The organism is Pantoea stewartii subsp. stewartii (genome assembly GCF_008801695.1).
Lineage (GTDB): Bacteria > Pseudomonadota > Gammaproteobacteria > Enterobacterales > Enterobacteriaceae > Pantoea > Pantoea stewartii.
Genome location: NZ_VZPF01000020.1, coordinates 1 through 57,671 on the forward strand (window position 1 = coordinate 1; position 57,671 = coordinate 57,671).

Annotated in this window: 49 protein-coding genes and 6 pseudogenes; 28 read left to right on the forward strand and 27 right to left on the reverse strand. The window is 54.7% G+C overall.

Annotated features, from left to right (window positions below):
* The 6 genes and pseudogenes from F7Q90_RS28110 to pdxY all read left to right on the forward strand — a co-directional run.
* Nucleotides 1-269: pseudogene (locus tag F7Q90_RS28110) on the forward strand (hypothetical protein); the annotation flags it as partial.
* 19 nt (nucleotides 270-288) lie between these two features.
* Nucleotides 289-705 carry a hydroxyisourate hydrolase gene (uraH, locus tag F7Q90_RS07430; RefSeq protein WP_006119009.1) on the forward strand — a complete coding sequence of 139 codons (417 nt, stop codon included), beginning with the start codon at nucleotides 289-291 and terminating at the stop codon, nucleotides 703-705.
* Nucleotides 706-980: 275 nt separating this feature from the next.
* On the forward strand, nucleotides 981-1,295 hold the full coding sequence (locus tag F7Q90_RS07435; protein WP_006119010.1) for an MliC family protein: 315 nt from the start codon (nucleotides 981-983) through the stop codon (nucleotides 1,293-1,295).
* A gap of 23 nt (nucleotides 1,296-1,318) precedes the next feature.
* Nucleotides 1,319-1,975 carry a pyridoxamine 5'-phosphate oxidase gene (pdxH, locus tag F7Q90_RS07440; protein WP_006119011.1) on the forward strand — a complete coding sequence of 219 codons (657 nt, stop codon included), beginning with the start codon at nucleotides 1,319-1,321 and terminating at the stop codon, nucleotides 1,973-1,975.
* 136 nt (nucleotides 1,976-2,111) lie between these two features.
* Nucleotides 2,112-3,386, forward strand: coding sequence for a tyrosine--tRNA ligase (gene tyrS, locus F7Q90_RS07445; RefSeq protein WP_006119012.1), 1,275 nt, complete (start codon nucleotides 2,112-2,114; stop codon nucleotides 3,384-3,386).
* Between the two features lie 56 nt (nucleotides 3,387-3,442).
* On the forward strand, nucleotides 3,443-4,303 hold the full coding sequence (gene pdxY, locus F7Q90_RS07450; protein ID WP_006119013.1) for a pyridoxal kinase PdxY: 861 nt from the start codon (nucleotides 3,443-3,445) through the stop codon (nucleotides 4,301-4,303).
* Nucleotides 4,304-4,332: 29 nt separating this feature from the next.
* Here the strand turns inward: pdxY and gstA are convergent, their stop codons facing one another.
* Together gstA and dtpA are read right to left on the reverse strand one after the other, a co-directional pair.
* Nucleotides 4,333-4,938: a glutathione transferase GstA gene (gene gstA / locus F7Q90_RS07455; protein WP_006119014.1), complete on the reverse strand. Its 606-nt coding sequence runs from the start codon at nucleotides 4,936-4,938 to the stop codon at nucleotides 4,333-4,335.
* Nucleotides 4,939-5,091: 153 nt separating this feature from the next.
* Complete coding sequence (gene dtpA, locus F7Q90_RS07460; protein ID WP_006119015.1) at nucleotides 5,092-6,576, reverse strand: dipeptide/tripeptide permease DtpA; 1,485 nt, start codon at nucleotides 6,574-6,576, stop codon at nucleotides 5,092-5,094.
* Between the two features lie 597 nt (nucleotides 6,577-7,173).
* On the opposite strand from dtpA, the gene F7Q90_RS07465 reads away from it, so the two are divergent.
* A complete protein-coding gene (locus F7Q90_RS07465; RefSeq protein ID WP_006119016.1) occupies nucleotides 7,174-7,878 on the forward strand; it encodes a CTP synthase C-terminal region-related (seleno)protein in 705 nt (234 codons plus the stop codon).
* Between the two features lie 43 nt (nucleotides 7,879-7,921).
* Here the strand turns inward: F7Q90_RS07465 and nth are convergent, their stop codons facing one another.
* The 13 genes and pseudogenes from nth to F7Q90_RS07530 all read right to left on the reverse strand — a co-directional run bounded on the left by nth (nucleotide 7,922) and on the right by F7Q90_RS07530 (nucleotide 19,198).
* Nucleotides 7,922-8,554, reverse strand: a complete 633-nt coding sequence (nth, locus tag F7Q90_RS07470) for an endonuclease III (RefSeq protein ID WP_006119017.1) — start codon at nucleotides 8,552-8,554, stop codon at nucleotides 7,922-7,924.
* Nucleotides 8,551-9,255: an electron transport complex subunit E gene (locus tag F7Q90_RS07475; RefSeq protein ID WP_006119018.1), complete on the reverse strand. Its 705-nt coding sequence runs from the start codon at nucleotides 9,253-9,255 to the stop codon at nucleotides 8,551-8,553. Before F7Q90_RS07475 ends, nth begins: the two co-directional genes overlap by 4 nt.
* Nucleotides 9,248-9,880 carry an electron transport complex subunit RsxG gene (gene rsxG, locus F7Q90_RS07480; RefSeq protein WP_006119019.1) on the reverse strand — a complete coding sequence of 211 codons (633 nt, stop codon included), beginning with the start codon at nucleotides 9,878-9,880 and terminating at the stop codon, nucleotides 9,248-9,250. The genes F7Q90_RS07475 and rsxG overlap by 8 nt, the downstream gene beginning before the upstream one ends.
* A 3-nt stretch (nucleotides 9,881-9,883) precedes the next feature.
* Nucleotides 9,884-10,942, reverse strand: coding sequence for an electron transport complex subunit RsxD (gene rsxD, locus F7Q90_RS07485; protein ID WP_006119020.1), 1,059 nt, complete (start codon nucleotides 10,940-10,942; stop codon nucleotides 9,884-9,886).
* Nucleotides 10,943-13,549, reverse strand: a complete 2,607-nt coding sequence (gene rsxC / locus F7Q90_RS07490; RefSeq protein WP_006119021.1) for an electron transport complex subunit RsxC — start codon at nucleotides 13,547-13,549, stop codon at nucleotides 10,943-10,945.
* Nucleotides 13,542-14,120: an electron transport complex subunit RsxB gene (rsxB, locus tag F7Q90_RS07495; RefSeq protein WP_006119022.1), complete on the reverse strand. Its 579-nt coding sequence runs from the start codon at nucleotides 14,118-14,120 to the stop codon at nucleotides 13,542-13,544. Before rsxB ends, rsxC begins: the two co-directional genes overlap by 8 nt.
* Nucleotides 14,120-14,701, reverse strand: a complete 582-nt coding sequence (gene rsxA / locus F7Q90_RS07500; RefSeq protein WP_006119023.1) for an electron transport complex subunit RsxA — start codon at nucleotides 14,699-14,701, stop codon at nucleotides 14,120-14,122. Before rsxA ends, rsxB begins: the two co-directional genes overlap by 1 nt.
* Nucleotides 14,702-14,824: 123 nt before the next feature.
* Complete coding sequence (locus F7Q90_RS07505) at nucleotides 14,825-15,268, reverse strand: DUF2569 domain-containing protein (RefSeq protein WP_006119024.1); 444 nt, start codon at nucleotides 15,266-15,268, stop codon at nucleotides 14,825-14,827.
* 108 nt (nucleotides 15,269-15,376) lie between these two features.
* Nucleotides 15,377-15,593 (reverse strand): annotated as a pseudogene (ydgT, locus tag F7Q90_RS07510) (transcription modulator YdgT).
* A gap of 15 nt (nucleotides 15,594-15,608) precedes the next feature.
* Nucleotides 15,609-16,067: an Lrp/AsnC family transcriptional regulator gene (locus F7Q90_RS07515; RefSeq protein ID WP_006119025.1), complete on the reverse strand. Its 459-nt coding sequence runs from the start codon at nucleotides 16,065-16,067 to the stop codon at nucleotides 15,609-15,611.
* Between the two features lie 15 nt (nucleotides 16,068-16,082).
* Nucleotides 16,083-17,444 carry an aspartate aminotransferase family protein gene (locus F7Q90_RS07520; protein WP_006119026.1) on the reverse strand — a complete coding sequence of 454 codons (1,362 nt, stop codon included), beginning with the start codon at nucleotides 17,442-17,444 and terminating at the stop codon, nucleotides 16,083-16,085.
* 14 nt (nucleotides 17,445-17,458) lie between these two features.
* Nucleotides 17,459-18,508 carry a phosphotransferase gene (locus F7Q90_RS07525; protein WP_006119027.1) on the reverse strand — a complete coding sequence of 350 codons (1,050 nt, stop codon included), beginning with the start codon at nucleotides 18,506-18,508 and terminating at the stop codon, nucleotides 17,459-17,461.
* A gap of 24 nt (nucleotides 18,509-18,532) precedes the next feature.
* Nucleotides 18,533-19,198, reverse strand: a complete 666-nt coding sequence (locus F7Q90_RS07530) for a haloacid dehalogenase type II (RefSeq protein ID WP_006119028.1) — start codon at nucleotides 19,196-19,198, stop codon at nucleotides 18,533-18,535.
* Nucleotides 19,199-19,465: 267 nt separating this feature from the next.
* On the opposite strand from F7Q90_RS07530, the gene F7Q90_RS07535 reads away from it, so the two are divergent.
* From F7Q90_RS07535 to F7Q90_RS07540, 3 genes are all read left to right on the forward strand, one after another.
* Entirely contained in the window at nucleotides 19,466-19,948 is a 483-nt protein-coding gene (locus F7Q90_RS07535; RefSeq protein WP_006119029.1) for a cold-shock protein, read from the forward strand.
* 70 nt (nucleotides 19,949-20,018) lie between these two features.
* The gene (locus tag F7Q90_RS26605) at nucleotides 20,019-20,162 is read left to right on the forward strand and encodes a hypothetical protein (RefSeq protein ID WP_006119030.1); all 144 of its coding nucleotides are present in this window, start codon (nucleotides 20,019-20,021) and stop codon (nucleotides 20,160-20,162) included.
* Between the two features lie 29 nt (nucleotides 20,163-20,191).
* A complete protein-coding gene (locus F7Q90_RS07540; RefSeq protein WP_006119031.1) occupies nucleotides 20,192-20,734 on the forward strand; it encodes a DUF2058 domain-containing protein in 543 nt (180 codons plus the stop codon).
* Between the two features lie 76 nt (nucleotides 20,735-20,810).
* Here F7Q90_RS07540 and F7Q90_RS07545 read toward each other — a convergent pair whose 3' ends face one another.
* Both F7Q90_RS07545 and F7Q90_RS27605 read right to left on the reverse strand, forming a co-directional pair.
* Nucleotides 20,811-21,497 carry an RluA family pseudouridine synthase gene (locus tag F7Q90_RS07545; RefSeq protein WP_006119032.1) on the reverse strand — a complete coding sequence of 229 codons (687 nt, stop codon included), beginning with the start codon at nucleotides 21,495-21,497 and terminating at the stop codon, nucleotides 20,811-20,813.
* 118 nt (nucleotides 21,498-21,615) lie between these two features.
* Complete coding sequence (locus tag F7Q90_RS27605; RefSeq protein WP_263758101.1) at nucleotides 21,616-21,747, reverse strand: hypothetical protein; 132 nt, start codon at nucleotides 21,745-21,747, stop codon at nucleotides 21,616-21,618.
* A gap of 287 nt (nucleotides 21,748-22,034) precedes the next feature.
* Between F7Q90_RS27605 and F7Q90_RS07550 the strand changes: the two genes are divergently transcribed.
* From F7Q90_RS07550 to F7Q90_RS07560, 3 genes and pseudogenes are all read left to right on the forward strand, one after another.
* On the forward strand, nucleotides 22,035-22,709 hold the full coding sequence (locus tag F7Q90_RS07550; protein WP_237166132.1) for a hypothetical protein: 675 nt from the start codon (nucleotides 22,035-22,037) through the stop codon (nucleotides 22,707-22,709).
* Nucleotides 22,710-22,886: 177 nt separating this feature from the next.
* Nucleotides 22,887-23,510: a protein phosphatase CheZ gene (locus tag F7Q90_RS07555; protein WP_006119034.1), complete on the forward strand. Its 624-nt coding sequence runs from the start codon at nucleotides 22,887-22,889 to the stop codon at nucleotides 23,508-23,510.
* 571 nt (nucleotides 23,511-24,081) lie between these two features.
* Nucleotides 24,082-24,981: pseudogene (locus F7Q90_RS07560) on the forward strand (mechanosensitive ion channel family protein); the annotation flags it as partial.
* A gap of 56 nt (nucleotides 24,982-25,037) precedes the next feature.
* On the opposite strand, the gene F7Q90_RS07565 reads toward F7Q90_RS07560, so the two are convergent.
* Nucleotides 25,038-26,582 carry a methyl-accepting chemotaxis protein gene (locus F7Q90_RS07565; RefSeq protein ID WP_006119035.1) on the reverse strand — a complete coding sequence of 515 codons (1,545 nt, stop codon included), beginning with the start codon at nucleotides 26,580-26,582 and terminating at the stop codon, nucleotides 25,038-25,040.
* Between the two features lie 286 nt (nucleotides 26,583-26,868).
* Between F7Q90_RS07565 and F7Q90_RS07570 the strand changes: the two genes are divergently transcribed.
* The 5 genes and pseudogenes from F7Q90_RS07570 to F7Q90_RS07590 all read left to right on the forward strand — a co-directional run bounded on the left by F7Q90_RS07570 (nucleotide 26,869) and on the right by F7Q90_RS07590 (nucleotide 34,025).
* A complete protein-coding gene (locus F7Q90_RS07570; RefSeq protein ID WP_006119036.1) occupies nucleotides 26,869-28,299 on the forward strand; it encodes a purine-cytosine permease family protein in 1,431 nt (476 codons plus the stop codon).
* Nucleotides 28,300-28,990: 691 nt separating this feature from the next.
* Nucleotides 28,991-29,323 (forward strand): MCP four helix bundle domain-containing protein, encoded by a 333-nt coding sequence (locus F7Q90_RS07575; RefSeq protein WP_006119037.1) that lies wholly within the window; start codon nucleotides 28,991-28,993, stop codon nucleotides 29,321-29,323.
* Nucleotides 29,324-29,325: 2 nt separating this feature from the next.
* Nucleotides 29,326-30,804 (forward strand): annotated as a pseudogene (locus F7Q90_RS07580) (methyl-accepting chemotaxis protein); the annotation flags it as partial.
* A 422-nt stretch (nucleotides 30,805-31,226) separates the two neighbouring features.
* Entirely contained in the window at nucleotides 31,227-31,925 is a 699-nt protein-coding gene (locus tag F7Q90_RS07585) for a hypothetical protein (RefSeq protein ID WP_006119039.1), read from the forward strand.
* An 843-nt stretch (nucleotides 31,926-32,768) separates the two neighbouring features.
* Entirely contained in the window at nucleotides 32,769-34,025 is a 1,257-nt protein-coding gene (locus F7Q90_RS07590) for an MFS transporter (RefSeq protein ID WP_006119040.1), read from the forward strand.
* Nucleotides 34,026-34,384: 359 nt separating this feature from the next.
* Here F7Q90_RS07590 and F7Q90_RS07595 read toward each other — a convergent pair whose 3' ends face one another.
* Nucleotides 34,385-35,458, reverse strand: coding sequence for a LacI family DNA-binding transcriptional regulator (locus tag F7Q90_RS07595; protein ID WP_006119041.1), 1,074 nt, complete (start codon nucleotides 35,456-35,458; stop codon nucleotides 34,385-34,387).
* 196 nt (nucleotides 35,459-35,654) lie between these two features.
* Between F7Q90_RS07595 and F7Q90_RS07600 the strand changes: the two genes are divergently transcribed.
* The 4 genes and pseudogenes from F7Q90_RS07600 (at nucleotide 35,655) to F7Q90_RS07615 (ending at nucleotide 42,654) form a co-directional block, all read left to right on the forward strand.
* A complete protein-coding gene (locus tag F7Q90_RS07600) occupies nucleotides 35,655-36,824 on the forward strand; it encodes a Gfo/Idh/MocA family protein (protein WP_006119042.1) in 1,170 nt (389 codons plus the stop codon).
* Between the two features lie 10 nt (nucleotides 36,825-36,834).
* Complete coding sequence (locus F7Q90_RS07605) at nucleotides 36,835-37,899, forward strand: Gfo/Idh/MocA family protein (RefSeq protein ID WP_006119043.1); 1,065 nt, start codon at nucleotides 36,835-36,837, stop codon at nucleotides 37,897-37,899.
* A gap of 368 nt (nucleotides 37,900-38,267) precedes the next feature.
* A pseudogene (locus tag F7Q90_RS07610) lies at nucleotides 38,268-39,732 on the forward strand (MFS transporter); the annotation flags it as partial.
* Between the two features lie 582 nt (nucleotides 39,733-40,314).
* Nucleotides 40,315-42,654: pseudogene (locus F7Q90_RS07615) on the forward strand (FdhF/YdeP family oxidoreductase).
* Between the two features lie 330 nt (nucleotides 42,655-42,984).
* On the opposite strand, the gene F7Q90_RS07620 reads toward F7Q90_RS07615, so the two are convergent.
* The 3 genes from F7Q90_RS07620 to F7Q90_RS07630 form a co-directional block, all read right to left on the reverse strand.
* Nucleotides 42,985-43,644: a hypothetical protein gene (locus tag F7Q90_RS07620; protein ID WP_044241983.1), complete on the reverse strand. Its 660-nt coding sequence runs from the start codon at nucleotides 43,642-43,644 to the stop codon at nucleotides 42,985-42,987.
* 140 nt (nucleotides 43,645-43,784) lie between these two features.
* Nucleotides 43,785-43,952 (reverse strand): con-10 family general stress protein, encoded by a 168-nt coding sequence (locus F7Q90_RS07625; RefSeq protein WP_006119050.1) that lies wholly within the window; start codon nucleotides 43,950-43,952, stop codon nucleotides 43,785-43,787.
* A gap of 906 nt (nucleotides 43,953-44,858) precedes the next feature.
* Entirely contained in the window at nucleotides 44,859-45,122 is a 264-nt protein-coding gene (locus F7Q90_RS07630; protein WP_141119372.1) for a hypothetical protein, read from the reverse strand.
* Between the two features lie 210 nt (nucleotides 45,123-45,332).
* Between F7Q90_RS07630 and F7Q90_RS07635 the strand changes: the two genes are divergently transcribed.
* Nucleotides 45,333-45,500 (forward strand): con-10 family general stress protein, encoded by a 168-nt coding sequence (locus F7Q90_RS07635; RefSeq protein ID WP_006119054.1) that lies wholly within the window; start codon nucleotides 45,333-45,335, stop codon nucleotides 45,498-45,500.
* Between the two features lie 229 nt (nucleotides 45,501-45,729).
* On the opposite strand, the gene F7Q90_RS07640 is transcribed toward F7Q90_RS07635, so the two are convergent.
* The 3 genes from F7Q90_RS07640 to F7Q90_RS07650 form a co-directional block, all read right to left on the reverse strand.
* Nucleotides 45,730-46,758 (reverse strand): methionine synthase, encoded by a 1,029-nt coding sequence (locus F7Q90_RS07640; RefSeq protein WP_006119055.1) that lies wholly within the window; start codon nucleotides 46,756-46,758, stop codon nucleotides 45,730-45,732.
* A 26-nt stretch (nucleotides 46,759-46,784) separates the two neighbouring features.
* Nucleotides 46,785-47,768 (reverse strand): DUF1852 domain-containing protein, encoded by a 984-nt coding sequence (locus tag F7Q90_RS07645; RefSeq protein WP_006119056.1) that lies wholly within the window; start codon nucleotides 47,766-47,768, stop codon nucleotides 46,785-46,787.
* 501 nt (nucleotides 47,769-48,269) lie between these two features.
* Nucleotides 48,270-49,172 carry an AraC family transcriptional regulator gene (locus tag F7Q90_RS07650; protein WP_006119057.1) on the reverse strand — a complete coding sequence of 301 codons (903 nt, stop codon included), beginning with the start codon at nucleotides 49,170-49,172 and terminating at the stop codon, nucleotides 48,270-48,272.
* Between the two features lie 114 nt (nucleotides 49,173-49,286).
* Between F7Q90_RS07650 and F7Q90_RS07655 the strand changes: the two genes are divergently transcribed.
* From F7Q90_RS07655 to F7Q90_RS07670, 4 genes are all read left to right on the forward strand, one after another.
* Nucleotides 49,287-50,171: an SDR family oxidoreductase gene (locus F7Q90_RS07655; protein WP_006119058.1), complete on the forward strand. Its 885-nt coding sequence runs from the start codon at nucleotides 49,287-49,289 to the stop codon at nucleotides 50,169-50,171.
* A 73-nt stretch (nucleotides 50,172-50,244) separates the two neighbouring features.
* On the forward strand, nucleotides 50,245-51,072 hold the full coding sequence (locus tag F7Q90_RS07660; RefSeq protein WP_006119059.1) for an MBL fold metallo-hydrolase: 828 nt from the start codon (nucleotides 50,245-50,247) through the stop codon (nucleotides 51,070-51,072).
* Nucleotides 51,073-51,155: 83 nt separating this feature from the next.
* The gene (locus F7Q90_RS07665) at nucleotides 51,156-51,572 is read left to right on the forward strand and encodes a bifunctional diaminohydroxyphosphoribosylaminopyrimidine deaminase/5-amino-6-(5-phosphoribosylamino)uracil reductase RibD (protein WP_006119060.1); all 417 of its coding nucleotides are present in this window, start codon (nucleotides 51,156-51,158) and stop codon (nucleotides 51,570-51,572) included.
* Nucleotides 51,573-51,812: 240 nt separating this feature from the next.
* Complete coding sequence (locus F7Q90_RS07670) at nucleotides 51,813-52,808, forward strand: hypothetical protein (protein ID WP_006119061.1); 996 nt, start codon at nucleotides 51,813-51,815, stop codon at nucleotides 52,806-52,808.
* 260 nt (nucleotides 52,809-53,068) lie between these two features.
* Here the strand turns inward: F7Q90_RS07670 and araA are convergent, their stop codons facing one another.
* Both araA and F7Q90_RS07680 read right to left on the reverse strand, forming a co-directional pair.
* Nucleotides 53,069-54,559, reverse strand: coding sequence for an L-arabinose isomerase (araA, locus tag F7Q90_RS07675; protein WP_006119062.1), 1,491 nt, complete (start codon nucleotides 54,557-54,559; stop codon nucleotides 53,069-53,071).
* A gap of 12 nt (nucleotides 54,560-54,571) precedes the next feature.
* Entirely contained in the window at nucleotides 54,572-56,257 is a 1,686-nt protein-coding gene (locus tag F7Q90_RS07680; RefSeq protein ID WP_006119063.1) for a ribulokinase, read from the reverse strand.
* Nucleotides 56,258-56,622: 365 nt separating this feature from the next.
* Between F7Q90_RS07680 and F7Q90_RS07685 the strand changes: the two genes are divergently transcribed.
* On the forward strand, nucleotides 56,623-57,606 hold the full coding sequence (locus tag F7Q90_RS07685; RefSeq protein ID WP_006119064.1) for an arabinose ABC transporter substrate-binding protein: 984 nt from the start codon (nucleotides 56,623-56,625) through the stop codon (nucleotides 57,604-57,606).
* Nucleotides 57,607-57,671: the final 65 nt, after the last annotated feature.

Consider the following 57,671-nt stretch of genomic DNA (forward strand, 5'->3'; position numbering starts at 1 on the left):
GCCTTGTTGTAGTTGCACCAGTTGGTGATTTTGAATTTCTGCTTAGCCACGGAACTGCCTGCATTATCAGGATTATGCGTGATCTGATCCTGCAACTCAGCAAAAGTTCGATTTATTCAACAAAGCCGGGCGGTGAGCGAAACAATAAACGCACTTGCGCAGAAAAAGCGCGAATAGCTAAAGCGTATTTATGCCTCTCAGAAATTTCACATTTAGCGCCTGCGGTTTGGTATTTAGTCTGCGGCCCTTTACGCTCGTTGACAGGTTAACGAAAAAAAGGAATCGAGAATGAAATGGCAAATGGGTGCAGTTGCAGCGTTATTAATGGGTTCCGTTGCTTGTGCGGCAGAAACAACCGCGATGAAGAATCCGCTGAGTGTACACGTATTAAATCTGGAGACCGGCACGCCGACTCCCGGTATTTCTGTTGACCTCGAACATAAAGAACAGGGCAAGTGGGTTAAGCTTTCCTCAGGGGTAACCGATAAAAACGGCAGAATTAGTGCACTATTCCCGACAGATAAACAATATGAAACGGGCGATTATAAAGTTGTATTTAAAACGGGAGATTATTATCAGAAGGTTCAGCACGCGTCCTTTTTCCCGGAAATTCCGGTGATATTTCACATGGACAAAAGTGAATCGCATTACCATATTCCATTGCTGCTGAGCCCGTACGGCTATTCTACCTATCGCGGTAATTAATCTTCACCGGCAACGCCTGAATACCCGGGTGTTGCCGGTCTCTTTCGCCCCCTCCGCCCTGGTCATCGCCGCGCGATGTCGCGTTTTCCCGACCAAACCCTGGCTTTGCAGTCTTCACCTTGCCACGCCCGGACAAAAAAACTTTTGCTGCTACGGGTGCGATCATCGGTTAAATTGCCCCTCTGTGCCGGAACGGTTAACCGGCCGGTGCCGGAACCTTCATACCGAACAAAGCAGGGCGCGCTGTGCCTGCTTTACGTACAGGAGAATCGCTGATGCGAAAAGGATTAACTGTGGTTGCCATGGTCATGCTGTCAGGCTGCAGCCTGATGCACAAATCGTCGCCCGCGCCAGAAACTTTACACTATCGCTGTGGCACCTTGCCGCTCACCGTCACCCTGGATAACGCTAAAGATCAGGTCAGCTTTATCATGGATGGCAAACCGCTGACGCTGACGCAAACCGTTTCTGCCTCGGGGGCCCGCTACAGCGACGGACAGTATGTTTTCTGGTCTAAAGGAAACGGTGCTTTTATTGAGCGCAACGATAAAATCGTCGTGAATGACTGCGAGCTGCAACCGGCTGGTTAACGTTATCTGAGTGAGTGTGCATGATGAGTGACAATGAAATGCTGCAAAACATTGCCCACCTGCGTCGTGAATACACGCGCGGTGGTCTGCGTCGTAACGATTTGCCGGATAATCCGCTGGCGCTGTTCGAAAGCTGGTTAAAGCAGGCCTGCGAGGCGCAATTGCCCGATCCTACAGCCATGACGGTAGCCACGGTCGATGAGCAAGGCCAGCCTTATCAGCGTATCGTGCTGTTGAAGCATTATGATGAACGGGGCATGGTGTTCTATACCAACCTCGGCAGCCGTAAAGCACAGCATCTGGCCAACAATCCGCGTATTTCGCTGCATTTCCCATGGCATTTTCTGGAGCGCCAGGTCATGGTGCTGGGCGAAGTCGAAAAACTGTCGCCGCTGGACGTCCTGAAATATTTCAGCAGCCGCCCGCGTGACAGCCAGATCGGTGCCTGGGTTTCGCGTCAGTCCAGCCGGATTTCTGCCCGCGGTGTGCTGGAAGCGAAGTTTCTGGAACTGAAGCAGAAATTCCAGCAGGGCGATGTGCCGCTGCCCAGTTTTTGGGGCGGCTATCGGGTAAAATTTAACACCATGGAGTTCTGGCAAGGGGGCGAGCATCGCCTTCACGATCGTTTCCTCTACCAACGGGATAACGACGGCTGGAAAATTGACCGACTCGCCCCGTAAAACTGCGCTTTCCCCTTATCAGCGCTGGCACAGAAGCCGTCAGCGCTTTATGCTATAGCCCTCATTTTTTTCTTCCGCAACTCAGCGGAAAGCTGTGTACCAGCCTAGGTGCAGTCTGATCAATTTGGAGTCAGTGATGACCAGCAGTAACTTGATACAACAATTGCAAGAACGGGGCCTGATCGCCCAGGTGACGGATGAAGACGCGTTAGTCGAGAAACTGGCGCAAGGGCCAATTTCGCTCTATTGCGGCTTTGACCCCACTGCTGACAGCTTGCACTTGGGCCATCTGGTACCGCTGCTCTGCCTGAAACGTTTTCAGGACGCCGGACACAGGCCGGTGGCACTGGTGGGCGGCGCAACCGGTCTGATTGGCGATCCCAGTTTTAAAGCGGCAGAGCGTAAGCTCAACACCAGCGAAACCGTCGGTGAATGGGTCGAAAAAATCCGTAAACAGGTTGCGCCATTCCTGGATTTTGACTGTGGTGCGAACAGTGCGATTGCGGCCAACAACTATGACTGGTTTGGCAATATGAACGTGCTGACCTTCCTGCGTGACATTGGTAAACACTTCTCGGTTAACCAGATGATCAACAAGGAAGCGGTCAAACAGCGTCTGAACCGTGACGACCAGGGGATCTCGTTTACCGAATTCTCCTACAACCTGTTGCAGGGCTATGATTTTGCCTGCCTGAACGAACTGCACGGCGTAGCGCTGCAGATCGGCGGCTCGGACCAGTGGGGCAACATCACTTCCGGTATCGATCTGACACGTCGTCTGCATCAGAACCAGGTGTTTGGTCTGACCGTTCCTCTGATCACCAAATCGGACGGCACCAAGTTCGGTAAGACCGAAGGCGGCGCGGTCTGGCTGGATGCTAAGAAAACCAGCCCGTACAAGTTCTACCAGTTCTGGATCAACACCGCCGATGCGGATGTTTACCGTTTCCTGAAATTCTTCACGTTCCTGAGCATTGAAGAGATTAATGCCCTGGAAGAAGAAGATAAAAACAGCGGAACCGCGCCGCGTGCACAGTATGTCCTGGCCGAGCAGGTTACGCACCTGGTTCATGGCGAAGAGGGCCTGGCAGCCGCGAAACGCATCACGGAAAGTCTGTTCTCCGGTGCGCTCAGTGACATGACCGAGGCCGATTTCGAACAGCTGGCGCAGGACGGCATGCCCACCATCACGCTGTCTGCTGAGGACGATCTGCAGCAGGCACTGGTTAAAGCGGAGCTGGTACCGTCACGCGGCCAGGCGCGCACCATGATTGGCTCAAATGCCGTATCGCTGAACGGTGAGAAGCAGTCTGATGCGGAATACCGCTTCCGCGACAGCGACAAGCTGTTTAACCGCTTCACGTTATTACGCCGCGGTAAAAAACATTACTGCCTGATCAACTGGCAGTAGCTTTTCAGGGCCGGTTTCCGGCCCTTTTTTATGGCAAGGCAGGACAGGGTAAAAAAGTGAAAAACGTTTTAGCAATTCAGTCGCACGTGGTGTTTGGTCATGCAGGCAATGCGGCGGCAGAGTTCCCGATGCGCCGTATGGGCGTGAACGTCTGGCCGCTGAATACCGTGCAGTTTTCCAATCATACACAGTATGGGCACTGGACCGGCACCGTCATGCCGGCGTCGCATCTCACCGACATTGTCAAAGGCATCGCCGATATCGACCGCCTGAAAACCTGTGATGCGGTGTTAAGCGGCTATCTGGGATCGGCCGAACAGGGCGAAAAGATTCTGGACATCGTGCATCAGGTAAAAGCCGCCAACCCCGAGGCCTGGTATTTTTGCGATCCGGTCATGGGGCATCCGGAAAAGGGCTGCATTGTGGCACCGGGCGTGGCGGAGTTTCACTGCAAAATGGCGCTACCGGCCAGCGATATCATCGCGCCAAATCTGCTGGAGCTGGAAATGCTCAGCGAACGCACGGTAACCAGTGTCGAATCCGCCGTTGAGGCTGCCCGCCTGCTGATCACGCAGGGGCCAAAAGTGGTGCTGATTAAGCATCTGGCACGGGCAGGGCGCCGCAGCGATCGCTTTGAAATGCTGCTGGTCACCGCCGACGAAGCCTGGCACATCAGCCGTCCGCTGGTGGACTTTGGCGTTCGCCAGCCTGTAGGCGTGGGCGATTTAACCAGCGGCTTATTGCTGGTCGATCTGCTGCACGGACAGTCGCTGCAGGCGGCGCTGGAGCACGTCACGGCCGCCGTCTATGAAGTGATGCTGAAAACGCATGAGATGGGGGAATATGAGCTGCAGTTGGTTGCCGCGCAGGACGCTATCGCCCGGCCAACGCACTATTTTCCGGCAGAGAAGCTGTAAAAAAAGGGCCGGTAACGGCCCTGATCGTGTCAGATAAGGCCTTCCGCTTTTAGCGCGGCCTGAACCGATGGCCGTTCTTCAACGCGCGCAAACCACTGTTGCAGGTGGCTCAACGCGCTGACATCCAGGTTCAGCGCTTTCGCCCAGCGCGTCACCACATACAGATAAGCATCCGCAACGCTGAAATGCACGCCCATCAGCCACGGCTTGTCCTGCAGTTCACCGTTTACCCAGGCAAATTTTGCCTCCAGCTGACGGCGCACCAGCGCTTTGTACTCGTCGGGCGCATCGTTGCGGAACAGCGGTGAAAAACTCTTATGTAACTCACTGCTGATGTAGCCGAGCCACTCAATGGTGTGATAACGCGTCAGGCTGCCGACGGGGGCCAGAAGATGACGATCGGGCTTGAGATCGGCCAGGTACTGCACAATCGCCGCGCCTTCGGTCAGGACATTACCCTCACTCAATTGCAGCGCCGGTACCTGACCCTTGGGATTGATTTGACGAAAATCATCCCCGCGCTCGGTGAGCTTGGTTTGCAGGTCGACATTGACCTGAGTGAAATCCAGAGCACATTCAAGCAGAACAATATGGGGTGAAAGAGAACAGGCACCAGCTTTACAAAACAGTTTCATCATGAAGCCACCATGTTGCGAGTCGTGTTTGCATAGTAATCCCCTGTGGCAGAATTACCAGTTATTAGCATGAGTAATCTACCAGGAACCGATCGGCGACAAAAACAAAAAAACCGGGCAAGGCCCGGTTTTTGCTGCGTGTCAAAATCGCACTCAGGCTTTTTCCGCTTCCGTCGTCTGCGTCATACGGTTCAGCAGCGGGGCCGTCACCAGCATCAGCACAGCGATGACGGCGGTGGCAATCCCGATCTGCTGGAACACTTTGCCGTACGTGACCAGCGAAATCAGCGGATCGGTAACGTTTTCAGGCACCGCCATCAGGTTGGCCACTTTACCGGCAATGACGGCAGCACCCGCGGTGGTCAGGAACCATGAGCCCATGATAAAGCCCATCAGGCGCTGTGGAACCAGCTGTGCCACCATCGCCAGGCCCAGTCCCGAAATCATCAGTTCGCCGATACTTTGCAGGCCATAGCTGAGAATGAGCCAGTTCAGGGACACGATACCGGCATCGCTGGCAAATTTCGCGCCGACAGGCAATACCAGGAACGCGGCAGAACACAGCACCATGCCGATAGCGAACTTGTGCGGCATCGGCAGCTTGTCGCCCAGCTTGTTATACACGGCTGCCAGAATGGGGCTGGCCAGCATAATCCAGAACGGGTTCAGCGCCTGGAACTGCTCTGGCGCAAAGGTAATGCCAAAAAGGGTATGCTCAACGTTACGAATCGCAAAGAAGTTCAGCGACGTAGGCATCTGCATGTAAAGCACGAAGAAGACGATGGCTTCGACCATCAGCAGGAAAGCGACAATCATACGGCGACGTGCCGCGCCCTTCAGTGCGAAGGCTTCTTTGGCAAAGATCACCATAATGCCCAGCGCAATCAGGCACAGCAGAATACGGGCAATGGCCTGATGGTGCAGCATCCAGTTAGCCAGGGCGATCAACACCACAATACCTGCCAGCGTCATCAGCAGTTTGCCGAACTGGAGTGGGGCAAAGTCCGGTTTGGAACCAAAGTCTTTCACCAGGCGCTTACAGAACAGGAAGTTAAGCAGCGTGATGACCAGGCCGATCACCGACAGCGAAAATGCCACGTTATAGCCATATTTCTCGGCTAACCACGGCGTCAGCATCATTGAAAACAGTGAGCCGATGTTGATGGACATGTAGAACATGGTAAAGGCGCCATCAATGCGCGGATCGTCTTTCTCGTAGCAGGTGGAAAGCAGGGAAGAGGGGTTCGCTTTAAACAAGCCGCTGCCCACCGCAATAGTCGCCATACCGATATAGACGACGCTGACGTTATGACCGGAGAAGGCGACAAGCGCGTAGCCGATGGCCAGTACCAGTACACCCAGCACGATAACGCGTTTGGTGCCCAGCACTTTATCGCCCAGCCAGCCGCCGATAGCGACCAGACCATAAACCAGTGCGCTAAAGGACGAGAACAGGGTAATGGAGTCGGACTCCGACATGCCCAGCTGTCGAACCAGATAGACGGCCATAATGGCCTGTAGGCCGTAGTAGCCAAAACGTTCCCATAATTCGATTGAAAAGATCAGGTAAAACGCTTTGGGCTGTTTAAAAGCATTAAGGCTGACGGCCTCGTCGGTGTGTTTGTTTGCAGTTGACACTTGTACCTCTGTTATTTCATATCCTGCGTCGTGACAGGCATTCCGTCCGCGCCATGTGATCACACCATGGGCCAGATTTTTATTAGATGGGAAAAACGGCGACTAATTTGGCTGAATAAAGGCGGCAGGGCAAGCGTTTTCTACCTTCTGCCAGACAGGGTCAATATGGTGTTAAAACCTAAATAAATATTACTGATTAAAATTTTGTCATGTTTTCAGGTTTTTTATTGGTTCAAAATACCTGCGTGGAGCTTTTCAGATCGTCAATAATGACATTAACCACTAAGCGGCGGTTGCGTAGAGCTTTGCTTTGGAAAGTGATCTTTCACCAGAATAAAGCGCCGGAAATGCGGCTTTTGACGTCGTTTTGCTGAAATAATCTGCATATTATGACGCAAAACGACGTCGGGTGCGCAATAAAGTTGATTAAACTCACATTATTCGCTGTTATTTCAGCAGAAGAAAAATGGTTTCATCAGGAAATAATGCGTCCGGCCCTTAATTAACAGGCGTAAAAAACCAGCAAAAATGCGCTCACCTGCTCGACAGCGCACGCGCACTCACGTAGCCTCTTTATTTCCTAAAAAGGATGTTGCTATGTCGTTATCTTTACGTCTCGCCTTAGTGGGTGACTACCGCCCGGACGCTGTTTCGCATCAATCCATTCCCCTGGCGCTGGCGCGCGCCGCGGCGCACCTTGCCATCCCGATTGAGCCTGACTGGATTCCCACTCCGGATTTAGATGATCTGTCCGCCGTTACGCAGCATGATGCCGTCTGGCTGGTGCCCGGCAGCCCCTATAAAAACGATGACGGCGTGTTTAGCATGCTGCGTTGGGTACGGGAAAACGGTAAGCCCTTTCTCGGCTCCTGTGGCGGGTTTCAGTATGCGGTTATCGACTATGCCCGCCACGTATTGGGCTGGGAAGATGCCAGTCATGCCGAAACCAGCGAAACCGGTCGGATGGTGATTGCGCCGCTAAGCTGCTCACTGGTCGAACAGCGAGGGGAGGTCACGTTTGCACCCGGCTCGCGTATGGCCAGCGCCTACGGTGCGCTGACCAGCGATGAAGGTTATCATTGCAATTTTGGCGTGAACCCGGCTTTCAGTGCGGCGCTGCAGGGTAAAAACATGCGGATCACGTCCTGGGATCTGAACGGCGATGTGCGCGGCATTGAACTGACCGATCATCCTTTCTATGTCGCCACCTTATTCCAGTCCGAACGGGCGGCATTACAGGATAAGGATTCGCCGCTGGTGATGGCCTGGATGCGGGCGGCGCTGGCGCAGCGTCAGCGCTGAACAGTAAAACAGCCTGTGACCAGTCCCAGGCTGTTATCCGGGCTTATTCGACCTTATCGGGATATTCACACAGGTCTTCAATCAGGCAGGACCCGCAACGCGGTTTGCGCGCCACGCAGGTGTAACGCCCGTGCAGAATCAGCCAGTGATGGCAGTCGACTTTAAACGCCTTCGGCACGACTTTTAACAGTTTCTCTTCGACCTGCTCGACGTTCTTACCCGGCGCAAAATTCGTCCGGTTGCAGACGCGGAAAATGTGCGTATCCACCGCAATCGTCGGCCAGCCAAAAGCCGTATTCAGCACCACGTTAGCCGTTTTACGGCCGACGCCAGGTAAGGCTTCGAGCGCGGCGCGATCTTCAGGCACCTGACCGCCGTGCTGGTCCAGTAAAATACGGCAGGTCTTAATCACGTTCTCGGCTTTACTGTTGAACAGGCCGATCGTTTTGATGTACTCCTTCACGCCGTCCACGCCCAGCGCCAGCATCGCAGCAGGTGTATTCGCCACCGGGTACAGCTTTGCAGTAGCCTTGTTAACGCTCACGTCCGTCGCCTGAGCCGACAGCAGAACCGCAATCAGCAGTTCAAACGGCGAGGTGAACTGCAGCTCGGTCGTGGGGTGAGGGTTGGCCTGCTGCAGACGACTGAGAATCTCAATGCGTTTCGTCTGGTTCACACGGCTTTTCCCGTGTTGCCCTGCGGCGCATCAAGCGCCGCGTCTTCTGCGCGACGCGCTGCGCGCTGCTTCATTTTCTGATCGATCACATATTTCCCCGCCAGCATCATGCCCAGACCGATAAAGGCACCCGGCGGGAGCATTGCCAGCAGCATTGGCGAGTTAAAATGAATCACGTCAATACGCAACACTTTAGCCCAGGGCCCCAGTAACTGATCCGCACCGTTAAACAATGTGCCGCTGCCGATGATTTCACGGATTGATCCCAGTACCACCATTGCACAGGTGGCGCCCATACCGATAGCAAAGCCATCCAGTGCGGCAAGAGGAATACTGCTTTTCGAGGCCACGGCTTCAGCCCGGCCCACTACGATGCAGTTGGTCACGATCAGCGGAATAAAAATACCGAGTGACTGATACAGACCGTAGGCGTAAGCGTTAATCAGCATCTGCACGGAGCTTACGACAGAGGCGATGATCATCACGTAGATAGGAATACGGATCTCAGAAGGCACCCAACGGCGCGAGGCCGAAATAAAACTGTTTGTCAGGGTCAGCACCAGCGTCGTGGCAAGCCCCAGCCCCAGAGCATTGGTGGCCGTGGCGGTCACCGCCAGCAAAGGGCACAGGCCCAGCAGCTGCACCAGCGCCGAGTTATTTTTCCACAGCCCGCCGACCAGCAGGTTTTTCGCTTCACTCATTGGCGTCTCCACATTCGGGTAACGAAGAGAGTTTCCCTTTCAGGGATTCAATTAACAATGCCGTACGTTTGGTGGCATTCACGACGGCGCGAGGGGTAATGGTGGCACCGGTAAACTGGTCGAATTCGCCGCCATCTTTTTTGACGGCAAACGCTTTGTCATTCGGCCCGGTTACCACTTTGCCATTAAAACTGTTGATCCAGTCAGAAATCCGTAACTCGATTTTGTCCCCCAGGCCCGGCGTTTCATGGTGCTCAATCACCCGCACGCCGAGTACCTTACCGTGAAAATCCGCGCCGACCAGCATCTGAATCGCGCCAGAATAGCCATCCGGGGCGGTGGTTTCCAGGGCGGCGGCCACAGGTTCGTTGCCTTTTCGCGCCAGATAAAGATGATGAGGGCTGGCATTACCCAGTGCCGCATCAGTGACAACGTAACATTCCTGCTGAATGTGGTTATCGTACATATCGGTCGGCACCACCTGATCCAGCAGATTTTTTTGCTGTAACTGCGTCTGGTGCTCGACGGTGGGTTTGGTCACGGTATTTACAACAGCAGTAACGCCGGTGGTAATCGCGGCAAAGAGAGCCAGGGTCACGCCATTCTTGCGTATGGTGTCCAGCATCATTTAATCCTTTTGATGACCGTAAACGCGCGGCTGCGTGTAATAGTCAATCAGCGGTACGCATATATTAGCCAGCAGAACGGCGAAAGCAACGCCGTCCGGATAACCGCCAAAACTCCGAATGAGCCATACCAGCAGACCAATAAGGGCACCATAAATCAGACGACCACGGTCAGTGGTGGAGGCGGTAACCGGATCGGTGGCGATAAAAAATGCGCCCAGCATCGTCGCCCCGGAAAACAGATGAATCAGCGGACTGTTCAGCGAGGCGGGAGCCAGTAACCAACCAAGCGTGGCGCAGACGGTCAGCGACAGCAACATCGCGGCCGGAATATGCCAGCGAATGGTGTTTTTCCACAGCAGGAATACCCCGCCAAGCAGATAACCCACGTTAACCCATTGCCAGCCCAGACCGGCCAGAACGCCGCTGTAAATGGGCTGGGCTAACAGTTGCTCTGCACTGTGGCCTGCGCGCAAGCCGGTTTTAAAGGTATCCAGCGGTGTGGCCTGGCTGACACCGTCCACGCCCAACTGCAGTTGCTGTAACGTATCGCCCGCCAGCGTATGACCCGTAAAGATCATGCTCAGCGAGTCCAGCACGCCGGGCTTAATCACCTGTAAGGCTTCTGGCGGCATCCAGCTGGTCATCTGAACCGGAAATGAGATCAGAAGAACGACATAGCCGACCATGGCCGGGTTGAAGGGGTTTTGTCCCAGGCCACCGTACAACTGTTTGGCAATAACAATCGCAAATACCGTACCGACCACCACTAACCACCAGGGGGCCAGAGACGGGATGCTGATCCCCAGCAGAATTGCCGTCAGCAGGGCGGAGTTGTCGGCCAGCTGAGGGGCGACCGGTGTGTTACGCAGGCGCAGGATAGCCGCTTCTGTCAGCAACGCTGTCAGCGAGGCCAACACAACCTGCAATAAGGTTCCCACGCCAAAAAAGTAGCACTGCGCGGCAAAACCAGGCAGCGCCGCCAGGATAACCAGCATCATGATGTTGCCGGTACTGCGGCGGTTATGAGTATAAGGTGAACTTGCGATACGGAACGCCATTTAATCCTCAGGTGTCAATGTCGATTGCGCTTTACGCGCTTTGGCACGGGCGACAGCCGCCGCAATCGCGGCTTTACGCGCATCGGCGGGGTGATCGAGTTCAGGTGCCTCTTCGGCTTCGGCATTGGCATGATTAGCCTGCTCCTGCGCCCTCTCTGCCTGCTCAACGTCCCTGTGCGCTTCGGCCGCCGCGACAGCCGCCTCACGGGACGCGTCTTCTGCCTGCGCCTGTGCGGCAGCGCGCTTTTTCGCTTTGGCACGTTCAATGGCGGCGGCTACCGCAGCTTTACGTGGATCTTCAGATGCGGTGTCGGCAGCCTCAGCGTCAGCCGCCGCCTGGGCGGCTTTCTTCGCTTTGGCACGTTCAATGGCGGCGGCTACCGCAGCTTTACGTGGATCTTCAGATGCGGTGTCGGCAGCCTCAGCGTCAGCCGCCGCCTGGGCGGCTTTCTTCGCTTTGGCACGTTCAATGGAGGCGGCTACCGCAGCTTTACGTGGATCTTCAGATGCGGTGTTGGCCGTCTCAGCGTCAGCCGCCTGGGCGGCTTTCTTCGCTTTGGCACGTTCGACGGCAGCGGCTACCGCGGCTTTGCGCGGATCTTCGGATGCGGTGTTGGCCGTCTCAGCGTAAGCCGCCTGGGCGGCTTTCTTCGCTTTGGCACGTTCGACGGCAGCGGCTACCGCGGCTTTACGCGGATCGTCGGATGCGGTGTCGGTAGCCTCAGCCGCCGCCTGGGCGGCTTTCTTCGCTTTGGCACGTTCGACGGCAGCGGCCACCGCGGCTTTATGCGGATCGTCGGATGCGGTGTCGGCAGTCTCAGCGTCAGCCTGGGCGGCTTTCTTCGCTTTGGCACGTTCGATGGCGGCGGTCACCGCGGCTTTGCGTGGATCCGCCACCGCCGTTTCAGTCGTGTCCGCACTGTCAGGCGTCACCGGTTTCTTCGCTCTGGCACGCGCAATCGCCGCTTCAACCGCAGCCTTGCGTGGATCGGTCGTCTGACGACTCAGCGCCTGGGTTTCCGCCTGTGCCTCAGCCTGCCGTAACCGGGCCTGCGCATGACGTGCCTCGGCAGCGGCATCTTCATTCTCAGCAGATTGTTTCGCTCTGGCGCGGGCTTTTGCCGCAGCCAGTTCTCCGCTTTCGCTGCGGGCTACGCGCTGTTTGGCTTCAGCATGACGTGCTTCACGCGCCTGCTTTTCCCGCTCCAGTCGTGCCTGGCGTGCCTCAAAACGCGCTTTCGCTTCCAGCGTGCGTTTGGCTTCCAGGTCGATGGCGCGCAGCTCAGCTTTTTCCTGGCGATAGTACTGCACCAGCGGAATGTTACTCGGGCAGACGTAGGCGCACGCACCACATTCAATGCAGCCATCAATGTGATGGGCACGGGCTTTATCGTGATCGCCCCCCTGGCTATACCAGTACAGCTGCTGTGGCAGCAGATTGGCCGGACAGGCGTCAGCACAGGCAGAGCAACGAATGCAGGACTGTTCCTGTTGCGTGTTGCCCATCTCAGTGCCGGACGGGGCCAGAATACAGTTGGTGATCTTCACGACCGGCACATCCAGCGACGGCAGGGTAAAGCCCATCAGCGGGCCGCCCATAATGACCATTTGTCCTGGTGAAGGGTGAAAACCGACCTGGTGCAACAGGTGGCTGATTGGCGTCCCTAAGCGGCTCCACACGTTCCGGGGTTGCGCGATGGCTTCACCGGTGAGTGTCACCACGCGCTCGGTGATCGGTTCGCCATTGATAATGGCGCGCTTCACGGCCCATGCCGTACCGACGTTTTGCATCAGCACGCCAATATCCGTAGAGCGACCACCATGCGGCACTTCCATGCCGGTGAGTATTTTGGTCAGCTGCTTAGCGCCGCCGGACGGATATTTCGTCGGGATAACGCGGATCTGTAAATCCCGCTCACCACCCAACGCCTGCTTCAGGGCGGCGATAGCCTCGGGTTTGTTATCTTCGATACCAATCAGCACGCGCTCCGCCTGAAGCACCCAGGCCAGAATGCGGCATCCTTCCAGCACCTCGGCGGCGTAGTCCTGCATCAGACGATCGTCAGCGGTGATGTAAGGTTCGCACTCAGCCGCGTTAATGATCAGCGTGTTGACGCCCTGCAGGCCGCCTTTCAGTTTGGTGGCCGTCGGGAAGCCCGCGCCGCCCAGACCGGCGATGCCGGCATCATGTATGCGTTTAAGAATGGCGCTGCGTTCATGCTGACGGTAGTCCGGAAGCGGGGAGAGCGGCATCCAGCGATCGTCACCGTCAGGCGTCAGAAAAATACACAGCTCTGACAGGCCAGACGGGTGCGCTGTCATGTGCTGAGCGATAGCGTCAATGACGCCCGACGTGGGCGCATGTACAGGCAGCATTCTGCCCTGTCCAAACGTAAGCGGCTGGCCGCGCAGCACCTTATCGCCAGGGGAAACGCAAATTTCGCCTTCGTGGCCAATATGTTGCTTCAGGGGAATGATAAACCGGTGCGGCAGCGGCAATTCAGCGAGCGGCGTGCCGTTGGACTGGGTTTTCATCTCAGGCGGATGAATCCCGCCCTGAAAATCCCAGATCTTCTCTTTTTTAAAGAAATTAAGCAGATTAAGCATGACTCTCTACCGGGATCACCCGAACAGGAATGGTATTCAGATCCCACTTCCAGTTGGCCGTGGTGGTGGCAATCGGACGCATTTCAATGCAGTCGGTAGGACAGGGGGCAACACACAGATCGCAGCCGGTGCAGACATCGCTCAGCACGGTATGCATGGCGCGCGTGGCACCGACGATGGCATCAACCGGGCAGGCCTGAATGCACTTTGTGCAGCCAATACAGTTTTCTTCGTCAATCCACGCGACGGTACGCACGGGCGCTTTAGCCTCGTCATCGCCATCGATCGGTTGTGGCTCAACATTGAGTAGGGCGGCCAGCTTAAGCATGGTCTGCTCACCACCGGGCGCGCATTTGTTAATGGCTTCGCCATTGTTGCCCACGGCGTCAGCATAGGGACGACAGCCGGGGTAACCACACTGACCGCACTGGCTCTGCGGCAACACGGCGTCAATCTGCTCAACAATGGGATCTTCTTCGACTTCAAAGCGGCGTGACGCGTAACCCAGCAGGGCACCAAAGACCAGGCTCAGGGCGCTCAGTACCGCCACCGCTATCCAAATTGCACTCATCAGAATTTCACCAGACCTGTAAAGCCCATAAAGGCCAGTGCCATCAGCCCCGCGGTGATCAACGCAATAGAATTCCCTTTGAAGGGGGCCGGGACATTCGCCAGCACCAGACGCTCACGCATCCCGGCAAATAACACCATCACCAGCGAGAAGCCCAGCGAGGCGCTGAATCCATACAGCGCCGCCTTAAGAAAGGTGTGATTGAGGTTAACGCTCAACAGGGGGACGCCCAGTACCGCACAGTTTGTCGTGATCAACGGCAGGAAAATACCCAGCAGGCGATACAGCGATGGGCTGGTTTTGCGCACCACCATTTCGGTGAACTGAACGACAACCGCGATCACCAGGATATAAGCCATGGTCCGCAGATACACTAAGTCCAGCGGAACCAGAATGAGGTGATTCACCAGCCACGCGCAAATGGAGGCCAGCGTAATCACAAACGTGGTGGCGAGGCCCATGCCAATGGCCGTTTCCAGCTTTTTGGAAACGCCCATAAACGGGCAAAGGCCGAGAAACTTCACCAACACGAAGTTGTTCACCAGCACTGTGCCAACAAAAAGGAGAAGATAATCGGTCATTTTTTCGCCTGAATACCAGAAAGCGGCTTATTATCATTGATAAAGCGCTGCATCACAACTCCATCGCATTATTGCCAGCCGCCAACCGCACTCAGAATTAAACTCTTGACGAAAACAGCAGCGTTATCGCTGAGTAAATGTCGCTTTTACCCGCGCGGAACGTTTGAAATAGGGAACAAAAACGGCGGCGGCAGCCAGTGAGAGTAGCAGAGTCTGCAACGCGCGTGCATCAGACACCGGCGTACAGGCAAAGGTTTTCAGCGCCAGCAAAACGGTGATCAGCAACCACACGATATAGTGACGCGGCAGACGGAGCGAACGTTTAAAGAACATCCACACAACCCACATGCTGTAAGCCCACAATGCGGTGGCGGTCAATAATGAAATGGCCCAATAGCCCGTCACCAGCGAACGGTGGTTAAACAAGGTTTCGCGCCATTGCGCATCAAACAGTGGCGTCAGATACATGGCCATCACCAGCGCGGTGGTCAGCAGCGTCATCAGCAACCATGCCAGTGGCAGTAAAAGCCAGCCGCCAATACGTGGGGCTGTCATCGGGGTCGTCATTTGCGGTTCATCCTGTTTCAACGTCGTCAGCGGGTCAGAATAGCATGTTAAGACAGACGCAAACCAACAGTGAAAACAGGAGGGCGGGAACAGGGGAGATGCGCGGGATTACACCACGTAGCGCCAGACTGACTTTGGTACGCAGCCCAGGTCGAACAAGCGGCCACCCGATGCGAGTTCGGCACGACGATGGTCGGCTGCCCTGTACATATTGATAATGTCTTTGTCGTCCGATAGCGAATAATTCAGATGGTCATACAGTCTTTTCAAGACTTTCAAGGTTATTCACTTTGCGAAATTTTAACAGGTAATCGTGCGCAGTCATTTTTGTCATAACGAATCAATAAGAAAGAAGGCCAAGTATAAGCACCACGCGGCTGGCGAATTTGGCAATGCCGATTTCGTCGTCCAGCAGCCGCGCCATTAAATCCTGAAACCGGTAAAGGTTGGGGGCGATGATTTTCAACAGATAATCATAGCCGCCGCTGATGTTGTAGCACTCGACAATCTCCCGATACTGACGGGCACCGGTTTCAAACCGCAGGAAATCAGAAGGGTAATGACTCGCCAAGGTGATCTCGGAGAACACCACCAGATTGCAGCCCAGTTTATTCAGTGAAATCCGGGCGGCATAACCGGCGATAATGCCGCTCTGCTCCAGACGGCGGGTTCGCGCCAGACAGGGACTGGGGCTGAGGTTTATTGCCTCAGCCAGTTCGACAATCGAACAGCGCCCCTCGCGTTGCAGATGCTCAAGTATCCGGATATCGGTGCGGTCAGGGAGCCTGGCATGTGACATAGATGGCGTATTCTCTCAGGTTGAATGGCCCATGCGTGCTGCGGTGGCGTCCGTCAACCCCTGGTCGAGCACGTCGATTATTATTTCCGCCTGTTCGGCCGTCAACACCAGAGGAGGACGGATCTTCAATACGTTATGGCCCATGGCGCAGGCACTCAACAATACGCCTTTTTGCCGCATCCGGTTCACCACCTGACTGGTCAGCCAGCGGTCGGCTGCGCGGCTCTGCCGATCAGAAACCAGTTCCACGCCCACAAACAGGCCCGCCCCCCGGACATCGCCGATGGCTTCGTGCCGGTGGCTCAGGCCGCGAATGCCTTCCAGCAGCCTGTTCCCGGTTTCACGCGCATGCGCAATCAGTCCCTCTCGCTCAATGGTATCCAGCACCGCCAGGGCCGCCGCGCAGGAAACAGTATTACCGGCAAAGGTATTGAAGTAGCGGGAGCGCTGCCCAAACTCCGCCAGCACGTCGGCTGTGGCCAGTAAACCGGCAACAGGCTGACCGTTGCCCATGGGTTTGCCCAGCGTCACGATATCCGGTCTGAGTCCGTGACGTTGAAAACCCCACATGTTTTCGCCCGTGCGGCCAAAGCCGGGCTGGACTTCATCGGCGATAAACAGGCCGCCAGCCTGCCGGATGGCGTTCACCGCGCCGTGCAGGAAGCCGGTCGGTCCGGGCAGGATCCCGTCGCTGGTAAAGAGTGAATCCACGATCAACGCGGCAGGCTGAATGCCGTGACGTTGCAGATCGGCAATGGCCGTTTCCACATCCTGGGTAAAACGTTCGCTCAGATCGACACCGTCGGCGTGATAGGCGCGCGGGGCAGGGACTAGCCGAACATGCGGCCCCAGATCGACGCTTTTACCCAGCGAGGGTGAGAACTGTGAGACGGCATCCGTAATGCCATGATAAGCGGTTTCGGTCACAATAATTCCGGTGCCACCGGTCCGGATTTTGGCAATACGAAAGGCCAGATCGTTGGCTTCACTGCCCGTGCAGGTCAGCATCAGGTGAGCCAGGTGGGTTTCAGGTACCGTCGCCAGCAGGCGCTCAGCCAGGATCAGAATCGTGTCATGCAAATAGCGCGTGTTGGTGGCCAGCGTTTTGACCTGATTGCAGATGGCGTCCGTCACCGCCGGATGGCAGTGCCCCAGCGAGGTCACGTTGTTATACACATCCAGATAGCGGCGCCCTTCGGGATCGAACAGCCAGGCACCCTCACCGCGCACGATGTGCAGAGGATGTTCATACATCAGGCGATAGGCCGGGCCCAGCAACGCATCGCGGCGGTCAATCATCGCCGCGGTCACCGGGTCAACATCGGCCTGCCCGGGGATATAGGCATTAACCATATTCAGGTCGGTGGTGCTTTTCATGGAAGTCTCCCGTATCAGAGTTCGGCCAGCAGGCGATCACGTGCCGTGTCGCGGGACAGGTCTGCCAGCATCGACAGCGCCTCCCAGGCGGCAGGATTGTGACGCATGATGTAAGCGCGGTTATGTGGATAGCGGGCCGCGCGCCATTCGGTAATCAGGACTGTAATCAGATGACGCGTCGCCATCAGGTCGGTGACAAGAGCCTGTTCCAGATCGGTGAGCGGCAGGGTTTTGTGGTAGGCACCGACGAACTGCGCAGCCCCTGCGAAGGGATCGTCACAGCCGGTCATCTGAAAGGCCGCGGCAGTGGCCACTTCCCCTACCAGCGGTGCATAGATCATGTCGCCAAAGTCAATGATGCCGGTGAGACGATCCTGTGCGTCTGGCGCAACCAGCACGTTATACAGGTGATAATCGTTATGGATCACCTGCGCCCGCAGCGAGCCAAGACGCGGCAATACCTGGGTGGTGAAGCGCATCATAAATTTTTCTGCGAGGCGACGCCGTGCCGGATCGATGACTGCCTCCAGTTTGTCCATCAGGCGATGCGCGGCGGAAACATTCCACAGCAGATCGTGGCGGGCGGCCGGATGTGAAAAACCCTGCAACGCCAAATCCAGCCGGCCCAGACAGCACGCCATGGCCCGACGCTGTGCGGGGGTAGGTTGGGTATCCCTGACCTGAGAGCCCTCCAGCCAACTCAGCATACGAACCAGCGTGGTGCTCCCTGCTGGTAACGTGACAATGTCACATTCCTTACCCGCTGATGTGCGCACGACGCGCGGTGTGGGCAGATCCGGTGCCACCTCGGCGATATGCTCAAGCGCGGCGATCTGGAAATCGACAATCGCCTTCGCTTCGCCGGGATTACTGATTTTCAGGACAAAACGCGTACCGGTCGGGGTTTCAATGCAGCAGTTCTGGTCGCGTTCGCTTGCCAGTGGCTGCACAACGGTATCCGTCATACCGTACCGCTCTGCCACTAACGCCTGTACGGCAGATAACGACAGCGCAGGCGCGGCGGTATTCAGGGCGACAGCCTGATGTGTCTCAGTTTCAGACATGATGTTTCCCTGCCGTTGAGGAGATCACAGGCCCAGCAGGCCGGGAAGCTGGCGGAAGTCGGTCAGGCGGTTCACACCGTAACCGTCAATGGCCGGCTCATGACCGCGATCGATAAACGCCCTGGCCATAAAGCCCAGATCGCACGCTGTCATCAGGTCATAACGAAAACTGGATGAACAGTGCATCATCTGTTCGGGGCCGCAGCCCAGTTGGTCGAACATATACTCAAAGATCCGGGCACGCGGCTTGTAGGCCTGGGCTTCTTCGGCGGTGTACACCGCATGAAAGGGCGCGCCGAGACGGGTAACGCTGTGCGGGATCAGGTCGATCATGGAATTGGATAAAATCACTAACGGAATATGCTGTGCTATCGTCGTCAGCGTCTCAACCACATGCGGATGAGGTTGCCAGCTGGCCACGGCAGCATAAAACGTCTGCGCATCGCTTTCCTGATAGACGACGCCATGGGCATGACAGGCGCGCTGAAGCGCATTTTCAATCACCTGGTAAAATGGTTTCCAGGCACCCAGCACCTCATCAAGCCGGTAGAAACGAAAATGCGCCAGGAAAGTCGCCATGTGCGCTTCGCTGACCCGATCGGCATAAATGCCCTTTGCCGTTGGGCCCATTTCGAAATTGATTAGCGTGCCATAGCAATCAAAGCTGATAAATTTTGGCCTGAAAATCATTTGCTTAACCTCTTTCATGTGGATGAAAGAAGTATATCGCGCGACGCAAACACATAATTTCTTATTACCGCGACAAAGAAGGGGTTTTTGCTCAATTGCGGCCGCTTTACGGCATCGGGCCGGGTGGTGGGGAAGATCCTCACTGACGGGGCAGGCTGAAACGGCGGGACCGGACGTAATGATGCCCAAAAAATTAGTGCGTACGGGCATTGTGTTTTACACTGCGCGCTGCAAAAATTAAGGTGATAAACGATTAAACAGGCGACAATGGCGATGAACGGTACAATTACTACTTGGTTTCAGGATAAAGGCTTTGGTTTTATTAAAGATGAAAACGGCGATAACCGTTATTTTCATGTCATCAAAGTTGCCAATCCTGACCTGATTAAAAAAGATGCCTCGGTCACGTTCGAACCTACGACGAATAATAAAGGGCTGTCAGCGTTTGCGGTGAAAGTCCTGCCAGAGAGTAAATACATTTATATTGCGGGTGAGCGCATCAAACTTACCGCGATTAAATCTTACGTTGTTTTCAGTGAAGACGTTCCGGCAGATGCAGGGATTGATAAAGAAAACACGGTGCTGTCGGTGGGAATACTGATGAATAATATCCGACCCAAATCAGCGCAAAAGACGAAAGCGATGCGCACCCTGAAAAAACTGGCAATCACGACCTTTCAGGGCGCAATCTTAATCTTCACGGAAGATGAGATTGATATTGACGCTACCGTCAAAATGTTCAAAGTCTGATGCCCGATAAAGCCGCTGGCCCGCTGGGACGACGGTCTGGCCGATAAGGCGATGTTCATGGAGCGAGGTCATGCGCCGCCAGCAGCCCATCCGGCAGCGCGGTTATGACGATGTACCGCCTGCCACGCGCCGCAGATCCGCACCTGACCTCGCGCTTTCCGCCTGTCTGCCGACGCAAAAAGGCGGGGCGGTAACGCCTCAGGCTCACTTCTAAACTCTAATTTCACCGATGCAGAGACGACAATGACAAAACTCACTCTTCAGGAGCAGTTATTAAAAGCGGGACTGGTAACCAGTAAAAAAATGGACAAGGTCCAGAGAACCGCGAAAAAATCACGCGTGCAGGCGCGCGAAGCGCGAGAAGCCGTAGAAGAAAACAAAAAAAAAGCGCAGATCGAGCGGGACAGGCAGCTCAGCGAAAAGCGTAAACAAGCGGTGCTGGCGAAAGAGTATAAAGCGCAGGTGAAGCAGTTAATTGAAATGAACAGAATCGTCGTGGCAAAAGGTGAGATCGGTTTTAACTTCACGGATAACAACCTGATTAAAAAAATCATGGTCGATAAACCTGTGCAGACCCAACTGATTAACGGTCGCCTGGCCATTGCCCGTCTGATGGCAGAAAACAGCGACGAGCCGCACTACGCGATTATTCCGGCCAGCGTCGCGGATAAGATCGCGCAGCGCGATCCCGACAGCATTGTCTTAAACAGCGCACTCAGTCAGGACGCGCAGGAAGAGGACGATCCTTATGCCGATTTCAAAGTGCCAGACGATTTGATGTGGTAATCCACGCGACATCAGCCGCTTCAGAGCGCCTCCGCCTGGTCGCGGGGGCGCAGAATAACCGCGTGGCGTTTTACCCCTAAAACGGACTGTCATGACGGGCCTGAATCGCGTCTCCGCTGACAGGATGGGTAAAATGCAGCTCGCTGGCATGCAGCATCAGTCTGGGTGCCCGTGCGCTGTGCGGCGGCAGACCGCCATACCACTCACAGCCTAAAATAGGGTGCCCCAGGTACTGACAGTGAATACGCAGCTGGTGAGTGCGACCGGTTTCAGGACGTAATTGCACTCGCGTGACCGGCAGAGACGGCCCGTCATCTGGGACATACGTAAAACGCGCCAACACCTGATAGCGCGAGCGCGCTGGTTTGCCGGTGCGTGCGCAAATCGCCATCAACGGAAACTGCTTCGCAATCGGCGCATCCACTCTTCCCTCATCGTGTTCAACGTGGCCGCAAAGTAGCGCGGTGTAAACTTTGCTGACGCTTCGCTGACTGAACTGCGCGCACAGGGCGGCATTGATCGCCTTATTACGGGCAATGACCATCAGCCCGGAGGTGCCGAAATCCAGCCGGTGAACTAGGGTACAACCGGGAAAGCGCGCTGCCAGCCGGAAATGGACCGAGTCCTGATTTTTCGGGTGCCTGCCGGACAGGCTCAGCAGCCCGCTGGGTTTGTTAATCAGCAGCAGGTGCGCGTCCTCATAGAGGATCGCGATCGCCTCATGGCAGGGCGGCGCAATAAAATCGTCGAACAGGGCAGACATCAGGCAGCCTCAAAGGGAAGCGGGCGCGGATAGTAACCCATTTTCCGCCCGTAGGCGAATCACGCCAGGCGCAGGACAAGCCCGCGCACGCTGCGTTAGTTAATGCCGGTCACAGCGGCTAACGGCTAATAGCCAGCGCGGTGATCGCTGGCGTGCTTACCGGCAGGCCGAACGTCATCAGTTCACTGCGGGGATCTGACCAGATCAGCACGGTTGCGGGCACCGCGCCAGTAAGCTCCGGGCGTGACACGCTGTTCACCGCCTTGTTGCAGGCGGGAACAGACATCACGACAGGGCGCGACAGACCAGGCGCATCCTGCCAGATAACCGGGCCCGCGCCACAACAGGCTGCATTATCTTTCCGTCTTTCCCTGGCGCTGGCAGCGACACAGCCGGTTACGGGGCGTCAAAAAAGGTTAATAAAAAATACCTAAAGGTTTTTCATGAATACCCGTTATAGATAAATGCAGTGTGATCATTATAACTGCATAAAAAATAACGATTTAGGGCGACTGAATAAAGGGAATGGCATTCATGATGAACAAAATTATCGTTACGGGCACGCTGGCTTTACTCTTTCTGACGGGATGTGCGGAGAATAAAAATACGCATTTGATCAAGGCGGAGAACGGCAGTTCACTAACCGTCAACACGATTTTCGCACCTACCGATATGAATAATAATACCTACGCGGATGTTAAACTGCGCCAGGTCACGCCGGCCCGAGCCGGGACAGGAATGGGAATAGCGGTACTGAGTGCCGTGCTGGGGGGCGGCATCAGCACGGGTTCATTTGATAAGAATAACTACAAGGGCAGTGATATTGACAGCATGCCGGAACCCACCGCCGCGTATTTCACGCCCAAAGCCGACGTCAAAATCCAGCAATGGCTGAATAAAAATGGCGGGGGTTATGCTTACACACAACCCTTGTTCATTGCTGCCTCAAAATGGTCGCTGGTGTACACCGATATGTCGTCCGGCAACAATAACTACGATTTAACGTATCGGGTCCTGTTTTATAAACGTCCGGAAGGCGGCACGATCCTGAGTCCTTATGTGGTTGCGGAATGTGAACCCGCGCATGTCACCGCACCGCTGAATGACTGGACGGCCAACCATTACGCCAAAGTCACGCAGGTGACGCAAAAGATGATGGATGCCTGCCTGCTGGAGCTGGATAATCAACTGCCACGCTTACTGAAAAAATAGTGAGCAGTACGGCCTGTTTTAACCGGCAGGCCGTGCAACAAGCGCCTTAGTCTCCGCTGTAAATCCGCCTCACAACGTCCTTTATCCGCTGCGCCATAAAGATAATGACCACAGCAATTAATTTTCAGGCCGCGCCTGCCGATAATCTAATCACACCTCTGAACGGAGGGCGTTTCGATGTCTGAACTTAAACTGTCTTTATCTGCGGATGATACGCGCACACTGATCATTCGTGCAGGTTTTATGCTGCGTAATTTACGTAACAGCCTACGTGAACTGGGCTACGATCAAACCCTGTCAGAGGTCGCGGGCGGGATCCCGGATGCCCGCGCGCGTCTGGGCTATGTGGTGACCATGACCGAAAATGCGGCCAGTGAGGTACTGGGCTGCGTGGAGCTGACACTGCCTGCGCAGACAACGCTACAGGATACGGCGGAAAGTCTGCTGGCGCGCTGGAACAGCACGGCTATCACACCGGAAAACGAGGGCGCGGCACGGGCGCTGGCGGAAGAAACGCGCACATGGCTTGGCACAGTGCCGCAGTTAACCGGTTTCACCCGTCAGCAACTTCAGGCGGTGATGATGGCTCAGGGTTTCCAGGACCTGACGGGCCAGATTATCCAGCGCATGACGAAAATGCTGAATGAGCTGGAAGTCCACCTGGTTCAGGTGCTGAGGGATAACGTGCCCGCACAGCCTGTGGCCAAAGTGGCCAGTCCACCGGCTGCTGCACAGCCATCAGAGAGCCCGTCAGCCTCGCAGGATGACGTGGACGATTTGCTCGCCAGCCTAGGACTCTAAGGCTGGACTCGCTCTCTTTAAGACCCATCTCTTCCGGCATACTAAAGGGTTGCCTGCGCCATTCGTCAGGCAGGGGGGCGACCTCTCGGCGATACCGCCCACCGGCGCCTTTTCCGCAACACCGACGGCACAGCGGGACAGATTTCTTCTCCCGTTTTGCCAGCCGCACCGCGCATCCTGGCGCGGTACTGTCAACGGCGGCAGTCGCGTATGCCTGCCTGGCCGTCGGCTGTCAGGGCTTGCGCTGACATAAACATCCCCACACAGAACGGCGTCCGCTGCTTCGCGAAAGAATAAAAATGCTATAAATAACAGTTAATTGCATTCGGCTGTCTCGGGCCATATGCATGCTGGCAGGGCTTTTTTACCGACAGGTCAGTCAATTGTTAAAAAATTTCATAAACTAATGTGCGCAATGACTTCATTCGTAGATAACCGGGAACACAACGGTTACTGATTTTAGTGACTTATCCGACAACTCAGGTTGCTGACGGACTATAAGGGGAAATGATGCCATTACACATTACTTATTGGGGAGTTATCGGGTGCGCCAACATGGATACCTGCTGTATTGCTCGTCACGCTTTCATTTATCGTGGGCTTTCTGGCCCGGTTTATTTTTCTCAGGTTCATCCGCTTCTGGCAGAACCGGGACCGAAAACTGTTCAAATCACTGGAAAAGCACCTGCGCGGTTCGCTGTTTCTGTTTATCCCCTTGGTGTTGATCAATATCGGCATTAACTACATCGATCTGCGTCCTGAAACCGTGGCGTTTATCACCTCCACCGCCAATATCTTTATCATTTTATCGATTTGTTCCATTTTGATTCGGTTGACCAATGTGGCGCAGGATATGCTTTTCATTCGCTACGATATCAATCTGTCGAACAATCTGCGTGCCCGTAATATTCGCACGCAGTTAATTTATGTGAAAAAAGTGGCCATCGTGATCCTGGTCTCGCTGAGTCTGTCGATGATCTTGCTCAGCTTTCCCGGCGTGCGTAAATTCGGCACGACCATCCTGGCCGGTGCGGGCGTCGCAGGCATCATCATCGGTTTTGCGCTGCAAAAGTCGCTGGTTAACCTGTTTGCCGGTATTCAGATTGCCTTTACCCAGCCGATCAAAATTGATGACGCTGTTGTGGTGGAAAAAGAGTGGGGCTGGATAGAGGAGATCAATCTGACGTATGTGGTCGTGCGTATCTGGGATCTCCGTCGGCTGGTGCTGCCGATTACCTATTTCACGGAAAACGCCTTCCAGAACTGGACGCGCAACAACGCGCAAATCCTGGGCTCGGTGTTTCTGTATGTGGATTACTCCCTGCCGCTTGAGCCGCTGCGCCAGCATTTCGAGAAAGTGCTCAGTGAAACCAAACTCTGGGATCAGCAAACCCAGGTGCTTCAGGTCACCGACACCTCTGAAAAAACCATGACAATCAGATTATTAATGACGGCACAAAATTCGCCCACCTGTTCCTGGCGGTTTGTGCCGAATTTATTGCTCTCTGGCGGCGGTTGCCGCCTTTTTTACACCTGGAATGCCGCGACCATGCCGCGCAGCGCATGCGCCTGTTCTGACAGTGAGCGTGACGCCGAAGACGATTCTTCAACCAGGGCGGCATTGTTCTGCGTCACGCCATCCATCTGGCTCACCGCGATACTGACCTGCGAAATGCCCTGCATCTGCTCGGAGGAGGCCAGAGAGATATTATCCATGGCGTCAGCCAGTTCGCCGACCATTCCAACGATTTTCAGGATGCTCTGACCGGTTGAGGAGGCAACCGTCACGCCGCTTTCCACCTGTTCAACGGCCTGTTCTATCAGCGTTTTAATGTCACGTGCTGCCGTAGCGCTGCGCTGGGCCAGCGTGCGCACTTCGCCCGCGACCATGGCGAAACCGCGTCCTTCCTCGCCGGCACGGGCCGCCTCAACAGCCGCGTTCAGGGCCAGGATATTGGTCTGAAAGGCAATGCTTTCGATCACGGCGGTGATGTCGCGCACTTTAGTGGCGCTGACCGAAATGTCATGCATGGTGCGCGTCATGCGCTGCACGTCAGATTCGCCCGTGCGGGCAAGCTGTGCGGTTTCACGTGCCGAATCGGCCGTCTGCTGTGCACCGGCCGTATTGCTTTTCACCGTGGCCGTCAGCTGCTCCATGCTGGCAGCCGTCTCCTGCAAAGCCGCCGCCTGCTGTTCGGTACGTGAGGACAGTTCGGTATTGCCCTGCGCGATTTCATCGGCAGCCAGCGCAACGGAGGCCGAAGCCTCTTTAATCTGGGAAACCAGCGCACGGAGCCTGGCTTGCATGACGTCAAGGGAGGCCAGCAGGCTGGTGGTGTCCTTGCGGCGCAGTGACTCGGTGGCGGTCAGATCGCCGGCTGCGATGGAGGCGGCCAGCGCCTGCGCCTGTGCCGGTTCACCGCCCAGCTGGCGCATCAGCACGCTGATAGTGACCGCACAGGCACCGACCGCGACAATCACGGAAGCGGTGGCCAGTAGCATCAGAATCAGCGAGGCGCGGGCAGTAGAATGGCTGTTTTGTTGCACAGCAGCCTGGCTGTTTTTCTCCTGAATCTCTGTCATATCGCGCAGAGCATTCAGTAACTTAGTCTGAACAGGACGCAAGTCCTTTAACAGATAGTCCGTGGTTTCTTTATCAAGATTGGCCAGCCCGAGCCTGGTTGCCTGATCCCGGGCGGCAAACGTTGGTCCTTCGCTGTCGGTAATTCTTTTGAAAGCCTCACGACCCGCCGGCGTAGAGTCGGTTGCCAGGATAGCGCCGAGCGCCTGACGGTTAGCAATAAAGAGCGCTTTCTGTTTCTGAATCCGCGTGACTTCAGGCTGCATCGCCTGGGTGTCGCTGAGCAGCGCGATATTCCTGACGGCAATGCCCATATCTCTGACTTCACCGTACATGGATTGCGCTAACTGATACTTTTTCATCTTGATGTTGACGGTATCGTCCATGCCTTCACGGGCATGATGCAGGGCCTGATGGGCGATCCCGGTGCACAGGATGAACAAAAGAATAAGCAGGCCAAAACCTGCAATAAGGCGTGTGGATATTTTCATTATTGTCTCATTATGTAGGTTAAATTTGCTGTGTTTGCGTTCGTAGCAAAAAGGACATTACTTTTTACGGCTACGTTTAAATCGTATCAGAAATAAGCAGTTTTGCTTTTTCGTGCGCACATTTTGCCGAACAGGCCTCATCACATTTTCCAATGACGCATGGCCTTGTCACTTCAGCGTGAGCATGACACTATCCTTGCCTGTCTATACATGTACTGTCACCCTGCGTTGGCGTCCGCCGGACGTAAACAGCAACGCACCCCATACACTGCCCAGTGAGGAAATGATGCCAGCCGAAACATCTGCAGCAGGTTATTCAGGCGTTGAGAAACCGCGCCTCTCTGAAAGCCGTTCCATTGATTACATCCCACTGCGGGAGCGACATGGTCATCCTTTTAGCCAGTTCACACTGTGGTTTGGCGGAAATCTGCAAATCACCGCCATAGTTACGGGTGCGCTGGCGGTGGTGTTGGGGGGCGATGTGGTCTGGTCACTGGTGGGATTACTGGTCGGACAGATCCTGGGCGCAGGTATCATGTCATTACATGCGGTTCAGGGGCCGCGCCTGGGTTTACCGCAAATGATCACCAGCCGCATGCAGTTCGGCGTCTATGGGGCAGTCATTCCGCTGCTGCTGGTATGCATGATGTACGTCGGTTTTTCGGCCAGCGGTACCGTGCTGGCCGGCCAGGCGCTGGCTAAGCTGGTGCATGTCAGCAATGCGACGGGCATGATCCTGTTTAGCGCGCTAATCATCGTCATTGCGGTGCTGGGTTACCGGGTGATCCATCAGCTTGGCAAACTGGCCAGCCTTGTTGGTGTACTGGCTTTTGCTTATCTGTTTATCACATTGGTGATAACGCATGACTTAACGCCTGTCTGGCAGAATCAGCACTTCACGCTGGCTCATTTCCTGTTGGCGGTGTCGCTCTCCTCCTCATGGCAGATCGCATTTTGCCCTTATGTCTCCGACTATTCGCGCTATTTGCCTGCGAATGTCTCCGCGAAAACGTTGTTCTGGTCAGTGTTTTTCGGCACCGTAACGGGGACGCAGGCGTCCATGACGCTGGGTGTGATTGTCGCGGCGCTGGCCGGAAAGGCGTTTGCGGGCAATGAGGTTGGCTATATTGTCAGCCTGGGCAGTACGCCCACGATGGCGATGGTGATCTATTTCGCTATCTGCTTCGGCAAAATCACGTTCACCACCCTGAACGCTTACGGCAGTTTTATGGCACTGACCACTATTGTCTCGGGTTTCCGCCAGCAATCCGCAATGGGTCGGGGTGCACGCATTCTGTTTGTGGTCCTGATGGTCAGTGTGGCCTGTGTGATTGCATTGCTGAGTGAACCTGCTTTTCTGAAAACGTTCACCCATTTTCTGCTGTTTTTACTGGCGTTTTTCGTGCCATGGAGCGCGATTAGCCTGATCGATTTTTATGTGATCACCCAGGGCAAAGTGGATATTCCTGCGCTGTCACAGCCAGACGGACGTTATGGCCGCTGGAACAGGGTGGGGATTACCGTTTATGTCCTGGGTGTGCTGGTACAACTGCCGTTTATCGACAATCCACTTCACCATGGTTCACTCACCTGGCTGTTTGCCGGTAACGATGTGTCGTGGTGTATTGGCTGGTGCATCACGGCACTGCTGTGGTGGATGGCCCGCCGCTGGGATCGCCGGGGCACACCCGTCCATTCAGTCTCCCCGGCAGAATAGCTGTTGCCATGCTTTCTGGCGGCAGGTAAGACGGGTTAACGGGGGAATGGAAAAGCGGTTTACGGCATCTTCCCCGTCTCAACAACGGACAACATCGCGTCACAGGCATTTCCGAAAGGCACCCGATGAATCATCCTGACCGTGTCGATGTTCATCGCAAACCGGGCACAGAAACGCCTCCGCCCGTACAGAATTCATGAGGTTACGCCTGGCCTGCGGGCGTTGCCGTCAACGCAACACACTGCTGTTCACAGAAGCTGGAGATCGCATTCGAACAGCATGATCCCCCTGTGACGGGAGATGTTTGATACGCCGCGTTTTATCGTGACATGTTTACTAACAATATTCTGTAAAATAAGTTTTCGCCCTCCCAGCCGCGCTATGCGCGACTTTGCCGTATTGGCTTTGCTTTCTGTCCCCTCTGTCCCACCCGAATTCCATTTTGTCATCTATATAGATTTCCCTGCCAGCCGTTACTGACAGGTGAAGGAAACACAAATTTTCATTTGCAGAGATCTTTCCGGCAAATGTATTCAGCAAAACCGGACTACACACAGCAGTAGCAACATTATCGGGGAAAACACCATGAAAATTGCCACACGTCTCGCTGCAGGCTTCTGCCTGCTCATCCTGCTTTTTTGTGCTCTGCACAGGCATTGCGCTCCACGCACTCTGGCAGGCACGGGACGACATGGATAATGCCGTCAACAATAAAATGTATCGGTACAATCTGATCCAGGATATGCGCAGTGCTGCCCGGGATATGTCCGTTGCGGTAAGAAATATTGCCTTACTGAGCGATGCAAAAGAGAAGCAAACCGAGTGGGAGCGGGTGCAGAACCAGAAAGCGAACTACCTGGCGAAACGCGAAAAACTGGTGAGCAGCATGTCGCAGAATGTATCAGCCGAAGGGAAAAATGCCCTGGAGAACCTGCTCGCTAAAGATGACCAGGCGCTGAACCTGATCACCATGGCAGGCCAGAAGGCGATGCAAAGCGACCAGGCGGCCACAATTGATTATTAGACGTCATCATCGCCCTTTATCATCATCAGAGCGTGACTGACCTGGCCAGGCAGGCTGTCATCGAAAAAGAAGTCAACGACACAATCAAACATATTCGTGCGCTTAATCAGCACTACCTTGCAGAGGACACGTCCAACGAGCAAGACAGGCAAATGACGGAAAAGGCGTTTACTATGATTAATAAAATAGAACGCGACCTGCCGGCCTTTCTGGCCGCCTCACGTGCTCAGAATGATGCTGTGTCTCTGGGAATGTTGCAGGGGACAACAGGGATTGGCGCCGAAGCCCGACAGCTCATTGCGAATTATCAGCAGCAACTTCAGCTCAATACCAATCTCGCCAATGCGCTCAGCAGAGAAAACGACAGAACCTATCATCATACGCTGTTAACCCTGATCACCGGCTCAGCCGCCGCTATTTTGCTGCTGGGGTTCTTTACCGTTAAGACAATTTTAGCCATTCGCCGCCAGCTGAATGCCATGCGCCTGACGATGGAGCAGGCCAGCGAAAACCTCGATCTCACTCTCAAAGCAGATGACACACGCTCTGATGAAATCGGCCTGACGGCAAAAGCGTTTAACCATCTGATTCAGACTGTGTCGCTGTCACTGAACGCTGTGGAAAGTGCCGCGCAGTCTGTCAGTACAGCGTCATCGCAAATGTCAGCGGGTAACGAGGATTTATCGGCAAGGACTGAAGAGCAGGCGGCATCACTTGAGCAAACGGCTGCCAGTATGTCAGAGCTGAGTGAAACGGTGCGTCAGACGGCAGAAAATACCCGACTGGCCAGCCAGTTAGCGAAAAATGCGCGTGAGATTTCAGAAGACAGCGCAGATCGGGTGAAAACAATGCTGACGACGATGGGCGATATACGCGAAAGCTCGGCCAAAATTACCGACATTATTTCTCTCATTGAGGGGATTGCCTTTCAGACCAATATCCTTGCCCTGAATGCGGCGGTCGAAGCCGCACGGGCAGGCGAGCAGGGCCGTGGTTTTCCGGTCGTGGCTGGCGAGGTGCGCAACCTGGCGCAGCGTTCGTCGTCATCAGCCCGCGAGATTAAAGCGCTGATTGAATCGTCAATGGGCTTTGTGGAAGCCGGTGCGGTACAGGCTGAAGGGGTGGGTACAAATATGCACAAAATGAACGATGCCGTCCGGCAGGTTACCGATTTGGTCGATGAAATCTCTGTCGCCGCCCAGGAACAGTCTCAGGGAATTAGCCAGGTCCATCTGGCCGTCAATCAAATGGATGATGTGACGCAGCAAAATGCGGCCCTGGTGGAAGAAGCATCCTCTGCGTCGCGTTCTTTAATGGAACAGGCCTCAGCATTAAACCGCCTGGTTGCCACGTTTGTTATCCAGCGTGCAGGACCTGACGCGCTTAAGGAAGTGAAAAGCGCGATAGCTCCGCCCGCCATGATGCGCCCTGTCAGCAATATTGTTTCCGCTGCAGCGGAGACCAACTGGCAGAGTTTTTGAAAATCAACACAAACGCCTGTGCTGCTGAAAACGGGCGCAGGCTCTGAACGGGCAGGGGTCACCACAGATTCTCCGTGGTGACCTTGCGGTTCTTACAGAACGTGAACCTTGCAAAAAATCCCTGCCGGAGTAAATTGAAATCCGCCTGACGTGTCACGTCACCGAGGCACGCCACGACCGGGTGTGCGATGACAGAAACATGCAGGCTGTTCGCCGCTTCAGGCGGGAAACCCGGGAGGCAGAGCTCAATTCGTCATGCAGAAACCCAACCCTGAAGATGTGGCAGAGGCGTAAAATAAAGGTGCAGGCAGGCGCGATGGGTTCCGGCGCTTCACCGCACGGAATGGCGGAAGAAGGGGCGTGCGCGCTTACTGAAGAAGCCCTTTCAATGACGAACCTTAATTCTATACAGTCAGGTCACTATGAAACCATCACTGAGCAGATATGCGTTGGCCGTCTTTGCGAGTGCGGCTTTTCTCTTCCCGGCCCTGTCGGCTGTCGCCAGCCCGGTTCCGGCTGGCAACGTCCAGTCCGTGCCGCCGCAGGATGCGCCCTGTTGCGGCGCGCTCACGCCCAACGCGCAAAAGATTCTTGCCGTGCTTGACCATGCTGACGTGGAGCATTTATGGCTGAATCATCATCACGTCAACTGGGAAACGGGCAAGCCGGACAGACCGGATACCTATTCTGGTCCCGGTAATCATACGCACTGCAGCGCGTTTGCGGCGGCGGTAGGCGCACGCCTGGGCGTCTATATGCTCAGGCCGCCTCAGCACAGCCAGATTTTCCTGGCGAGCGCACAAACGCGCTGGTTTGACAGTAGTGAAGGGCGTCAGTCAGGCTGGATCAGGGTCAGCGATGCGTGGCACGCTCAGCAGCTGGCGAATAAAGGCATGCTGGTGGTGGTCGCCTATGAAAGCCCCGATCAGCACAGACCGGGTCATATCGCTGTTGTCAGGCCGTCACGTATCTCGCTGGCAAGATTACGTGCTGACGGTCCGGATATCACCCAGGCAGGCAGCCGAAATATGACGATCGGTCACGCCGCTGCCGCCTTTTCAGGCCATCGGGGCGCCTGGCCTGATGGGGTTAAATTCTTTGCACATGCACTACCGCAATAAGGGTATTCGGGGCGCGCTTAGCGCCTTGTTATCACCAGCCTGAGGGGGGCCATATTATGCTAAACAGGGTCCGTTATTTCCGGTCTGAAAACACAAGCACGTGGTGAAACAGCCAGCCTGTAGCGCTGTTCGCTTCATGCAACCTGTTAAAGCTTTCTGCTGGCAGCAACACCTGGTGCGGGCAGACCTGTCTCCATTTCCTCTGAAACCGACCCGCTGTATGACGACCTGTAAGCCGTTCCCTGTTATCCGGTGTAACCGGTCTTATCACCTGAACGACGGCGATCCCGGCTTCTTCCCGGAGCACATAATCCCTGCTATTCACAATCGAGTGGGTCTTTGTCGGGTAACCACTGACAAAACAGTGTCTGATTTCAGGCAGCGTCCGGGCCTGCATGATGTACGAATAAAAAACGGCTATCTCTGCGCGGCGTCCCTTTTAGTAAGGAAACAGTTAAAAACCGCTGCGTTAGGAGAAAAAATGGCCGCCTTACATTGATGGGATGGCGAACTTTAAAGAGTGGGTAAAACCCATCCTGCGCATTCAGGCTGACGTGAGAATCAGGCGTAATTTTCCAACGATGCGCAATATCGCCTTGTTTCTCGCCTGCGCCCCTGGCGGTCTTGGTGTTTGTTTCAGGATTAACGCCTGACGTTATAAATCATTAACAGGCTTTTCATTACATTATCCTGTGGCGAGGGTTGAATACGTCATAAGCCTGTGAATCAAAGAGTTAGCGTGATTTTATATTGCATCGTGTGAGGAATACTTATATTACTAATTGACAAGCCGTGCGCTTCTCTGACGCTTCAGTGTGCAACAGACCCATCATAAGGTGACGTATGACAACAAAGCCAGCCGCTGAAATCAGGGTAGAGCCCGGTGTATTTAAGACGTTAAAAACCTTTCCGGCGACAGTTCACGCGCTGCTCATTTTTACCCTGATTATTCGGTTCAGCTATTTTATGGCCTGGCCATTTATCGCAATGATCATGACACAGAACTACCACATGTCGCCTGTTGCCATCGGTTGCGCGATGACCAGTAGTGCGCTGGTATCCGTGGGGCTGGGCATGTATGGCGGCCAGATTTCGGACAGGTTAGGACGACGGATTATTCTGCTGATGGGCTGTGGATTTTCGGCAGTCGGCTATATCCTTCTGGCGCAGGCGACGGGAGTCGGTCTGTTTATTACCGGCCTGATGATTATCGGCGTTTGCTTTGCGTGGGTCGATCCGCCTTTGCGTGCGTTAATGAGTGATTTACTGGGCGATCGTCGCCGCCGCGCACTGGCTTTGCAAGTGCGCTACTACCTGGTCAACGTCGCTGCGGTGTTGGGCCCCCTGGTGGGCATTGCTTTTGGCCTGACGTCTCAGAAAGGCACATTTCTGATAACCGGCCTGAGCTATTTCCCTTTTTTTATCTACGTGCTCCTGTTTATCCCGGCGGGTAAACCGGTGAACACGCCGCCGGCCGACAAGGTTTCCGCTGTTAGACTTCACCAGGTTATGGGAATTATTATCAGAGATAAAATTTTTGTGGCCGGGCTTTTGTGCAGCACATTGTGCAGTATCGTTTTTATTCATTTTGAAGCGGTACTGCCCCAGTACCTTCTATTACTGAACAGCGACGCGGCTGTAAAGCTGGTGACGTTAATACTGGTCACGAATGCCTCGACCGTGCTGGTATTTCAAACCTTTCTGGTCCGCATTATGGCGAGGATGCATTTACCTCAGCGAATTCTGTTGGGTGCAGTGATTTTCTTTTTCTCACAGCTGTGTTTTTTCTCCCTGCGAACAGCGGATAGTTGGCTTTGGCTGTCTGTCACCGTGTTGTTTAGTGCAGGCGAAGCGATTCTGATGCCGAACCTGAATATTTTACTCGACCAGTTGGCACCCGCAGAACATCGAGGTGCCTACCTGGGCGCCTCAACATTGTCAACGCTCGGTATTGCTGCCGGGCCGCTACTGGGTGGTGTGATGCTGGCCATGACCGGGCCGGGCGTATTTATAAGCACGGCCATGCTGAGCCTCCTGCTCTGCGCTATTATTTATGTCAACAGGCAACGTATGCTGGCACGTTTGCAGGCGAAATCGTGAAGGCACCTGTATAGCGCAAACGGGAGGCGGTCACGGCAACTGACATGCGCAGCAACGAACCAGAAGATCGGGTCAGGCGTGATAACTGTCCGGCGGGGAGGTCAGGATGCCGAACCGGCAAGAGCGTCGGCAGGGCAGGTCTACGATGCAAACCGGTTTACAAAGCACGATGAGGTGAAGAGGGAAGCCTGTATTCAGCTATGTGGGCAGGAAAGGCAGGCTGTTTTGCACAGTTTGCCTTGTGGGCTCGGTGAGAATTCACGCCTATTGTGCCCGTGTCAGCCGGCTAATCACAAATGCTAGGGTTGAGCGGGGCCTGCAACAGATGACTTGCCCGCTGCAAACCCGCATCCCTCTGTTCAGGCCGGTGTCTGATCGTCCCGTATTTCCTCCCGCGCCGCATGGCGTGTGGCATTGGCGACCGTGCCGTGGTCGCTCAGTTTTGCCTGCAACAGCAGATTATACACGGGCGCATGGGGCCGGTTCAGACGGTTCTGCAGAAGCTGGATGGCTTCGTAGCCCAGCTCCCGACACGGGACGGCAAAGCCTGTCACCGGCCTGCCGGCCGCGCCCGCCAGCTGACTTGCCAGATCGGTCGTCATCAGTGAGATATCTTCGGGAATACGCAAGGAACGTGCCGCCAGCACAGTCTGAACGCCGGTAATAATCCCTTTGCCCACCGGCACTATCACATCGGGCCACTCCTCACGCGGATGTTCGTCCAGCCAGCCATTCAGGGCGGCTTCGGTTTCATGCTCAGAATAGGCTTCAACCACAATCAGGTCCTTCTGCGCGCTAAAGGGCAGGTGAAAATGGCGGTACGCGTCTTTAATTCCCTCCAGCCGCAGAAACAGCGTTTCACGGCGCAGACAGGTGACGGTCAAAACCCGGCGGTGCCCTTGCTCAAACAGGTGCTGCATGGCGCTGAACCCAATCGCATGGTGATCGGGGGAGACCGCATCCAGTTTCATGTCTTTATCGCGGGAATTTATCAGGACGCAGGGTTTATTCAGCGAGGCAGCCAGGCTGAATATCGCCTGATCGTCGGTGCCGATGATGATGATCGCATCGTTGCTTTTTGCGCCCGCCTTCTCCAGAAACAGTTTCACATCGGCACGCTGTTCCTCCAGTGGGCAGTAACTGATGTGCACATCATGGCTGGCACAGGCTTCGGCAATCCCGCGCGTCACTTCCAGATAGAAGTGATCGCCGCGCGGCGCAAAGGTCCGGGCGGGCGCAAAGACCACCAGACCGTTAATTAACAGGCGGCTGCTGACCATGTCGTGCAACACACCCAGTTGACGTGCACAGCGCACAATCGCATTACGGGCTTTTTCACTGGTATAGGCCTTGCCGCTCAGTACGCGCGAAACGGTACTGACAGAGTACCCGGTTTTTGCCGAAATTTCGTCCATCCTGAGCTTGCCCGCCATAGTGTGATCCCCGTCCCAATCAATTTTTGCAATTTTTTGCAGCCGTAGTGGCTTGATAGTAATGCGGTTTTACATGCTGTTCACAAACTACCTTGCCGCTCTGCGAACATTCTCACAAAAACAGTTTGTCCCACGACAGCCGCTTTTCTATGTTCCTCGCAAAGACGACAGCGACGGTCAAAGACGGAGAAGTGGCATGTTAAAAATTGCGATAGTAGGTATGGGTAATATTGCCAATTTACATATTCAGGCGTTTTTGCAGTTTCCCGAACGCGGCAAAATTGTGGCGGTAGTGGATGTGTACCCGGACAAAGCCCGCGATAAATTGCAGCGTTACGGCCTGAAGGATGTACGCGTGTACAGCGATCATCTCGCCATGCTGGCGGATGGCGCAGATATCGATGTGGTGGATGTCTGCACGCCGCCTTATGTGCATGCCGAGAATACGATAGCGGCGCTACAGGCAGGCAAACATGTGCTGTGCGAGAAACCGATGGCGGCATCGCTTGAAGAGTGCGATGCCATGATCGCGGCGCAAAAGGCCAGCGGCAAAGTGCTCTCCGTGGTGGCGCAGAACCGCTTTACCGATGCCTTCTGGCGGTTAAAAGCGGCCGTGGATTCCGGCCTGGCAGGAAAGATTTGTCACGCCCAGGTTGATTCATTGTGGTGGCGCGGTCATGCCTACTACGACCTGTGGTGGCGCGGGACGTGGGAAAAAGAAGGTGGGGGCTGCACGCTCAATCATGCTGTGCACCACATCGATGCGCTGCAATGGATGCTCGGCGCACCGACGGACGTGGTCGCCATGATGAGCAATGTCGCCCATGACAATGCGGAGGTCGAAGATCTCAGTGCCGCTATTTTCCGTTACCCGAACGGCACGCTGGCACAGCTGACGGCCTCGGTGGTGCATCACGGTGAAGATCAAAAAATCATTTTACAGGGCGAGAAAGCGCGGCTCTCTGCGCCCTGGCAACCCGTTGCTTATCAGGCGGCGGAAAACGGCTTTCCGGAACAGGATCATCACATCGCGCTGGAAAACGAACTGGACCAGCTGTATGCGCAGATCCCACCCTTGACATGGACACTGCATGCCGGTCAGATGGATGACTTTTTCTCGGCCATTGAGCAGCAGCGTGCGCCGCTGGTAGACGGTGAGCAGGGCAAGCAATCCCTGGCGTTAATCACCGCCATCTACAAGTCGGCTATAACCCATACCACCGTCACGCTGCCGATTGCCAGCAACGACACCTTCTACCGTACCGGTGGCCTGATTGCCAGCGCACCGCACTTTTATGAAAAACAGGCCTCCGTGGAAAATTTCGCGGATGAGGATGCGATCCCGTTAGGCAAAAACTTTGCGTGAGGACAACACCATGAATCAAAAGGATGGCATGAACTACGCGCCAAAAGGCAAACCCCATCCGGTTGTGAACCCAGGCGAGTTTATTATCGCTGCCGCCGGGCTGGATCATGGGCATATCTATGCGATGTGCAATGGCCTGACTGAAGCCGGGGCGACGCTGAAATGGGTTTATGACCCGGATGCGACCAAAGTCGACAGGTTCCTGCAACAGTTTCCGCAGGCTCAGGTGGCGGATTCCCTGGACACGATTCTCGCTGACACACAGGTGCGGCTGGTGGCAGGGGCGGCCATTCCCTCGGAACGCTGTGCGCTGGGACTGAAAGTCATGGCGGCCGGGAAAGATTACTTCACCGATAAAGCCCCACTCACCAGCCTGGAACAGCTGGACGATGCCAAAGCCATGTGCGCCAGAACCGGCCGCAAATATGCGGTGTACTACAGCGAGCGTCTGCACGTTGAGAGCGCGGTTTTCGCGGGACAGCTGGTGGAACAGGGCGCGATTGGACGGGTGGTGCAAACGCTGGGCACGGGCCCGCATCGCGAAGGAACCGGCCGTCCGGACTGGTTCTATCAACGTCGCTACTTTGGCGGCATTTTGTGCGATATCGGCAGCCACCAGATCGAGCAGTTTCTCTATTACACCGGCAATAGTCAGGCCCGTGTGGTTGCCAGTCAGGTGCGCAATTTTCACCATCCGTACCATCCGCAGTTTGAAGATTTCGGCGAGGCGATGCTGGCAGGGGAAAATGGCGCAACCGGCTATTTTCGCTGTGACTGGTTTACCCCGGAAGGCTTATCGACCTGGGGCGACGGGCGAATGACGCTGCTCGGAACCGACGGTTACATCGAAATTCGCAAGTATACCGATCTCACGCGTGACGAGCAGGATGTGGTTTACCTGGTGAATCAGGACGGTGAGTTTCGCTACAGCGTGGCGGGCACGGTGGGTTTCCCGTTCTTTGGCCAGTTGATCACCGACTGTCTGCATCGCACCGAGCACGCCATGACGCAGGAACATGCGTTTAAAGCGGCTGAACTGTGTATCAAAGCCCAAATGTTAGCTAACGCGGTGTAGTCAGCCCGCACGCCCATTCTTTTCCAATTCTGTTGATAACAGCGAAGGCAGGCACTGGCTTGCCGTTATAAAACACCGACCAGAACAGGAAGCAGATAAATGGTTAAACCGACTGAACGTCGCGTCGGGTATGGCGTAGCAACAGGCTACGGCATTACCGACTTATTTGGGGGCGGTGCCTTTGCAGTGATAGGGCTTTGTTGAATAAATGGATTTTATGCTGTGGTACTATGAAAACGGTTGTTTCAGATAACATAAAATCAATGCGTTACATGCTTGCGTATGACGGTGTTCTGTCTGGCATCAGCGTTTTCTACCAAAACAGTGCAGACAAAACAGAATGATTACCTATTATTCAACAAAGCCCAGTGATAGGTGCTTGGTTACTGTTTTTTTATACCACCTACTGCGGGTTATCTGTGCTGGAAGCCGGATCCATCTTCGCCATCGCCAGGGTGATTGATTCCGTACTGAGTCCGATCATGGGGTATATCACGGATAATTTCGGCCATACCTGGGCCGGGCGCAAATTCGGCCGTCGTCGTTTCTTCTTGTTAATTTCCTCGCCTCTGATGCTGCTGTACGGCGCATTGTGGGTCACGGATATGAGCTACTGGTATTATCTTGGCACCTATCTCACCATCGAATTGTTATCTGCCATGGTGCTGGTGCCGTGGGAAACCCATTTCGTCAGAAATGACCAACCGTTTCAGTGAACGCACTCGCCTTTCCGGCGTGCGGATGATGTTTTCCTCGCTGGGAAGTTTTCTTGCGGTCTCGGTACCGGGCGTCATCATGACATACACGGGCAAAGACAACGCCATCACCTATACACTGACGGGCGTGATTTTCTCAGTGATTTACTGCGTCGCGGTATTTATTACCTGGTATACCACCTGGGAAGCGAAAGATATTCAGGATGCAGACGAGGTTCAAAAGCCACCGGCACCCGCGCGTCATTTTCTTTCGCATGTGAAACACATGTTTGTGGATCTCGCCTCGTCATTTAAAATTCGGGCGTTTCGTCAGCACCTGCTCATTTATATCTGCTCGTTCACAGCGATGGATGTGTTTCTTGCCGTTTTTACCTATTTCGTTATTTATGGGTTAAAACAGGATGCCTCATTAGCCTCGCTGCTTCTGAGTAATATGATGTTTATGTCTATCCCCGGCACCTTTTTATTTATGCTGTTGCTGGGCAGATTTTCTATGACGCCCTCTAACGCCTTGAGACTCTCTTATATATCTATTGCCGTCGTGCTGCTTTATCTGTATGGCGTTTATCTCTGGCAGTGGCATGTACCCGTGCTGTTATTTAGCGCCGCCTTCCTGTTTATGGGGATAGCGCGCGCGGGGCTGTATTATATTCCGTGGAACATTTACAGCTTCATTCCCGATATTGATGAAATGGTAACCCGTCAGCGCCGGGAAGGCATCTTTGCGGGGGGCATGGTGCTTACGCGCAAAAGTTCGGTCGCGATTGCCATCTTTATTATTGGCGTGGTGCTCCAGGAAAGCGGGTTTGCCAAGGGGAACGGCGCTCAGCCTGATAGCGCAATCACCGCCATTGTCCTGCTGATGGTAGGCGTGACAGGCGCGCTTCTGGCCGTGAGTTTCTGGCTGACGTTCCAGTTCAAACTGACCCAGCGCAGCCACAAATTGCTGATTAAAGAGGTCGCACGCCGTAAGCTGGGCGATTCACCTAAAGACTGTGATGCTGAAACCCGTGAGGTGATCAAAGCGCTGACCGGCTATGCCTATGATGATGTCTGGGGCGCCAGTAAAAAAGAACCTCTACAGGATGCTGCTGTAAAGTCAGAACTGAAAGGGTAAGCGAACAGGCCGTTGGCGTGACTCACCGGAGAAATATAAACAGCCAGAAGCGGGCTTTGTTGAATAATAGGTAATCATTCTGTTTTGTCTGCACTGTTTTGGTAGAAAACGCTGATGCCAGACAGAACACCGTCATACGCAAGCATGTAACGCATTGATTTTATGTTATCTGAAACAACCGTTTTCATAGTACCACAGCATAAAATCCATTTATTCAACAAAGCCCCAGAAGCGTCAATGGCCAGCCAGAAATAAGCAGAACGGATAAATGAATATCATGCGACGCGAGTGGATATGATTTTCGTCGTCATTTTCCCGCTATTTGGCGGACGCTGCCTGCTCATGATTATGCAAATGAAAAGTGACGCCGGCTCGCTATTTACGCGTGATTTAAAATTCTGCCTTTTAAGCGAAACACGGCGGGTAACGCCGTTGGGACACAAAAAGCGCATGGGCTGCAATTAACCGCAGCGAGGTAACATTTTGCAAAAATTAAATCAGGCTTTGCGCCCTGCTTAACAGGCGTGTTCCCAATCCTGTACCAGGCTTAAGCAAAAGTCATTGATACAGGTTGGGATAAAAATGAAAGAAACGAATCGTACTTTTGGGGTCAAACCGTATGGCGGCTCAGCGGGTGGCTGGGGCGCATTAAAAGCTGTAGCGGATGCGATTCGGGGACAAATGGCGGTGAAACAGGACGTCATTGCCCTGTTCAGGGTGAACCAGCCCCAGGGTTTTGATTGCCCCGGCTGCGCCTGGCCTGATCCGCAGCATACGTCTTCTTTTGAGTTTTGCGAAAACGGGGCCAAAGCGGTGTCGTGGGAAGCCACCAGTAAGCGTGCCACGCCCGATTTTTTCGCGGCTAACAAGGTCAGCGATTTGTGGGCGCGCAGCGCGTTGGATCTGGAAGGCGAAGGGAGGCTGACCCATCCGATGAAATATGATGCGGCCAGCGATACCTATCAGCCCATCGCATGGGAAACAGCCTTTCGTGAAATAGGTGAGCGGCTACGCAGCTATAGCGATCCGAACATGGTTGAGTTTTATACCTCTGGTCGCGTATCGAATGAAGCCGCTTTTCTCTGGCAGTTGTTTGCCCGCGAATACGGTACCAATAACTTCCCAGACTGTTCCAATATGTGCCACTAGCCGACCAGTGTGGGGTTACCGGAATCCATCGGCGTAGGAAAAGGCACCGTCGAGCTGGATGACTTTGACCATTGCGACCTTGTCTTATGTATTGGTCATAACCCGGGCACCAACCATCCACGCATGTTGGGCACGCTCAGAGAGGTGTCAAAACGTGGCGCGACGATTGTTGCGATTAATCCGTTACGCGAACGTGGGCTGGAGCGGTTTACCTCACCGCAAAGCCCAATCGAGATGCTGTCGATGGGCTCAACCGAGCTGGCGTCAACCTATTATAAAGTGCGCGTAGGCGGTGACGCGGCCATGTTGAAAGGGATGATGAAATTCCTGCTCGCTATGGATGCGACGGCCAGAGAACAGGGCGAACCGGGCGTTCTGGATGAGGCCTTTATTCGTGAACACACTGAGGGCTTCGAGGCGCTGAAGGCCGATCTGGAGGCGACCAGTTGGGCGCACATTCTGAAAGTTTCAGGGATGGAGCGTGAAGAGATTCAGCATCTTGCCCGGCTGTATGCGGAGGCGGATCGCACCATTATTTGCTACGGCATGGGCATTACACAACATCAGTACGGAACACAGAATGTACAGCAAATCGCGAATCTGTTGCTGATGCGCGGCAACATGGGCAAAAAGGGGGCCGGCATTTGTCCGCTGCGCGGCCACTCCAATGTTCAGGGTGATCGCACGGTTGGGATTACCGAAATCCCGTCTGACAGTCTGCTGAACAGTCTGGAAAAAGTGTTTGGCTTTACGCCGCCCAGACAACACGGTCACGGCGCGGTTGAGGCAATTCGCGCCATCCGTGACGGCAGTGCTAAAGCGCTGCTGTGCCTTGGCGGCAACCTGGCTGAAGCCATGTCTGACCCACAGGTCACCTTTCCTGCCATGCGCAATCTGGATTTGGTAGTGCATATGGCGACGAAGTTGAACCGTTCACATCTGTTGATGGCAAAGCACAGTTATCTTTTTCCGGTACTGGGACGCACGGAGGTGGATGAGCAACCCTCGGGTGCGCAAAGTGTCACGGTTGAGGATTCCATGTCGATGGTACATGCTTCACGAGGCACGCTCGATCCCGCCTCGCCGCACCTGAAGTCAGAGCCGCTGCTGGTGGCCAGCCTGGCGAAAGCCACATTGCCTGATACGGTTGTCGACTGGGACAAGATGACGCGTGATTACAGTAATATCCGCCAGGCCATTGAAGCGGTGTTTCCGGGCTTCGAAAACTATAATCAGCGCATTCAACAACCGGGTGGTTTTCGCCTGCCCAATGGCGCATCCGAGCGCATCTGGCACACGCCGTCAGGAAAAGCGCAGTTCCTGGTGATGGCGGGCATCAATGAAGATCCACGCTTACTGACCTGCCACGATCTGGTGCTGACGACATTGCGCAGCCACGACCAATACAATACAACGCTCTATGGTCTGAACGATCGCTACCGGGGCGTAACAGGACGCCGGGATGTGCTGTTTATCAACCCGGATGAGGCCGAAAAACGGCAGTTACGCGTCGGCGAGCAGGTCAACGTCATCGCCCTGGACCCGGATGGCAACCCGACTTCAAGGCGCATGGATAAGCTGACCATCGTGGTGCACGATATGGCCTACGGTTCGGTCGCAGCCTATTATCCGGAAGCGAACGTGCTGGTACCGCTGGACAGCCATGATACCAAAAGTGGTATACCGGCCTATAAAAGCACCCCTGTCAGGCTCGAACGCGTTCAGCCTGAAAGCGCACTGGCCGGCTCTGCCACGCGTCGCCAGTGGCATTGAGTTGTATGGGGGCGCATCACTGGGGGCGTGCACCGCCGGGGATGCGTAACCGGAAAAGGCGGCCCGGAACTAACCTGTCCGGCGCAATCACCGCCATGCTATGGCCCGCGTTAGTCCACGGTCTTTCATAAAACGTCAGGATTGAAGGATAAGTGAGCGCGTTTACTGTAAGGCTGGGGTCACGCATATCCACACCAGAACAGCACGCAAGGGGAGAGTCAGAACGCAAGGGAAAGCGCCGGAGAACATACCGCAGCCACGCGGAGTGCAGAGAAAACGCTAACCTGTTTGCGGAATGAAGAGGGGAAGGGCAGCATTAACGCGAACCGGCTACTGAACGCTGATTTGGCTGGCCTGCCAGATCAGATGGTGATCGTAAGACTTACGCTGATGAGCTGACAGCGGCACAGAGGTGTCCACGCAGACATCCACACTAAAGTCCTTTGCCGTTAACCGGATGGCCTCAAGCAGCACATCTGTGTTCTGTACTTCACCTGCAATCTCAAGCAACAGCGGTACGCTGGCCGAGCGAGAGGCTGCGCGAGTCACACAGGCGTGATGATGCTCCGTGACATGTTCAAAGCGGGCAAGCCTGCGCGCAGCGCCACGACGCTGGTCCTCGCGCAGCCAACTGCAGAGTGGACGCATTAAAGACCGGACAAAATCGTCACCGGCAAAGTCACGACTCAGGCTACGGATAACCCGGATCAACTGCCTGTCTGAACCAAACTCCAGGCTGTTCAGGATTTCGCCACGGCGGGCGGGCCAGCCATACGTCATTACGCCCTCTGATTGCCTGCGGCCATCGTGCATTTCCTGCGCCGTTGCGCCGTGGGCATTGGCTGACATGACTTCGCGGATTTCTTCGAGCTGGGCTTCTGTCCAGTAGTCTGTCACGGGATCTACAGCAACAAGTCCATACCGTTGCCAGCGTCGTACATTGGTCAGGGAGGCGCCTATGAGCGCACAAAGCGTGTCGGATGACAACATAAAAACTCCTGTTTATAAAAATCAGATGTGCGTCAGCGCCAGGAAGATAAGCGGCCTTCCTGGCGTTGCGCGTTTCGGTGGAGGTATAAAGAGATGCTCGCCAGCGCGGCAAAGGCAGACGGGCGAAATCGCAAAGGGAACTAGCCCGTACGACGGCTGACTTTTCCCCCTTTACGGCCCGCCTCTACTGCACGCTCGGGGTTGTTCCTGAAGTTTCCGCTACTGTTTTTGCCGCCTTTCCGACCCGCTTCAGAGGCTCTCTCGGGGTTTGCTGCAAAATTTCCTGCGCCGCCACGATATTTGACCATGGGTCTATCCTCTCTCATTTCATCATTAACAGTGGAAAGCCTCATTTTGGTCGATGGTTTCTGATAATTCCAATGCGAAACAATACAATGGAAAAAAATAAAAAACAGTTTTTTTAATACCGCTTCGTCTTGAAAGGTTTTTTACTCTTTGAAAATGAGGATTATTAGCATTAAATTTGTACGAAAGTTTCATTCCATGTGCAGCTTTACTGCCCGATTTTTTTAAGACGAATCTTAACTTTTTTATAGCCTGTCGGCCTGACGGCGACATATTCATGCTGCCACGCAACGATCCCATTTTCTTTTTTTACCCAACAGAAACGCTCAATCCGCTTATCAACACACAGGGCGCGATAGCATTTTTTGATGTCAGTGAATGCCACTATTTTCATAGCTGGCGTTGGGGGCGTCCTGTTATGTTTTAACCGACGAAACGGGAGGTCGTCTTTTTAAACAGCCAGGCGAGAAAATAAAGCGGTATATTCACTCGCGCGACAGGCGCGGGGAGCCTTTTTTAGGCGCAGGGTTTTATTTAGAGCGCGATGAGTAATGAATATTCACAATCGCCGTGGCTTTTCCTGAGCGCGCGCTGTTGCCGCTGACGGATGACTGAAATACATTACCTGCTCCTGACGACAGACCACTCTCTTTTATTTCCAGGCAGCGTTAGTGTGCCCCTGATCAATAAGGCCGTTAACACGTGGCCGACGCCCACAGGTAAAGCTTAATGGCAGAGCTCGGTATTACTGGGCAGGCGTCAGACGTGGTAGCGTCGTTTTCTGAGGCTGGCAAAAGGTTGAGTGGGATGCTGCGGGAGCACGTGGTGGTGCGTAAACAGATTGTCTTTTAACCGTGAAGGGATGTCAGCCTAAGGCTGAGTATTTATTTTGCCTGAAAATTGCCGTTCTACACGCCTAAATGTAACCTCTTGTTAATTTTTTGACGAATGAAAACAGTCGCATTTAAACAAGAGAAGCGAGTTTTATGGTGATTATCTTGTTGTTTTTCGCTTTTATTTTCCGCCCTCCGTTGCGGTTGCGCGGCAGTATTAAAAGCGCTAAACAAAGCGGCGAATGTTTTATCCGCCACGCGGCTTTGTTGAATAAAGGCTTTGTTGAATAAATGGATTTTATGCTGTGGTACTATGAAAACGGTTGTTTCAGATAACATAAAATCAATGCATTACATGCTTGCGTATGACGGTGTTCTGTCTGGCATCAGCGTTTTCTACCAAAACAGTGCAGACAAAACAGAATGATTACCTATTATTCAACAAAGCCCCGCCACGCTTACAGATTAACAGGCGCGTTATAACCTTAACAGTGCCATGCAAATGGTGAAGCAAAGAAGCAGACAACTTTAACCTGAAGAGGAAATATTATGACTGAACATCGTGGCGGATCAGGTAATTTCGCGGAAGATAAAGAGAAAGCTTCTGAAGCCGGTAAAAAAGGCGGCCAGAACAGCGGCGGCAATTTTAAAAACGATCGTGAAAAAGCCTCAGAAGCCGGTAAGAAAGGGGGCCAGAACAGCCATCGTGGCTCCTGATACCGGCTTATAAGGGACTGAACAGCGGAGCAGGGACTGCTCCATGATCCCACCGTTTCCGCAGGCATCATCAATGCCCAGGCTAATTCATCAGAGACGGCAGCGGCCCCCGCACGAAAAAGCCCGGTCAGTGCCAGGCTGTTCTTACACAAAGGGATGATAACGACAAGGCAGGGATGGCAGGCGAGTCACGTCAGCGCGCTCACCTGCTGCAGATTACCCGCGTGAACTATGCTGAAAGCTCCTGACGGACAATAGCCGCACCCGCGCTTAAGGCATGGAGCTTGCCACGCGCCACCTCACGGGATAATGGCGTCATACCGCAGTTGGTTGACGGATAGAGTTTGTCGGCATCCACAAACTGCAACGCCTTACGCAGCGTCGCGGCCACTTCTTCCGGCGTTTCAATGGTATTGGTTGCTACATCAATGGCACCCACCATGACTTTTTTACCCCGAATCAGCTCAATCAGCTCAATCGGCACGCGCGAATTCTGACATTCCAGCGAAACGATATCGATTTTTGATTTTTGCAGTTTCGGGAAGACTTCTTCATATTGACGCCATTCCGTCCCCAGCGTCTTCTTCCAGTCGGTATTGGCTTTGATACCGTAGCCGTAGCAAATATGCACAGCGGTTTCGCACTTCAGGCCTTCCACAGAGCGTTCCAGCGCGGCGATGCCCCAGTCGTTGACTTCATCAAAGAACACGTTAAAAGCGGGCTCATCAAACTGAATAATGTCGATGCCAATCGCTTCTAACTCTTTGGCTTCCTGATTCAGAATTTTGGCAAATTCCCAGGCCAGCTTTTCACGACTCTTGTAATGGCCGTCATACAGCGTATCAATCATGGTCATCGGACCCGGCAGCGCCCATTTGATTGGCTGCTTAGTCTGCTGACGCAAGAATTTCGCATCGTCAATAAAAACGGGTTTCTGACGGCTAACCGCGCTGATCACCGTCGGTACGCTGGCATCATAACGATTACGGATACGGACAATTTCGCGCTTCTCGAAATCAACACCATTCAGGTGCTCAATAAATGTCGTCACAAAGTGCTGGCGCGTTTGTTCACCGTCGCTGACGATATCAATACCGGCCTGGATTTGATCGTCCAGAATTAAACGCAGCGCATCTTTTTTCCCTTCAGCCAGTTCTGAGCCTTGCAGCTTCCAGGGCGACCACAGCGTTTCAGGCTGAGCCAGCCAGGATGGCTTCGGTAAACTGCCTGCGGTTGAGGTAGGTAACAACGTTTTCATAATAGGTGACCTTGTATTTCGGTTAATCAAAGCGCGTAACTGGCAGACCACTCTTCAAGAACGGCTTTATAGGGTTTAATGAATTTCTCTTCGGTAAATTTCCCTTGTTCTACCGCTAACAGGCTACGCTCTTCGCGATCGTAAACAATGCGCGTTAATGAATAGTCCAGATGGTTCAGGCTTGGCTGATAACACTGGCCAGCCGGTGAATTAGCATTGTAAATCTCAGGGCGATAGATTTTCTGGAACGTCTCCATCGTACTAATGGTGCTGATCAGCTCAAGATTGGTGTAATCACTCAACAGGTCACCCGAGAAATAAAACGCCAACGGGGCAACACTGTTTTCCGGCATGAAATAGCGCGCCGTCAGGCCCATCTTGTGGAAATACTGGTCAGTCAGGGAATAGGCATCCTGCTGGTATTCAATACCCAGTACCGGATGACGGTTTCCTGTGCGGGTATAAACGTTTTTGCTGGACACGCTCAGGCAAATGACCGGCTGCTTTTTAAAGTTCTCTTTAAAAGCCGCAGAGTTCACGAAGCACTTGAAAATATTGCCGTGCAAATCGCCAAAGTTGGCAGGTGCGCTGAAGCCGGTGTTGTTTTTATTGTGCTCAGACAGCAGCACGCTGAAATCATAATCGCGCACGTAAGAGGAGAAGTTATTGCCAACAATACCTTCAATACGCTGCTGGGTCTTTTTATCGACGATATGGGTTTTCAGAATTTCAATTACAGGAAACGCGCCGCGTTGCGTCTCGTTTTCGATATTTAACTCAACCGAGATGATTTCAAGTTCCACACCATAACGATCGGCCTTTGGATTATCCCAGTGCGCCAGCGAGTTGAAGCGATTATCAATCATCGTTAAGGCATTGCGCAGGTTTTCCTGACGGTTTGTCCCACGCGCCAGGTTAGCAAAATTGGTGGTGATGCGCGTATTTTCAGACGGGTTGTAATTCTCATCGAAAACACTGCTCTTAATCGTAAATGTGAATTCTTTTTTCATCGTGATGTACCCTGCGTTCTGATGTGAAAACGGTTTGAGGCTGTTAGTTATCCAGACTGGCCTGCATTCTGGTTTTTCGTTTAACCGCTTTCACGTTGTGTGTTTGTCAATAAAGCATATTTTATGCCAGAGCCGCGGAGGAAGGGAAAGCGACTTAATTTCAACACAACATGAGCCATCTTCATGGTCGACAGAGGTAAAGCCTCTGCCATACGCGTAATGGATACAAACGGACAGAGTGTGCCGTGATGCAATGCGCCCTGAACCCTTGTGGCGTAAGGCCTGCCAATATCCCGGTTTCCGTCTCCTCATGAAAACGGCTCATGTGAAGGTTTCTCATGTTGCGGGAAAAGCGGTGATATTTATTCAGGTTAATGAGCCTCTTTCATGAGCGTTGTACAGGCCCGCAGCAAGCGCTACCGTACTCACGCAGGGATTTTCAGCCCCGCGCAGCCATATCCCCCTGAAGCCCGCCATCATCCCTGGTTTCGGGCCGCCCGATCAGGCGTTTTCTTTACTGAACTTGCCTGGTGAAACACCGATGACACGCTTGAAGGCTTTTGCAAAGGCGCTCTCAGATTCATAGCCCAGACCGGCAGCAATCGCGGTAAGCCCGCCATTCCCTTTTTTTAACTGGTCGCAGGCAAGATGCATGCGCCATTGCGTGAGATAGTCGACGGGCGCGATGCCCACCGTTTGCTTAAATCGTTCAGCAAAAACCGCGCGTGACATTCCCACCCTGGCTGCCAGTTCCGCCAGCGTCCACTTGTGTTCGGGGTGCTGGTGCATGCAGGCCAGCGCCGCGCCCAGCTTTTTATCCTTCAGAGCCGCAAGCCAGCCTGACTGCTGCGGGTCATTTGCATACAGCCGTAACGCCTGAATGAGCAGCATAAATGCCAGCTGTTGCACGATGAGGACGCTGCCGGGCTGCGCTTCACGGACTTCCTGTGACATTCTTTCCAGCGCCCATTGCATGGCGGCTCTGTCTGCGCTGCGCCGGATATGCACCACTGGCGGCAGCGTACCTAACAGCATCTGTGCGGGCCGTCCGGTCAGCAGAAAATGCCCGCCTACCAGTAAACAGGCGGAGGTTTCATCAAGCTTTGCTGCTGTCACGGCAACCATCTCAGACCGCACCGTCTGGAAATCGACAGTCTGCGCGTCCGGGTTTGTGGCCAGCCTGAAAGGTGCGCCTGGCGGGAGCAGATAGCACTTGCCGGCGTTAAGGCGCAAGGGTTCCGCAACACCGTCAACGGTCAGCCAGCAGGCACCCGCTACGACGGCATAGCACTTCACGCCATCATGAGCGGGCCATTGTACCGACATCTCCGGCGTCAGTATCACACCACCGGAAACGTAACGTTGTGGTTCAAGCAGGGCTAAGAGCTGTGAAAGCGGGTCCATGATCATCCCAGACGGTCAGACATAAAAAAGCGACGTTATCACATAGAGCGCATTCCTTCTCCACCGTAAAGTAGACAACCACGGTTGCGAAGGCTGACAAGAGGACGAACAGACATGCGGCTATTTCTTACAGGAGCAACGGGTTTTATCGGGTCGGCGATTGCGGCCGATCTGATCGCGGCAGGGCATGAGGTGGTCGGACTGACCCGACATCAGCAGGGTGTCGACAGGCTCAGCAAAGCAGGCGTCGAGCCCTTTTGGGGGGATATTAACGATCACGATAGTTTGCAACGGGGCGCGGCAAGCTGCGAGGGAGTGATCCATACCGCCTTTAACCATGATTTTTCGACGTTTCTGACAAACTGTGAAGCCGATCGGCAGGCTATCGCCGCGATGGCCACGGCACTGGCAGGAAGCGCACGGCCCTTAATCATCACCTCGGCGGTGGGACTGGACTCGACGGGGCAGGGAAGACCTGCCGTAGAAGACTATTTCAACCCGCTTCATCCTAATCCGCGCCGGGCATCCGAGCTGGCCGCGATGGCGGCACTGGAAAAAGGGGGCAACGTTTCCGTTGTGCGGTTATCTCAGGTACATAATCCGTTGAAACAGGGCCTGGTTACGTCGCTGATTGAGGTGGCGAGACAGACAGGCGTTTCCGCTTTTATTGATGAAGGCCAAAACCGCTGGTCAGCAGTGCATCTTGACGATGCGGTTTGCCTCTACAGGCTGGCGCTGGAAAAGAACAGGCCAGGAAGCCGTTATCATGCTGTCGCCGAAGAAGGCATTACGCTGCGCGTGCTTGCCGACGCCCTCGGGCGGATCCTCAACCTGCCGGTCATATCCCTTTCAGCCGCTGAAGCTACCGATCATTTTGGCTGGCTGAGTCATTTCGTTGCGCAGGATATGTCCGCCTCAGGCAGGCTTACTCGGGCGCAACTGGGATGGCAGCCCACAGGACCGGGATTGATTGCCGATCTTGAACGCATGCCGGGCTAAGCGTGCTTAACGGCCGGGAAGATGGCAAGACGCGACGCGTCAGTATCATTTTCCCCCTGATTTGAGAGGTCATATGTCTGTGACGCCGGTTTACCGCGTGGGTGAGTGCGAGGTCTTTAAAATTCCTGAACTGGACGCGTCTCTGTCCACGCAATGGCTGTTTCCCGCGCAGGCGTTAGCGAGCGGAACGCCGGAAACGATTACGCTCTCTGTTCACAGTTGGGTGGTCCGCACGCCTGACAACCTTATTGTGATCGATACGGGCAGCGGCAATGGTCGCGAGCGGGCAGGCTCTCCGCTCTCCCATCAGCTGAATACGCCGTATGCGCAGCGCTTACGTGACGCGGGCGTCGATCCTGACGCGGTGGATATCGTGCTGATCACCCATCTGCATGGCGATCATGTGGGCTGGAATACGCACTGGATGGACGGTAAATGGACACCGTTTTTCAAACATGCCCGCTACTACTGTTCTGATAGCGGGTTGAAAGGCTGGCAACACGATCCGGCACGCAAAACGCTGTTAGAGGACAGCATTAATCCGGTTATCGCGGCGGGTTTGCTGGAGACGTTCGATGTGACGCAAGAGCCGGTGTTTGCTGATGTGCTGCGCTATGTGCCCACGCCCGGCCACAGTCATGACCACGCGTCGATTATTCTGCACAGTGCGGGCGATTATGCGCTGTTTTCCGGTGACCTGATGCATAACGATTTGCAGGTCAGTCAGCCCCAGCTTGCCTCGCGCTTTTGTGCTGATGCCGCGCAGGCCGAAGCCCAGCGGCGCTGGGCAATGACGTGGGCGAGTGAGCATCAGGCACGCTGGTTTAGTTCGCATTTTCCGGGCTCGTCGGCAGGTCATGTCAGCCAGACCTCTGCGGGATTTGAATGGCAGTTTATCTGAGTTTTACGTTCTGTAGCTAAGCTCACGGACGTAAAACGGTAATGAGACGAGTCCTGTTAATGATGCAAAAATGACAACAATTTATGCTGTTAGCGCTGGCGCAGTCCCGCCATGCGCTGCCGCATTGCAGACCTAACCCACCGGTAGGGTGCGTAATTGTTCACAATGGTCGGGTTGTCTCGACCGGATTTACCCGTTCACCGGGTCAGTACCATGCTGAGGCTGATGCACTTTCCACACTTACGTTACCTGTAGAAGCGTGTGAAATTTATGTCACGCCAGAGCCCTGTGCCTTTCAGGGCAGAACCCCGTCCTGCGCACTAACACTGGCCCGGCTCAGGCCCAGACATATTTACATCGCCATTGAAGATCCGCATCCGCGTAATCGCGGAGAAGGGATTGCGATCTTAAAGCAAGCGGGCATCGGCGTGACGCTGGGGGTGGCGAGAAATGACGTTGAGTGTTTTCTGGCGCCCTATTTAATTCGCTCGCTTGCGTAAAATGTAGGTGAGAAGGAGTGCTGTTAGCCAGACATCGGCATTTACATCCCTGAACCGCTGGTGAAACATCGTGAGATTCCCTTTCAAAGCGTAACGACTGGAAATGAACTTCTGTTTTATCTCTGCTCCGGGGCATGTGATGTTAGGTGTGCGGTGAGGCCTTTTGCCCGCCAGAGAGCAAAACGTTTCCGCGACATCCCGTAAACAGACCACCAACGCGCACTGAGTTAAGGGTAAAAAATGGAAAAACCATTTTTACAACAGCCATCTCCTGAGTCGTCCCGCGTGGCCGCGGCTGGCGGCGTTTCCTCTGCCTCACTGTTTGTGCGGCGTAATCTGTTCTCGCTGGTGGTGGGGACGGTGAGCCTGATCTGTTTTGTCGACAATCATACGTCCGCTCTGCGCCAGGTGCTGTCCAGCCGTCACGCATCCGCGCGCCCGCTCAGCGCCGCTACTGCACCCAACCCAACCGGACAAATCGCTGCCGTCAGTGAACATTTGCCGCGTGCCTCCGCGCCCTCAGTCATTATGATCGCCGAGGCAAACCGTCAGGCACTCAAAGGCATGCAACTCGTCAGCGATCAGTTGAAGCTGGAGCAGGGCAGCCTGCTGCAGGACATGGCCCACACGCAGCAGCTGGCACTGCAACAGGTCAGTGATAACCACTTCCAGGCCGCTATGCTGAACGGGCAACTGGCGCAACTTGATCAGCAAATCAAAATCGAGTCCGCGCAGGTTGGCATGGCGCAAAACCTGGTCAACAAATGGCGACCGCTGCTGAACAAAGGCTATATTTCGGCGTTGCAGTTTGCACAGGAGCAGTCGGTGGTCTGGGGCTATGAAAGCCAGTACCGCGCGTTGCTGCAACAGCAGTATGCGACCCGTCAGCAGATTAGCGTGCTGGAAGATCAGGAACGTCAGATTCCGCTGGCGACCGCAGTGAAACTCAATGTGCTGCGGCGGCAGCTGGCGCAGGTGAATGAGAATCTGGCCCAAAATACGCTGACCGAGGCGCGGATAGCCTGGCAGCCTTCGGCAGCGCCCGTGAAGCCGCTTCAGGTCAATGCAGGCAATGCCGCAGCAACGCCCACGCAACAGACACAGCAAGACAGCCGCTTCCTGTCTGACAGGCCCGCGCGCGTCAGCCACAGCGACGTTCACTATCAAAACATTAACGATCAGACGGGCAGTCATAACGTGACGCCGCGTCACACTGCCCTCACGCACAACGTCTGAGCCGCATGACAGCCATGTAACGGTGCCTCGCGGTGGGGAAGGTTAACGAAGATAACCTGTCCCGTTATCGGGCGGTCATATCGCCAGGCCGGCAGCGGCTTTTGCCGATCGACTGGCAAAGGAAACAGACAGCGGCCAGGGGGGATTATTGCCCGATATCAGGGCAGTAACGCTGTACCTCAGGTTGAGCGCGACGCATAAAAAAAGCGGGCCGCCAACGGGCTGACCCGCCGCTTTGTTAATGCGTTCGCTAGCGGTGCTTAGCGCTTCATATGGTAATAGGCGTCATTCCAGCGCAGCGCATCTTTAAAGGCCTGAAGCCGGGTGTGCTCATCAATCACCAGCACTTCAATGCCGTGCATCTCGCCGTACAGATACATATCGTCCAGCGTCAGAGCCTGACTGAACACCGTATGGTGCGCACCGCCTGCCAGAATCCAGGCTTCAGAGGCGGTCGCCAGAGACGGCTGCGCTTTCCACAATGCGCGGGCTACCGGCAGTTTTGGCAGTGGTTTAGGCTGTTCAATCGCGTCCACTACGTTAACCAGCAGGCGGAAACGATCGCCCATATCGATCACACTGGCGTTAATGGCACGACCAGCCGGCGTGGAGAAAATCAGACGCGCCGGATCGGCTTTGTTGCCGATGCCGAGGAACTGCACGTCGATCAGCGGCTTCTCTTCCCGCGCGATAGACGGGCACACTTCCAGCATATGAGAACCCAGCACTAAATCGTTGCCCGGAGAGAAGTGGTAAGTGTAATCCTCCATAAAGGAGGTGCCGCCGGGACGGTCACCCGCCAGCACTTTAAAGATGCGCAGCAGGGCGGCGGTCTTCCAGTCTCCTTCGCCCGCAAAGCCATAACCCTGGCCCATCAGGCGCTGTACCGCCAGGCCGGGCAACTGCGTCATGCCGTGCAGCGTCTGGAAGTTGGTGGTAAACGCCTTGCAGCCTTCGTCGTCCAGAAAACGCTTCAGGCCCAGCTCGATGCGTGCGGCGTCCAGTACGTTTTGCCGTTTTTCACCGCCTGCGGCGGCCACGTCGGAGAAACGATACTGGCTTTCATATTCGTCAACCAGTGCATTGACATCACCCTCGCTGACGCTGTTGATCACCTCCACCAAATCCCCCACGCCCCAGCCATTAACCGCATAGCCGAACTGGATTTGCGCCGCCACTTTATCGCCTTCGGTGACCGCGACTTCACGCATGTTGTCACCAAAACGCGCGACTTTCAGATGCTGACTGGCCTGTTTGGCCAGCGCCGCACGCATCCAGTTGGCGACGCGCTGCTGGCTGTGTTTATCCGGCCAGTGGCCGGTCACCACGCTGTGCTGCAGGCCCATGCGCGCACCAATAAAGCCAAACTCACGGCCACCGTGCGCCGTCTGATTCAGGTTCATAAAGTCCATGTCCATGCTGTCCCAGGGGATCTCGGCATTGAACTGGGTATGAAACTGTAGCAGGGGCTTCGTTAAGACATTCAATCCGCCGATCCACATTTTGGCCGGCGAAAAGGTATGCAACCACGTAATGATACCGATACAGTTTTGATCGTGACTGGCGTCACGGCACAGCGACAGCGCTTCATCAGGCGATTTGACCAGCGGTTTCAGCGTCAGACGTACAGGCAAACCCTCCTGATTTAATCCGTCCACCACCTGCCGGGCATTGTGTTCAACCTGACGTAACGTTTCCGCGCCGTAGAGGTGCTGTGTACCAATGACAAACCACACGTTGAACTGTTGCATAAAACCACTCCTTTACTTAGCGGAAGCGGAACGGGCGGCATAATGGGGTTCTGCCGTCTCGCACCATTGTTGATAGCGTTGATAAAGTGCCTGATAACGCGCGACGCGCTGCGGATCGGGCTGCAGCGTCACGTCAATCGGGCTGGCCATGACGTCCTGTGCCTGCTCCACATCGCGGTGAACACCCGCGGCGACGGCAGCGAAGATGGCTGCGCCCAGCGCACAGCACTCATCGGAGGCGACGATATCCAGCGGCCGGTTCATCACGTCGCAGCAGGCCTGCATAATGGCGGGGGATTTACGGGCAATGCCGCCGAGGGTAAGAATGTTTTCCACCGGAATTGCCTGCTGCTCGAAGCACTCCATGATGGCGCGGGCACCAAAGGCGGTGGCCGCAATCAGGCCGCCAAACAGGGCCGGAGCATCCGTGCCGAGATTCAGGTCGGTAATGACCCCTTTCAGGCGCTGGTTGGCATTGGGCGTACGGCGGCCGTTGAACCAGTCCAGCACTACGGGCAGGTGATCCAACTGCGGACTGGCGACCCAGGCCTCGGTCAGACGGGTGATCAGTGACGTTTGCATCTCAGCCAACTGCGGTTTAAGTTCGGGATGGTGCTGCGCTGCCAGCTGCAGCGGCCAGCCCAGCAGGCGGCTGTACCAGGCATAAATATCGCCAAACGCCGACTGGCCTGCTTCCAGACCAATCGTGCCCGGCACGACGCTGCCATCAACCTGACCACAGATGCCTTTGATGGCGCGGTCGCCGACTTTCCCGGTGTCAGTAATCAGGATGTCGCAGGTCGACGTGCCAATCACTTTCACTAAGGTATAGGGTCGCGCACCGGCGCCGACCGCGCCCATATGGCAGTCAAATGCGCCGCCCGAAATCGTAACCTGCTGCGGTAAACCCAGGCGTTGCGACCATTCCGGGCTCAGCGTGCCCACCGGGATATCCGCGGTCCAGGTCTCGCTGAACAGGGGAGAATCCAGCTGTTGAGTCAGCGCCGGGTCCAGCGCGTTAAGGAAGTCGGCGTCGGGTAAGCCGTTCCAGTCAGCATGAAACAGCGCTTTGTGGCCAGCGGCACAACGCCCACGACGGAGTTTGTCCGGGGCGACGGTATCGCTGAGTAAGGCGGGCACCCAGTCACAGAGTTCAACCCAGGACACGGCCGCATCGCGCACGGCAGCATCCTGGCGGGTAATATGAAGAATCTTGGCCCAGAACCATTCCGACGAGTAGATCCCGCCGATATAGCGGCTGTAATCGGTAAAGCGGCCGCTGCGACACAGGCGATTAATCTCTTCCGCTTCTTCAATGGCCGTATGGTCTTTCCACAGCACAAACATCGCATTGGGGTTTTCCGCAAACTCCGGCCGCAGGGCAAGTACCTTGCCGTCACGATCGATCGGAGCGGGGGTGGAGCCGGTGCTGTCGACACCGATGCCGACGACGGCGGCCCGTTGCGTGTCGCTCAGCGCCGCGAGCACACCCAGCATGGCCTGCTCCATAGCATCAATATAGTCCTGAGGATGGTGACGAAAGCGGTTGCTGTGAGGATCGCTGTAAAGTCCCTGCTGCCAGCGTGCATAGTTGGCCACGGCACTGTGCAGCTCCTGACCAGTGTGACAATCCACCGCCAGCGCACGCACCGAATCACTACCAAAGTCCAGCCCCAGGGTGATGGCTTCAGTACGCATTTGACTCTCCTGTTGTGAATAAACCTCCTTATCCTGAGATGTGTAAAAAAGAAGGGTTAGTCACGGCTGGCTGAGAATATGCACTTTTCTGCCACAAGCAGTGAATTTGTGATCCATTGCAAAAGTTAACAGACGGTTAAATTTGCTGAATATATGGATCATTCTGTCGTGATTTTAAGATGTGATACCGCTCTACATTTTTCTTCTTCATTCCCGCTAAAACTAGGCCAGCGTTTAAGCAGGCTACCCACATGGCTCCCGCTAATGTGCTGATTTACATCTGTACCTACAAAAGAGAGTGAACTGGTAGCGTTTACACCGATCTGTATTTAACAGCGATAAAACCACTAGCGCCGGAGAGCATCATGCATAAATTCACTAAAGCGCTGGCAGCCATCGGGCTGGCAGCGGTTATGTCACAATCAGCTATCGCCGAGACCATGAAGCTGGGTTTTCTGGTGAAGCAGCCGGAAGAACCCTGGTTCCAGACCGAATGGAAATTTGCGGATAAAGCCGGTAAAGACCTGGGCTTTGAGGTGATCAAAATTGCCGTTCCGGACGGCGAAAAAACCCTTAACGCTATCGACAGCCTGGCCGCGAATGGCGCAAAAGGCTTCGTGATCTGCACACCGGATCCCAAACTCGGCTCCGCCATCATGGCAAAGGCGCGCGGTTATGGCCTGAAGGTGATCGCCGTGGACGATCAGTTTGTGAACGCCAAAGGCAAGCCGATGGACAGCGTACCGCTGGTCATGATGGCCGCGACCAAAATTGGCGAACGTCAGGGACAGGAACTGTATAAAGAAATGCAGAAACGCGGCTGGGATGTCAAAGACACCGCCGTGATGGCGATCACCGCTAACGAACTGGATACCGCGCGTCGTCGTACCGGTGGTTCGATGGATGCCCTGAAAGCGGCCGGCTTCCCGGAAAAACAGATCTATCAGGTCCCGACCAAATCGAATGACATCCCCGGCGCATTTGATGCCGGTAACTCCCTGCTGGTTCAGCACCCTGAAGTGAAGCACTGGCTGATTGTCGGCATGAACGACAACACCGTGCTGGGCGGCGTGCGTGCAACCGAAGGTCAGGGCTTTAAAGCCGCTGACGTGATCGGTATCGGTATCAACGGCGTCGACGCCGTCAGCGAACTGTCAAAAGCCAACGCGACCGGCTTCTATGGCTCACTGCTGCCAAGTCCGGACATCCATGGCTATAAGAGCAGCCAGATGCTCTACAACTGGGTAAGCAAAGGACAGGAGCCACCGAAATTCACCGAAGTGACAGACGTCGTGTTGATTACGCGTGACAACTTCAAAACCGAGCTGGCGAAGAAAGGGTTGATGTAATAACAGGCAGTACGGATAACCCCATCGGGTCATCAGGAAAGCAGGGCTGAACACCGCGACGATGT

Coding starts and splice junctions, on each gene's coding strand:
- gstA (WP_006119014.1), bottom strand. CDS start 4,938: ATGAAACTGTTTTGTAAAGCTGGTGCCTGTTCTCTTTCACCCCATATT.
- rsxA (WP_006119023.1), bottom strand. CDS start 14,701: ATGACCGATTATCTTCTCCTTTTTGTTGGCACAGTGCTGGTGAACAAC.
- F7Q90_RS07570 (WP_006119036.1), top strand. CDS start 26,869: ATGCCAGCCGAAACATCTGCAGCAGGTTATTCAGGCGTTGAGAAACCG.
- F7Q90_RS07520 (WP_006119026.1), bottom strand. CDS start 17,444: ATGAAAAGCACCACCGACCTGAATATGGTTAATGCCTATATCCCCGGG.
- F7Q90_RS07530 (WP_006119028.1), bottom strand. CDS start 19,198: ATGATTTTCAGGCCAAAATTTATCAGCTTTGATTGCTATGGCACGCTA.
- rsxD (WP_006119020.1), bottom strand. CDS start 10,942: ATGGCGTTCCGTATCGCAAGTTCACCTTATACTCATAACCGCCGCAGT.
- F7Q90_RS07665 (WP_006119060.1), top strand. CDS start 51,156: ATGCTGTTAGCGCTGGCGCAGTCCCGCCATGCGCTGCCGCATTGCAGA.
- F7Q90_RS07465 (WP_006119016.1), top strand. CDS start 7,174: ATGTCGTTATCTTTACGTCTCGCCTTAGTGGGTGACTACCGCCCGGAC.
- F7Q90_RS07505 (WP_006119024.1), bottom strand. CDS start 15,268: ATGACGACCCCGATGACAGCCCCACGTATTGGCGGCTGGCTTTTACTG.
- F7Q90_RS07655 (WP_006119058.1), top strand. CDS start 49,287: ATGCGGCTATTTCTTACAGGAGCAACGGGTTTTATCGGGTCGGCGATT.
- rsxG (WP_006119019.1), bottom strand. CDS start 9,880: ATGCTGGACACCATACGCAAGAATGGCGTGACCCTGGCTCTCTTTGCC.
- F7Q90_RS07540 (WP_006119031.1), top strand. CDS start 20,192: ATGACAAAACTCACTCTTCAGGAGCAGTTATTAAAAGCGGGACTGGTA.
- araA (WP_006119062.1), bottom strand. CDS start 54,559: ATGCAACAGTTCAACGTGTGGTTTGTCATTGGTACACAGCACCTCTAC.
- F7Q90_RS07550 (WP_237166132.1), top strand. CDS start 22,035: ATGAACAAAATTATCGTTACGGGCACGCTGGCTTTACTCTTTCTGACG.
- F7Q90_RS26605 (WP_006119030.1), top strand. CDS start 20,019: ATGCGCCGCCAGCAGCCCATCCGGCAGCGCGGTTATGACGATGTACCG.
- F7Q90_RS07630 (WP_141119372.1), bottom strand. CDS start 45,122: ATGTTATCTGAAACAACCGTTTTCATAGTACCACAGCATAAAATCCAT.
- F7Q90_RS07575 (WP_006119037.1), top strand. CDS start 28,991: ATGGATAATGCCGTCAACAATAAAATGTATCGGTACAATCTGATCCAG.
- F7Q90_RS07525 (WP_006119027.1), bottom strand. CDS start 18,508: ATGTCTGAAACTGAGACACATCAGGCTGTCGCCCTGAATACCGCCGCG.
- F7Q90_RS07555 (WP_006119034.1), top strand. CDS start 22,887: ATGTCTGAACTTAAACTGTCTTTATCTGCGGATGATACGCGCACACTG.
- F7Q90_RS07635 (WP_006119054.1), top strand. CDS start 45,333: ATGACTGAACATCGTGGCGGATCAGGTAATTTCGCGGAAGATAAAGAG.
- F7Q90_RS07600 (WP_006119042.1), top strand. CDS start 35,655: ATGTTAAAAATTGCGATAGTAGGTATGGGTAATATTGCCAATTTACAT.
- rsxC (WP_006119021.1), bottom strand. CDS start 13,549: ATGCTTAATCTGCTTAATTTCTTTAAAAAAGAGAAGATCTGGGATTTT.
- F7Q90_RS07545 (WP_006119032.1), bottom strand. CDS start 21,497: ATGTCTGCCCTGTTCGACGATTTTATTGCGCCGCCCTGCCATGAGGCG.
- F7Q90_RS07620 (WP_044241983.1), bottom strand. CDS start 43,644: ATGTTGTCATCCGACACGCTTTGTGCGCTCATAGGCGCCTCCCTGACC.
- F7Q90_RS07585 (WP_006119039.1), top strand. CDS start 31,227: ATGAAACCATCACTGAGCAGATATGCGTTGGCCGTCTTTGCGAGTGCG.
- F7Q90_RS07595 (WP_006119041.1), bottom strand. CDS start 35,458: ATGGCGGGCAAGCTCAGGATGGACGAAATTTCGGCAAAAACCGGGTAC.
- F7Q90_RS07640 (WP_006119055.1), bottom strand. CDS start 46,758: ATGAAAACGTTGTTACCTACCTCAACCGCAGGCAGTTTACCGAAGCCA.
- F7Q90_RS07680 (WP_006119063.1), bottom strand. CDS start 56,257: ATGCGTACTGAAGCCATCACCCTGGGGCTGGACTTTGGTAGTGATTCG.
- F7Q90_RS07670 (WP_006119061.1), top strand. CDS start 51,813: ATGGAAAAACCATTTTTACAACAGCCATCTCCTGAGTCGTCCCGCGTG.
- F7Q90_RS07565 (WP_006119035.1), bottom strand. CDS start 26,582: ATGAAAATATCCACACGCCTTATTGCAGGTTTTGGCCTGCTTATTCTT.
- rsxB (WP_006119022.1), bottom strand. CDS start 14,120: ATGAGTGCAATTTGGATAGCGGTGGCGGTACTGAGCGCCCTGAGCCTG.
- F7Q90_RS07475 (WP_006119018.1), bottom strand. CDS start 9,255: ATGAGTGAAGCGAAAAACCTGCTGGTCGGCGGGCTGTGGAAAAATAAC.
- F7Q90_RS07625 (WP_006119050.1), bottom strand. CDS start 43,952: ATGGTCAAATATCGTGGCGGCGCAGGAAATTTTGCAGCAAACCCCGAG.
- F7Q90_RS07535 (WP_006119029.1), top strand. CDS start 19,466: ATGGCGATGAACGGTACAATTACTACTTGGTTTCAGGATAAAGGCTTT.
- pdxH (WP_006119011.1), top strand. CDS start 1,319: ATGAGTGACAATGAAATGCTGCAAAACATTGCCCACCTGCGTCGTGAA.
- F7Q90_RS07660 (WP_006119059.1), top strand. CDS start 50,245: ATGTCTGTGACGCCGGTTTACCGCGTGGGTGAGTGCGAGGTCTTTAAA.
- F7Q90_RS07645 (WP_006119056.1), bottom strand. CDS start 47,768: ATGAAAAAAGAATTCACATTTACGATTAAGAGCAGTGTTTTCGATGAG.
- uraH (WP_006119009.1), top strand. CDS start 289: ATGAAATGGCAAATGGGTGCAGTTGCAGCGTTATTAATGGGTTCCGTT.
- F7Q90_RS07650 (WP_006119057.1), bottom strand. CDS start 49,172: ATGGACCCGCTTTCACAGCTCTTAGCCCTGCTTGAACCACAACGTTAC.
- F7Q90_RS07435 (WP_006119010.1), top strand. CDS start 981: ATGCGAAAAGGATTAACTGTGGTTGCCATGGTCATGCTGTCAGGCTGC.
- F7Q90_RS07685 (WP_006119064.1), top strand. CDS start 56,623: ATGCATAAATTCACTAAAGCGCTGGCAGCCATCGGGCTGGCAGCGGTT.
- F7Q90_RS07515 (WP_006119025.1), bottom strand. CDS start 16,067: ATGTCACATGCCAGGCTCCCTGACCGCACCGATATCCGGATACTTGAG.
- tyrS (WP_006119012.1), top strand. CDS start 2,112: ATGACCAGCAGTAACTTGATACAACAATTGCAAGAACGGGGCCTGATC.
- F7Q90_RS07590 (WP_006119040.1), top strand. CDS start 32,769: ATGACAACAAAGCCAGCCGCTGAAATCAGGGTAGAGCCCGGTGTATTT.
- F7Q90_RS07605 (WP_006119043.1), top strand. CDS start 36,835: ATGAATCAAAAGGATGGCATGAACTACGCGCCAAAAGGCAAACCCCAT.